The sequence below is a fragment of the Oleisolibacter albus genome (genome assembly GCF_003336875.1).
GTDB lineage: Bacteria > Pseudomonadota > Alphaproteobacteria > Azospirillales > Azospirillaceae > Niveispirillum > Niveispirillum album.
The window spans coordinates 1-52,009 of the sequence record NZ_QGNJ01000022.1; the positions used below are offsets into that span (position 1 = coordinate 1).

51 protein-coding genes, 1 rRNA gene and 1 riboswitch are annotated in these 52,009 nt (G+C 69.1%); of the genes, 24 read left to right on the forward strand and 28 right to left on the reverse strand.

Features of this window, described 5'->3' with window-relative positions:
- The 8 genes from DK368_RS19985 to DK368_RS20020 form a co-directional block, all read right to left on the reverse strand.
- Positions 1–114 (reverse strand): S-adenosylmethionine synthetase N-terminal domain-containing protein (locus tag DK368_RS19985; protein ID WP_155524654.1); only part of this gene is annotated, 114 nt, incomplete at its 3' end.
- Between the two features lie 149 nt (positions 115–263).
- Positions 264–716 (reverse strand): helix-turn-helix domain-containing protein, encoded by a 453-nt coding sequence (locus DK368_RS19990; RefSeq protein WP_114395751.1) that lies wholly within the window; start codon positions 714–716, stop codon positions 264–266.
- A gap of 115 nt (positions 717–831) precedes the next feature.
- Positions 832–2,448, reverse strand: a complete 1,617-nt coding sequence (gene lnt / locus DK368_RS19995) for an apolipoprotein N-acyltransferase (protein WP_114395752.1) — start codon at positions 2,446–2,448, stop codon at positions 832–834.
- Positions 2,449–2,498: 50 nt separating this feature from the next.
- Positions 2,499–3,425 carry a hemolysin family protein gene (locus DK368_RS20000; RefSeq protein ID WP_114395753.1) on the reverse strand — a complete coding sequence of 309 codons (927 nt, stop codon included), beginning with the start codon at positions 3,423–3,425 and terminating at the stop codon, positions 2,499–2,501.
- A 2-nt stretch (positions 3,426–3,427) separates the two neighbouring features.
- Positions 3,428–4,141, reverse strand: coding sequence for an rRNA maturation RNase YbeY (ybeY, locus tag DK368_RS20005; RefSeq protein WP_114395754.1), 714 nt, complete (start codon positions 4,139–4,141; stop codon positions 3,428–3,430).
- On the reverse strand, positions 4,138–5,166 hold the full coding sequence (locus tag DK368_RS20010) for a PhoH family protein (RefSeq protein ID WP_114395755.1): 1,029 nt from the start codon (positions 5,164–5,166) through the stop codon (positions 4,138–4,140). Before DK368_RS20010 ends, ybeY begins: the two co-directional genes overlap by 4 nt.
- Entirely contained in the window at positions 5,163–6,569 is a 1,407-nt protein-coding gene (gene miaB / locus DK368_RS20015; protein ID WP_275668541.1) for a tRNA (N6-isopentenyl adenosine(37)-C2)-methylthiotransferase MiaB, read from the reverse strand. Before miaB ends, DK368_RS20010 begins: the two co-directional genes overlap by 4 nt.
- A 174-nt stretch (positions 6,570–6,743) precedes the next feature.
- Positions 6,744–7,298, reverse strand: coding sequence for an invasion associated locus B family protein (locus tag DK368_RS20020; protein ID WP_240002587.1), 555 nt, complete (start codon positions 7,296–7,298; stop codon positions 6,744–6,746).
- Positions 7,299–7,540: 242 nt separating this feature from the next.
- On the opposite strand from DK368_RS20020, the gene DK368_RS20025 reads away from it, so the two are divergent.
- Both DK368_RS20025 and DK368_RS20030 read left to right on the forward strand, forming a co-directional pair.
- Entirely contained in the window at positions 7,541–8,164 is a 624-nt protein-coding gene (locus tag DK368_RS20025) for a sigma-70 family RNA polymerase sigma factor (RefSeq protein ID WP_114395756.1), read from the forward strand.
- Positions 8,161–8,850, forward strand: a complete 690-nt coding sequence (locus DK368_RS20030; RefSeq protein ID WP_114395757.1) for a ChrR family anti-sigma-E factor — start codon at positions 8,161–8,163, stop codon at positions 8,848–8,850. The genes DK368_RS20025 and DK368_RS20030 overlap by 4 nt, the downstream gene beginning before the upstream one ends.
- Positions 8,851–8,961: 111 nt before the next feature.
- On the opposite strand, the gene DK368_RS20035 is transcribed toward DK368_RS20030, so the two are convergent.
- The gene (locus DK368_RS20035; RefSeq protein ID WP_114395796.1) at positions 8,962–9,648 is read right to left on the reverse strand and encodes a Crp/Fnr family transcriptional regulator; all 687 of its coding nucleotides are present in this window, start codon (positions 9,646–9,648) and stop codon (positions 8,962–8,964) included.
- Between the two features lie 423 nt (positions 9,649–10,071).
- On the opposite strand from DK368_RS20035, the gene DK368_RS20040 reads away from it, so the two are divergent.
- From DK368_RS20040 to DK368_RS20050, 3 genes are all read left to right on the forward strand, one after another.
- A complete protein-coding gene (locus DK368_RS20040) occupies positions 10,072–10,569 on the forward strand; it encodes a type III PLP-dependent enzyme domain-containing protein (protein ID WP_114395758.1) in 498 nt (165 codons plus the stop codon).
- 152 nt (positions 10,570–10,721) lie between these two features.
- The gene (locus tag DK368_RS20045; RefSeq protein ID WP_114395759.1) at positions 10,722–11,981 is read left to right on the forward strand and encodes a class I SAM-dependent rRNA methyltransferase; all 1,260 of its coding nucleotides are present in this window, start codon (positions 10,722–10,724) and stop codon (positions 11,979–11,981) included.
- 146 nt (positions 11,982–12,127) lie between these two features.
- A complete protein-coding gene (locus DK368_RS20050) occupies positions 12,128–12,631 on the forward strand; it encodes a glycoside hydrolase family 108 protein (RefSeq protein ID WP_114395760.1) in 504 nt (167 codons plus the stop codon).
- A 46-nt stretch (positions 12,632–12,677) separates the two neighbouring features.
- Here the strand turns inward: DK368_RS20050 and thiG are convergent, their stop codons facing one another.
- The 3 genes from thiG to thiO form a co-directional block, all read right to left on the reverse strand.
- Positions 12,678–13,451, reverse strand: a complete 774-nt coding sequence (gene thiG, locus DK368_RS20055; protein ID WP_114395761.1) for a thiazole synthase — start codon at positions 13,449–13,451, stop codon at positions 12,678–12,680.
- Positions 13,452–13,584: 133 nt separating this feature from the next.
- On the reverse strand, positions 13,585–13,785 hold the full coding sequence (gene thiS / locus DK368_RS20060) for a sulfur carrier protein ThiS (protein WP_114395762.1): 201 nt from the start codon (positions 13,783–13,785) through the stop codon (positions 13,585–13,587).
- Positions 13,782–14,942: a glycine oxidase ThiO gene (gene thiO, locus DK368_RS20065; protein ID WP_114395763.1), complete on the reverse strand. Its 1,161-nt coding sequence runs from the start codon at positions 14,940–14,942 to the stop codon at positions 13,782–13,784. Before thiO ends, thiS begins: the two co-directional genes overlap by 4 nt.
- A riboswitch (TPP riboswitch) is annotated at positions 14,932–15,040 on the reverse strand. (Overlaps the previous gene by 11 nt.)
- Before the next feature lie 159 nt (positions 15,041–15,199).
- Between thiO and DK368_RS20070 the strand changes: the two genes are divergently transcribed.
- The 4 genes from DK368_RS20070 (at position 15,200) to DK368_RS20085 (ending at position 19,276) form a co-directional block, all read left to right on the forward strand.
- Positions 15,200–15,637: a hypothetical protein gene (locus DK368_RS20070; RefSeq protein ID WP_114395764.1), complete on the forward strand. Its 438-nt coding sequence runs from the start codon at positions 15,200–15,202 to the stop codon at positions 15,635–15,637.
- 106 nt (positions 15,638–15,743) lie between these two features.
- Positions 15,744–17,294: an alpha/beta fold hydrolase gene (locus DK368_RS20075; protein ID WP_162306118.1), complete on the forward strand. Its 1,551-nt coding sequence runs from the start codon at positions 15,744–15,746 to the stop codon at positions 17,292–17,294.
- A 44-nt stretch (positions 17,295–17,338) separates the two neighbouring features.
- Complete coding sequence (locus tag DK368_RS20080) at positions 17,339–18,052, forward strand: ABC transporter ATP-binding protein (protein ID WP_114395766.1); 714 nt, start codon at positions 17,339–17,341, stop codon at positions 18,050–18,052.
- A gap of 51 nt (positions 18,053–18,103) precedes the next feature.
- A complete protein-coding gene (locus DK368_RS20085) occupies positions 18,104–19,276 on the forward strand; it encodes an ABC transporter permease (protein WP_114395767.1) in 1,173 nt (390 codons plus the stop codon).
- A gap of 21 nt (positions 19,277–19,297) precedes the next feature.
- On the opposite strand, the gene trmB is transcribed toward DK368_RS20085, so the two are convergent.
- From trmB to motA, 7 genes are all read right to left on the reverse strand, one after another.
- Positions 19,298–20,002, reverse strand: a complete 705-nt coding sequence (gene trmB, locus DK368_RS20090; RefSeq protein WP_162306119.1) for a tRNA (guanine(46)-N(7))-methyltransferase TrmB — start codon at positions 20,000–20,002, stop codon at positions 19,298–19,300.
- Positions 20,003–20,109: 107 nt separating this feature from the next.
- Positions 20,110–22,239 (reverse strand): TonB-dependent receptor plug domain-containing protein, encoded by a 2,130-nt coding sequence (locus tag DK368_RS20095; protein ID WP_162306120.1) that lies wholly within the window; start codon positions 22,237–22,239, stop codon positions 20,110–20,112.
- 220 nt (positions 22,240–22,459) lie between these two features.
- Positions 22,460–23,029 (reverse strand): DJ-1/PfpI family protein, encoded by a 570-nt coding sequence (locus DK368_RS20100; protein ID WP_114395769.1) that lies wholly within the window; start codon positions 23,027–23,029, stop codon positions 22,460–22,462.
- Positions 23,030–23,396: 367 nt separating this feature from the next.
- On the reverse strand, positions 23,397–23,903 hold the full coding sequence (locus DK368_RS20105; RefSeq protein WP_205028323.1) for a GNAT family N-acetyltransferase: 507 nt from the start codon (positions 23,901–23,903) through the stop codon (positions 23,397–23,399).
- 157 nt (positions 23,904–24,060) lie between these two features.
- Positions 24,061–25,716, reverse strand: coding sequence for a long-chain-fatty-acid--CoA ligase (locus tag DK368_RS20110; RefSeq protein WP_114395770.1), 1,656 nt, complete (start codon positions 25,714–25,716; stop codon positions 24,061–24,063).
- Between the two features lie 222 nt (positions 25,717–25,938).
- Entirely contained in the window at positions 25,939–26,637 is a 699-nt protein-coding gene (locus DK368_RS20115) for an orotate phosphoribosyltransferase (RefSeq protein WP_114395771.1), read from the reverse strand.
- Between the two features lie 172 nt (positions 26,638–26,809).
- On the reverse strand, positions 26,810–27,670 hold the full coding sequence (gene motA, locus DK368_RS20120) for a flagellar motor stator protein MotA (protein WP_114395772.1): 861 nt from the start codon (positions 27,668–27,670) through the stop codon (positions 26,810–26,812).
- 186 nt (positions 27,671–27,856) lie between these two features.
- Between motA and DK368_RS20125 the strand changes: the two genes are divergently transcribed.
- Together DK368_RS20125 and DK368_RS20130 are read left to right on the forward strand one after the other, a co-directional pair.
- Complete coding sequence (locus DK368_RS20125; protein ID WP_193552326.1) at positions 27,857–28,231, forward strand: DUF6152 family protein; 375 nt, start codon at positions 27,857–27,859, stop codon at positions 28,229–28,231.
- Positions 28,232–28,239: 8 nt separating this feature from the next.
- Positions 28,240–28,713 carry a DUF6644 family protein gene (locus tag DK368_RS20130; RefSeq protein ID WP_114395773.1) on the forward strand — a complete coding sequence of 158 codons (474 nt, stop codon included), beginning with the start codon at positions 28,240–28,242 and terminating at the stop codon, positions 28,711–28,713.
- Positions 28,714–28,752: 39 nt separating this feature from the next.
- Here DK368_RS20130 and DK368_RS20135 read toward each other — a convergent pair whose 3' ends face one another.
- Positions 28,753–29,349 (reverse strand): hypothetical protein, encoded by a 597-nt coding sequence (locus tag DK368_RS20135; RefSeq protein WP_114395774.1) that lies wholly within the window; start codon positions 29,347–29,349, stop codon positions 28,753–28,755.
- Between the two features lie 248 nt (positions 29,350–29,597).
- Between DK368_RS20135 and murI the strand changes: the two genes are divergently transcribed.
- The 8 genes from murI to DK368_RS20175 all read left to right on the forward strand — a co-directional run bounded on the left by murI (position 29,598) and on the right by DK368_RS20175 (position 38,680).
- Complete coding sequence (gene murI / locus DK368_RS20140; RefSeq protein WP_114395775.1) at positions 29,598–30,467, forward strand: glutamate racemase; 870 nt, start codon at positions 29,598–29,600, stop codon at positions 30,465–30,467.
- Between the two features lie 142 nt (positions 30,468–30,609).
- On the forward strand, positions 30,610–31,752 hold the full coding sequence (locus tag DK368_RS20145) for a winged helix DNA-binding domain-containing protein (RefSeq protein WP_162306121.1): 1,143 nt from the start codon (positions 30,610–30,612) through the stop codon (positions 31,750–31,752).
- A 199-nt stretch (positions 31,753–31,951) separates the two neighbouring features.
- On the forward strand, positions 31,952–33,076 hold the full coding sequence (gene dnaN, locus DK368_RS20150; protein WP_114395777.1) for a DNA polymerase III subunit beta: 1,125 nt from the start codon (positions 31,952–31,954) through the stop codon (positions 33,074–33,076).
- Between the two features lie 11 nt (positions 33,077–33,087).
- A complete protein-coding gene (locus DK368_RS20155) occupies positions 33,088–33,282 on the forward strand; it encodes a hypothetical protein (RefSeq protein WP_155524655.1) in 195 nt (64 codons plus the stop codon).
- Positions 33,283–33,308: 26 nt separating this feature from the next.
- Positions 33,309–34,466, forward strand: coding sequence for a DNA replication/repair protein RecF (recF, locus tag DK368_RS20160; protein WP_114395779.1), 1,158 nt, complete (start codon positions 33,309–33,311; stop codon positions 34,464–34,466).
- Positions 34,467–34,522: 56 nt separating this feature from the next.
- Complete coding sequence (gyrB, locus tag DK368_RS20165) at positions 34,523–37,069, forward strand: DNA topoisomerase (ATP-hydrolyzing) subunit B (RefSeq protein ID WP_114395780.1); 2,547 nt, start codon at positions 34,523–34,525, stop codon at positions 37,067–37,069.
- Between the two features lie 171 nt (positions 37,070–37,240).
- Positions 37,241–37,813, forward strand: coding sequence for a hypothetical protein (locus tag DK368_RS20170; RefSeq protein ID WP_114395781.1), 573 nt, complete (start codon positions 37,241–37,243; stop codon positions 37,811–37,813).
- A 207-nt stretch (positions 37,814–38,020) separates the two neighbouring features.
- Entirely contained in the window at positions 38,021–38,680 is a 660-nt protein-coding gene (locus DK368_RS20175) for a hypothetical protein (RefSeq protein ID WP_155524656.1), read from the forward strand.
- A 275-nt stretch (positions 38,681–38,955) separates the two neighbouring features.
- On the opposite strand, the gene DK368_RS22350 is transcribed toward DK368_RS20175, so the two are convergent.
- The 4 genes from DK368_RS22350 to hppD all read right to left on the reverse strand — a co-directional run bounded on the left by DK368_RS22350 (position 38,956) and on the right by hppD (position 42,450).
- Entirely contained in the window at positions 38,956–39,984 is a 1,029-nt protein-coding gene (locus DK368_RS22350; RefSeq protein WP_114395783.1) for a PocR ligand-binding domain-containing protein, read from the reverse strand.
- Positions 39,985–40,209: 225 nt separating this feature from the next.
- Complete coding sequence (locus DK368_RS20185; RefSeq protein WP_114395784.1) at positions 40,210–40,662, reverse strand: MaoC family dehydratase; 453 nt, start codon at positions 40,660–40,662, stop codon at positions 40,210–40,212.
- A 134-nt stretch (positions 40,663–40,796) separates the two neighbouring features.
- On the reverse strand, positions 40,797–41,003 hold the full coding sequence (locus DK368_RS20190; protein ID WP_114395785.1) for a hypothetical protein: 207 nt from the start codon (positions 41,001–41,003) through the stop codon (positions 40,797–40,799).
- 343 nt (positions 41,004–41,346) lie between these two features.
- On the reverse strand, positions 41,347–42,450 hold the full coding sequence (hppD, locus tag DK368_RS20195) for a 4-hydroxyphenylpyruvate dioxygenase (protein ID WP_240002588.1): 1,104 nt from the start codon (positions 42,448–42,450) through the stop codon (positions 41,347–41,349).
- A gap of 150 nt (positions 42,451–42,600) precedes the next feature.
- Between hppD and DK368_RS20200 the strand changes: the two genes are divergently transcribed.
- From DK368_RS20200 to phhA, 3 genes are all read left to right on the forward strand, one after another.
- The gene (locus DK368_RS20200) at positions 42,601–43,071 is read left to right on the forward strand and encodes an Lrp/AsnC family transcriptional regulator (RefSeq protein ID WP_114395786.1); all 471 of its coding nucleotides are present in this window, start codon (positions 42,601–42,603) and stop codon (positions 43,069–43,071) included.
- Positions 43,072–43,150: 79 nt separating this feature from the next.
- The gene (locus DK368_RS20205; RefSeq protein ID WP_240002590.1) at positions 43,151–44,047 is read left to right on the forward strand and encodes an alpha/beta fold hydrolase; all 897 of its coding nucleotides are present in this window, start codon (positions 43,151–43,153) and stop codon (positions 44,045–44,047) included.
- 310 nt (positions 44,048–44,357) lie between these two features.
- The gene (phhA, locus tag DK368_RS20210) at positions 44,358–45,287 is read left to right on the forward strand and encodes a phenylalanine 4-monooxygenase (protein WP_114395788.1); all 930 of its coding nucleotides are present in this window, start codon (positions 44,358–44,360) and stop codon (positions 45,285–45,287) included.
- Between the two features lie 37 nt (positions 45,288–45,324).
- Here the strand turns inward: phhA and DK368_RS20215 are convergent, their stop codons facing one another.
- Both DK368_RS20215 and DK368_RS20220 read right to left on the reverse strand, forming a co-directional pair.
- Positions 45,325–45,672, reverse strand: coding sequence for a hypothetical protein (locus tag DK368_RS20215; RefSeq protein ID WP_114395789.1), 348 nt, complete (start codon positions 45,670–45,672; stop codon positions 45,325–45,327).
- Positions 45,673–45,872: 200 nt separating this feature from the next.
- Positions 45,873–46,733, reverse strand: a complete 861-nt coding sequence (locus DK368_RS20220) for a pirin family protein (RefSeq protein ID WP_114395790.1) — start codon at positions 46,731–46,733, stop codon at positions 45,873–45,875.
- Between the two features lie 130 nt (positions 46,734–46,863).
- Between DK368_RS20220 and DK368_RS20225 the strand changes: the two genes are divergently transcribed.
- A complete protein-coding gene (locus tag DK368_RS20225) occupies positions 46,864–48,447 on the forward strand; it encodes a catalase (RefSeq protein ID WP_114395791.1) in 1,584 nt (527 codons plus the stop codon).
- A gap of 78 nt (positions 48,448–48,525) precedes the next feature.
- Here DK368_RS20225 and DK368_RS20230 read toward each other — a convergent pair whose 3' ends face one another.
- On the reverse strand, positions 48,526–49,941 hold the full coding sequence (locus DK368_RS20230; RefSeq protein WP_114395792.1) for an APC family permease: 1,416 nt from the start codon (positions 49,939–49,941) through the stop codon (positions 48,526–48,528).
- Positions 49,942–49,944: 3 nt separating this feature from the next.
- Positions 49,945–50,826: an SAM-dependent methyltransferase gene (locus DK368_RS20235; RefSeq protein WP_114395793.1), complete on the reverse strand. Its 882-nt coding sequence runs from the start codon at positions 50,824–50,826 to the stop codon at positions 49,945–49,947.
- A gap of 846 nt (positions 50,827–51,672) precedes the next feature.
- Here DK368_RS20235 and DK368_RS20240 point away from each other — a divergent pair.
- Positions 51,673–52,009, forward strand: a 16S ribosomal RNA gene (locus DK368_RS20240); the annotation flags it as partial.

The window sequence follows — 52,009 nt, forward strand, 5'->3', positions numbered from 1 at the left end:
CGGGTCCTGCGCCAGGAACAGATCAACCACCGCATCGGAAATCCGGTCGCACACCTTGTCCGGATGACCTTCGGACACGGATTCACTGGTGAAAATGTAATTCTGCTTCGGCACGGGTCTAGCCTCGGATTGCTGAAGGATCGGCGCGTGATCCTGACACGGAAACACGCCGCCTGGGAGTGCCCGGGTGGCGTGTTTTCGCAAGCTTCCGTAAGCCGGTCAAGGGGCACCCCGGACGTATCGGGGTTGCCCTCTTGGCAGGGTCAGTGCGTATCCGAGGAGCTGGCGACGGCCTTGGTCAGCTCGAAAATGCGCTTGCGCACGGCCGGATCGGTGATCCGGTAGTAGGCGCGGACCAGTTCCAGTGTCTCGCGCTTGGCCATGGGATCAAGCTCGCCGGCCTCCGGCTCGCCGGCCGATTTGGCCTCGCCACGGGCCGGCTCGCCGGCCGGCATGTCGTCGAAGAAGAACGACACCGGCACGTCCAGCACGCGGCTGAGATCGAACAGGCGCGACGCGCCGATGCGGTTGGCCCCGCGCTCATACTTCTGGACCTGCTGGAACGTCAGGCCGATGGCCTCGCCCAGCTTCTCCTGGCTCATCCCCAGCAGAGTGCGGCGCAGCCGCACGCGCGATCCCACATGAATATCGACGGGGTTGGGCTTGCCCAGGCGCGGGCGCCCGCCACCGCGGCGGACACGGACTTCAGTCTCCATGGATTCAACCTCCAGTAAGGTAACCTGGGCCGATATTGTACATACGCACGTATGTCGTCAAGAACCCGGCCTCTATGCTTCCGTATGGTTGCAGACCCACCCACCCAGGGGGGTCTTACACCCGGCGGGATGGAAAACCAACAGCCGCCAACACGACCAAGAGTGCTACAACCAACAGCTGGTTACCATATGTGCTAAAGGGTGGTATTGCGAGAGCGGGTCGCGGCAACTGTGCGTCGATAATGCCGCTCTTTCCCAGATCTAGCCGCGCTGTTACCCGGCCATAGGCATCCACCACCCCGGAGATGCCGGTATTGGCTGCCCGCACCAGTGGCAGCCCCTCCTCGATGGCCCGCATGCGGGTGATGGCGAAATGCTGATGCGGTCCTGCCGTCTGCCCGTACCAGGCGTCATTGGTCAGGTTCAGCAGCCAGGACGGCCGCGGTTGCTCCGTCCCGGCGGCGGGGATGACGGCGCCGGGGAAGATGACCTCGTAGCAGATCAGCGGGCTGACCGGCGGCAGGCCCGGCAGCAGCAGGGTCCGCGGCCCCGGCCCCGCCGTCATGTCGGCGGCGGAGGGGGCGATGGTGGCCACCGCCCCCACGGGCAGCCAGCGCCGGAACGGCATGTACTCGCCGAACGGCACCAGATGCGCCTTGTCGAAGACATCGACGGTGCGCCCGGCGGCGTCCACTGCCACCAGGCTGTTGGCGTAGTGCTGCTCGCCATCCGGGCCGGCATAGACGCGCGGCGCCCCGGTCAGCACCAGCCCGCCCGGCGGGGCGACACTGCCGACGGCGCGGTTCAGCTGGATATCCCGGCCCATGAACCAGGGCACGGCCGTTTCCGGCCAGATGACATGGGTCACCGTGTCCCAGCCCGGCGCCGTCGACAGGTCGAGATGCTTCTGGAAATTGGCCATCACCGCGCCCCGGTCCCATTTCAGGGTCTGGGGAATGGCCGCCTGCACCAGGCGCAGTTTCACCCCGTCGACGAAACGCCCCTCGGTACCGCCGAGCCGCACCGCGCCCCAGGCCGCCACCGCGGCCAGCACGGCCAGCCCGGCCGCCGGCACCAGCCAGCGCCGCGGCCGCCCCTCCGCCAGCACCACCGGCAGGGCGGCGATGCACACGGTCAGCAGCGAGAGACCATAGACCCCGACGACGGAGGCCAGTTGCGCCACCGGCAGCAGGTCGGTCCAGACATAGCCGATGAGGTTCCAGGGGAAGCCGGTGAAGAGATGGCCGCGGGCCAGTTCCAGCACCGTCCACAGCAGGCCCAGGGCCAGGGCTTCACGCGCGCCACACAGGCCGAACCGCTGCCGGGCCCAGCGATGCGCCATCGTTGCGATCCCGGTATAGACCGCCAGCAGCGCCGGCAGACCGCAGACGGCAAAGGGCAGGACCGGCCAGAACTTGCCGATATCGACGAACAGGGCGACGCTGATCCAGTAGAGACCGACCAGATGATGGCCGAAGCCGAAGGCCCAGCCGGTCCAGAAAGCCTGGGCCGGCGTGCCCGTTCCCCGCAGCAGCCACAGCAGGACGGGAAAGGTCAGCCAGAGCACCGGGATCAGATCGGCCGGCGGCAGGGCCAGCGTGGTCACGGCGCCGGCCAGGGCCGCGGCACCCAGCCGCTGCCAGCGGCCAAGCCCTGCCAATGTCGCGGCCAGGCGAAGCGGGCGCCCGGTTCCCGTGGAACCGGTCCCGGAACGAAGGATCTGTTGGGTCACCGTCGGAGGTCCGGCTCTTTGGTTTGCGGCGGGTTTACCGGCGGGCCGCGTCAGGCGCCAGCATGCCGGACTTCACCGCCATGCATGGGTTGAGGCAGGTTGCGCACACGCAGCCGCTTGATCCGCCGCGGGTCGGCGTCCATCACCTCGAACTCCAGGCCCGAGGGATGGGTCAGCACCTCGCCGCGCGGCGGAACCCGGCCGGCCATGGAGAAGACCAGGCCGCCCAGCGTGTCCACATCCTCCAGATCGTCGGCATCGAACACGCGCCCGACCTGGGCCTCGAATTCCTCGATCGGGATGCGGGCATCGGCGATCAGGCTGCCGTCGGGGCGGGGCTGCAGCCGGGGAGATTCCTCCTCGTCATGCTCGTCCTCGATCTCGCCGACGATCTCCTCGACCAGATCCTCGATGCTGATCAGCCCGTCGATACCGCCGAACTCGTCCACCACCAGGGCCAGATGCTGGCGGGCCTGCCGCATCTTCAGCAGCAGATCCAGCACCGGCATGCTGGGGGCGACGATCAGAACCTCGCGCGTCAGCGCGGCCAGATCATAGGGCTGCTTTCCCGCCACGCAGGCCAGCACGTCCTTGATATGGACCATGCCGATGACGTCATCCAGCGTCTCGCGGTAGACCGGCATGCGGCTGTGCGCCTCTTCGGCGAAGCGCGCGATCAGGTCGGTCAGGCTGATGTCGGCCGGTACGGCCACGATGTCGGCCCGGGGCACCATGGCGTCGACCACGGTGCGCTTCCTGAGCTTCAGGATATTGGCCAGCAGCGTCCGCTCGCCCTCCGCCATGGAGGTTTCGGCGCCGTCCCGCTCCTCGATCATCTCGGCGATGGTTTCGCGCAGCGTGTCACCGCCGCGAACGCCGAGAATGGACCGCAGCCATCCGCGGAACTGCTGGGTAATGGATCCTTGTTCTTCGGCCCCGTCTTCGCGGGGCGATCGACTGTCGCTGAGGTCGGCCATCATCATGTCTGGGGTGGAAGGGGACCCGCATCGTCCCCGGGATCGTCGGGCGCGCGCGGCCGCCCGCCGGCGGGGTCGCGTCCAACATAGGGATCGGGAATGCCGAGCCCTGACAGAATTTCCGTTTCGAGGCGTTCCATGATCTCGGCCTCGTCATCGTCGATGTGATCATAGCCCAACAGGTGCAGCACACCATGCGCAACCAGATGGGTCAGATGGCTGGCCAGGGGCTTGCCCTGCTCCGCCGCCTCCCGCTCCACCGTCTGGAAGGCCAGGATCACGTCGCCCAACAATACAGGAACCGGGGACGACGGCGACAGGAAATCACCGTCCGTCATGCAATCTTCGCCGTCTGCGCCAGCTCCCCCATCGGCATCGTCACCGTCGGCATCGTCCCACGCCTCCCCGCGATCAGGGCCGGGGCTGGGGCCGGGGCCGGGATCGTCGGCATGGATGGCGAAGGACAGCACGTTGGTGGGCTTGTCCTTGCCGCGATAGGTGCGGTTCAGTTCCTGCACCAGCGCATCGTCGGCCAGCACGATCGACAGCTCCGCCGGCCCCTGCGGGACACCGTCGGCCCTGGCCAGGGCGGCCGCGGCGGCGCGCAGGCACAGCTCCTCCACCGCCGGCAGCCGGTCTTCCCAGGCCCCCTCCTCGATGGAGACCAGGATGTCCACGCCCTCGCCGTTCGGGGCCGGGTCTTCCGGGACGCTCATGCCCCTCTCTCCGCTGCCTTCTCTGCCGCCTGGGCGCGGCCGGCCGCGTCATAGGCGCGGACGATGCGCCCCACCAGCGGATGGCGCACCACGTCGGCCTCGGTGAAATGCACGAAGCCGACCCCCTCGACCCCCTGGAGGATGCGCAGCGCATCCTTGAGGCCGGAGATCTGCCCCGACGGCAGGTCGATCTGGGTGATGTCGCCGGTGATGGCCATGCGGCTGCCCTCGCCCAGGCGGGTGAGGAACATCTTCATCTGCATGGCCGTGGTGTTCTGCGCCTCGTCCAGGATGACGAAGGCGCTGGACAGGGTGCGGCCGCGCATGAAGGCCAGCGGCGCCACCTCGATGACCCCGGTCTCCAGCCGCTTCTGCACCTGATCGCCCGGCATCATGTCATAGAGCGCGTCATAGAGCGGGCGCAGATAGGGATCGACCTTGTCCTTGAGGTCGCCGGGCAGGAAGCCCAGCCGTTCCCCCGCCTCGACCGCCGGGCGGGACAGGATGATGCGGTCGACCTTGCCCTGCATCAGCAGGCTGACGGCCTGGGCCACGGCCAGATAGGTCTTGCCGGTGCCGGCCGGCCCCAGCCCGAACACCAGCTCGTTGGCGGCCAGCGCGTCGAGATAGGCGGCCTGGGTGGCCGAGCGTGGGGCGATGACCCGCCGCTTGGTGCGCAGGGCGCCGCGCGGATCGGACAGCTGCGACAGGGCCTGCCCGCGCAAGGAGGCATCGTTGCTCATGGACATGCGGATGGCGGCGTCCACCTCGGCCGGGCCGACCTCCAGCCCCGCTTTCAGCCGGTCCCACAGCGCATCGAACACCGAGCGCGCGGCCTCGGCCCCGTCCTCGCTGCCGGCGATGGTCAGCTGGTTCCCGCGCGAGATCAGACTGACGCCCAGCGTCTTCTCCACGCGGGCCAGATACTGCTCATGCTCGCCGAACAGCAGCGGCAACAGGCGGTTGTCGTCGAAACGCAGGTCGATCCGGCGGTCCCCCGAAGGGGCGGGCTGGGCCGTGCTCAAACCTGCGCCTCCATCGCCGCAAGGCCGGCCGGCGCGGCGGGCGCATGCACGCTTTCGCTGGTCACCACCTCCGCCGCCAGACTGTTGGCATGGGCCTCGGTGATGCGCACCGGCACCACCCGGCCCAGCAGCCGCTCCGGCGCCAGGGCATGGACGGCCTGCATGAAGGGGCTGCGGCCCAGCAACTGGCCCGGCTTCTTGCCGATCCGGTCGAACAGCACGGTCTGGACCGTGCCGACCGTGGCCGCGTTGAAGCCCACCTGCTGCGCGTTCAACAGCTGCTGCACGGCCTGCAGCCGCTCATCCTTCACCGTCTCCGGCACCTGCCTGCCCTCCATGCCGGCGGCGGGGGTGCCGGGGCGGGCGCTGTATTTGAAGCTGTAGGCCTGGGCATAGCCGATGTCGGTGACCAGCCGCAGCGTTTCGGCAAAGTCCTGGTCGGTCTCCCCGGGGAAGCCGACGATGAAATCGCTGGACAGGGCCAGGTCCGGCCGGGCGGCGCGCATGCGCTCCACCACGCGGCGATAATCGTCGGCGCTGTGCTTGCGGTTCATGGCCGCCAGGATGCGGTCGCTGCCCGACTGCACCGGCAGATGCACGAAGGGCATCAGCTGCGGCAGGTCGCCATGGGCGGCGATGAGATCGTCATCCATGTCGCGCGGGTGGCTGGTGGTGTAGCGGATGCGCTCCAGCCCGTCGATGGCCGCCAGTTCGCGCACCAGCCGGCCCAGGCCCCAGACACGGCCATCCGCGCCCTCGCCATGATAGGCGTTGACGTTCTGGCCCAGCAGCGTCAGCTCCACCACGCCCTGGTCCACCAGCCGCCGGGCCTCGGCCAGGACCTGGGACACGGGGCGGGAATATTCGGCGCCCCGGGTATAGGGCACCACGCAGAAGGTGCAGAACTTGTCGCAGCCCTCCTGCACGCTGAGGAAGGCGCTGGGGCCGCCGGGGCGGCCCGCCTCTTCCGGCAGCAGGTCGAATTTGCTCTCGGCCGGGAAGTCGATATTGATGACGCCGCCGGCGCCACGCACGGCGCGGGTCACCATCTCCGGCAACTGGTGATAGGTCTGCGGCCCGAACACCATGTCGACGAAGGGCGCGCGCATCATGATCTCGGCGCCCTCGGCCTGGGCCACGCAGCCGGCCACGGCCAGGACCATGCGCCCGCCCTGGGATGCCTTGTCCTTCTGCAACAGGCGCAGACGGCCCAGATCGGAATAGACCTTCTCCGCCGCCTTCTCGCGGATATGGCAGGTGTTGAGGATGACCATGTCGGCGCCGTCGGGCGCCTCGGCGGGTTCATAGCCCAGCGGCGCCAGGACATCGGCCATGCGGCCGCTGTCATAGACATTCATCTGGCAGCCATAGGTCTTGATGAAGAGCTTCTTCTTCGTCGCCAACGCCGTTCCCTGATCAGGGCCTTTCCAACGCCAAAGGCGCACCTCTGGCTCTGTCCGCCGGTGCGCCCGCGGGAAACATAAGCGAGCCGGCCGCCTAGTCAACCGCGACAAACGGTGAAGGTTGCAGGGCGCCCGTGCGTTGCCGTTCTGCGCCGGCCCGCCCGGTACCGCTGGTCAGGGGCCGATGCCGCAGGCCCTGCTCATGGCCTGATAGGCGGCCCCCGATCCGGCCAGGCTGTAGGTGTCGCTGGTCCTGCTGCCGCGGCTGGTGGTGGCGGTCACCACCATGGTGCTGCCATGGCGGATGGCCTGCGACACCGCCTGGTCCGTCTGGGCATCGCGGGCCCAGGCGGTATCGCCGTCGCCCACAAGCGTGAAGCTCTCCCGGCCCACCTTCAGCGTCACCGGCTTGTCCTTGTCATAGGTGTAGCCGCCGAGGACGCTGATGACATCCAGTGCCTTCTCCGCCGGGCGGTGGGTGACCAGTGCGAACACCTCCCCCCGTTTGGCCGGGTCGCCGCTCTGGGATTTCGGCCGGCTGGCCATCCAGCAGGCCTTGGTTCCATCGGCTTCCGTCAGCTGGAAGGCGCTCCAGTCGCGGAAACTGCCGAGCAGCACCGGCTCCGCCGCTGCCGCATTGGCGGCGGCCGGCAGAAGGGGGGCCAGCAGAGCGGGGGAAAGACCAAGGGCCAGCACGGGAAGCACGGCCTTGGGAAAGCGCAGGGTCATGGCCACGGAATCCTGGGACTGCCTGACGAAGGATCGGGATGCAGCATAATCCCCGGAGATTGCGGGAACGGAAAGGGCCGGGCGAGGGCGAGAAAAAAATCTGGGAAAAAAGCAGGCCCGGGTGATCCAAGCGGGCCGGGCCGCCGTATCAGTTTGCGATGGTAGACATGGCCCTCTATAGTCCGCTGCAAGTCGGACAGCTCCTGCGGGATGCCGCTCCGGCGTCGCCGCGACGGGGTGCCATGGCCGGACCGCCCATCAGTTCCGCCGCCTCCGCGGCCGGCGAAGACCGGGCCGGGACCGGCCGCTCCGCCGAAAGCGCCCCAGAAAGCGCCGATGCGCTGCTGTTGCGCGTGGGGCGGGAGCGCGACCGCCGTGCCTTCGTCGCCTTGTTCCATCTGTTCGCGCCCCGGCTCAAGGCCTTCCTCTGCCGTGGGTCCCTGGATGCCGGCCTGGCAGAGGAGATCATCCAGGAGGTCATGGTCGTTGTCTGGCGCAAGGCCGGCAGTTTCGACCCGGCGCGCGCCTCGGCCGCCACCTGGATCTACACCATCGCCCGCAACCGGCGGATCGACCGGCTGCGGCAGGAGCGCCGCCCGGAGATCGACCCGGACGATCCCGCCCTGGTGCCGGAACCGGAGGATGCCGCGGATTTCGCCCTGATGCGCGAGGATGACCGGACCCGCCTGCATCAGGCCATCGACCAGTTGCCCCCCGACCAGTCAGATCTGTTGAGAATGGCCTATTTCGAGGACAAACCCCACAGCGCCATCGCCGCGGAACGCCAGCTGCCGCTGGGCACGGTGAAGTCACGCCTGAGGCTGGCGCTGGTGCGTCTGCGCACGCTGCTGGGAGACGAGGCATGACCCCGTCGCACCATCCCGTCCGTGATCTGCTGCTGGCCTATGCCGCCGGGACACTGCCGGAGGCCGCCGGACTTGCTGTGGCCACGCACCTGGCGCTCTGTCCGCTGTGCCGGGCCGAGGTGCGGCGGCTGGAAGCGCTGGGGGGAACCCTGCTGGAACAGGAGACGACGGCACCGGTCAGTGATGGTCTGCTCGATGCCATTCTGGCGCAGATCGAGGAACCGGCGCCATTGTCGCTTCCCCTTCTCGGCCCAAAGCCGCGGGCGAGCGCCGGCAGTCCGGCATTGCCGGAACCATTGCGCAGCTATGTGGGCGGCGATCTGGACGGGGTACAGTGGAAGCCCGTGGTGCGCGGTCTGGATGAGGCGCCGGTGCGCGTCGGCGGTGCGGCTGCGGCCGACGCCGCCACGGGGGGGACGCGGGTACGGTTGATGCGGGTGCGCAGTGGCGTGGCCATGCCACGCCACACGCATCACGGCACGGAGATGACCCTGGTGCTGGCCGGCGGTTTCTCCGACCAGACCGGCCATTATCTGCGTGGCGATTTCACATTGACCGACACCAGCGTCGATCACCAGCCCACGGCCGATCCCGACGGGGACTGCATCTGTCTGGCCGTCACCGACGCCCCGTTGCGGCTGACCGGGCCGCTGGGGCGTCTGCTCAATCCCTTTGTCCGGTTCTGACCGTTGGTCCGGTTCTGGGTCCGGCCTGGAGGCCATTTCCGAAGGGTGCCCCGATGACAGAGGCCTCAGCACGGCGGGAAGCGGATATGCCGACGGCCCCGACCGGGCGGCTCAGGCGCCTTCGGCCTGATCCAGCAGATCGTCCATGTCGTGGATCTGGACCTTGCTGCCCTCCAGCAGGCTGATGACGCGGCTGGTCTTCAGCTGGGTGAAGGTGCGGCTGACGGTTTCCGTGGTCAGGCCGAGATAGTCGGCGATGTCGGCCCGGCTCATCGGCACATGCACCGGGTTCTCCTTGTGCCCGCGGCGCTGGGCACGCTGGGACAGCATCAGCAGGAAGGAGCAGATCTTTTCCTTGGCCGTCTTGCGGCCCAGCAGCAGCATCTGGTCCTGCGCCGCCGCCAGCTCGTTCGACGCCATGGAGAACAGGCGCCGCTGCATCTTGGGGAATTCCTCCAGCAGCGCTTCCATGCGCTTGCGCGGGAAGCGGCACAGGGTCACCGGCGTCACCGCCTCGGCCGAGTAGGCATAGACCTCATTGACCGACAGCCCCATGAAATCGCCTGGCAGCAGGAAACCGGTGATCTGCCGCCGTCCGTCGGGCAGCAGCTTGTAGAGCTTCATGGTCCCGGCGGTGACATTGTAGAGCGTGTCGGCCTTGTCGCCCTCGGCGAACAGGGTATGCCCGGCCTCATAGCGGACCGTCTGCAGGATCTCGGCCAAACGTCGCAGCTCTTCAGCCTCCAGGGCGGCGCAAACAGTCAAGGACCGGACCGGACATGCCCCGCATGGGTTCATCTCGGCCGGGGCACTGACATCGCGGACACGACCCATATCGAATGGAGGCATAGGCGACTCCCATACATCTTTACCAGACCGCCCACGCACGGGGCACGCCGGTTGGCAGGTTAATCATGCGCCCAAAACCGCGTTTCCGCAATGCGCAAGCCCAAAACTGCCCCAGATCGGAAGCAAAGGCCATCGCAGCGCTACGTTTTACATGTATGCGACCGATACATACAGCGGTTGGAATGTCCGCCAGACTGATCAGATCTGGCTTATATCCCAGGGCACAGGATCTTCTGCGTTTCACTCCATCTTTCGGCTGAACCGAAAGGCGGAGCACTCGTCAGGACGAGAACACGGCTGCTTGATCCAGGTCAAGGCGGCTTGTGAGCATGTGGTCCAAGGTCGCAGCTTGACGAGTGCCGGATTTTTCCCATGCCCGACAGTTTCCTGACCAAGCCGCTGGACCCGCGCCGGATCGACCAGGCGTTTCCAGTGGTTCAGGCCGCTTTTCCCGATGTGGATGTGGATCGCTGGCGCGCCTACGCCACGGAAATGATTGGTGCGCCGCTTCCGCGCGGCAACAATGTCATTCAGCTGCCGACTCCGCGGCAGTCTGGAATCATCGTGGCCAAGCTGGGCCACGGCTACATCCATGGCCTGTTTTCCTATACCGTCGTTCCGAACCTGTGGCACAGCCGGGCCTTGCAGGTGGATCTGATGGTGGCGCTGGACCTGTTCGACCCCGTGGCCGCCGCAGAATGCCTGCTGGTGGAGATGGAGCGGCTGGCCCGGGTGCTGCGCTGCGACGCCATCCATCTGGCCCTGCCGGAACGGCTGCAGCCCGAAACCAGGGGCCGCATCCAGGAGATGGGCCACCGGATCGAAGGGGTGCGCTTCTGCAAGCCGATGACCGTGGAACTGGCGGACTGAACGGGCCGGTCAAGACCGTGACCGCCGGGGTATGGCTTCCGGCGCGTGACGGCCGGCCACTCACAGGTGGCGTGCGTCCGGTGCCGCATGCAGGGCCGCCCCTCTGCGGCTGACCGTTGCGCCGCGCCGCGGAGCGGCTATCTTCCCCGGCCATGAGCGACATCACCCCCCCGCCGGGCCCGGTCACGGGCTCCCCCGCCGGCAGCGCACCGGCCGATACCGATCTCGGCCGCCTGCCCACCATCCGTCTGCAGCCAAGCCGCCACAAGCGGGTCCAGCATGGCCATCCCTGGGTCTATTCCAACGAGGTGGAAATGGACAAGGCGGCCAAGGGGCTGCCGGCCGGATCGGTGGTGAAGCTTGTCGATGCCGGTGGCAGCGCCCTGGGGCTGGCCACCTTCAATCCGCACACGCTGATCGCCGCCCGACTGCTGACCCGCGACCTGTCGGAGCGGGTGGATACCGGTTTCTTCGTCAGGCGCCTGCGCCGGGCGGTGGAGATCCGCGACCGTCTGTTCGACCGGCCCTTCTACCGGCTGATCCATGCCGAAAGCGACGGGCTGCCGGCCCTGATCATCGACCGCTATGGCGATGTGGTCGTCGTACAGGCCAACACCGTGGCCATGGACCGGCGCCTGGGCATGATCCTGGCGGCATTGGACGAGGTGCTGGACCCGCGCGCCATCGTGCTGCGCAATGACAGCGCCGCCCGCTCCTATGAGGGGCTGCCGGAGGAGGTGCGCGTCGCCAAGGGCACGGTCGAGGGCCTGGTCCCGGTGGAGGAGAATGGTGCCACCTTCTTCGCCGACCTGTCGGAAGGCCAGAAGACCGGCTGGTTCTTCGACCAGCGCGACAACCGCGCCTTCATCGCCAATCTGTGCCGGGGCAAGTCGGTCGTCGATTTCTACACCTATGCCGGCGGTTTCGGCGTGCTGGCGGCCAAGCGTGGCGCCAGCCATGTGACCCTGGTGGACCGGTCGGCCCTGTCGCTGTCCATCGCCATGAAGGCGGCGGAGGCCAATGGCGTGGCCGACCGTGTGGACGCGGCCAAGGGCGACGCCTTCAACCTGATGGATCAGTGGGTGGCCGAGGGCCGCAGCTTCGAGGTGGTCATCGCCGACCCGCCGGCCTTCGTGAAATCGCGCAAGGATCTGGCCGTGGGCAGCCGCGCCTATCGGCGCATGACCAAGGCCGCGGCCAGGCTGGTGGCGCCGGGCGGCATGCTGCTGGTGGCCAGCTGCTCCCACAATATGGAGCCGTCCCTGTTCCACCAGGAGGTGGCCCGCGGCATCGGCGAGGCCGGGCGCCAGGGCCGCATCCTGCGCTTCGCCGGCGCCGGCCCGGACCATCCGGTGCATCCGCTGCTGCCGGAGACCCAGTATCTCAAGGCCATGGTCCTGGCCATGGATTGAGGCGGGCCATCCGTGCGCGACAGGGGACGAGGCCGGGGTGACCCGGCCTTTTCTTTTTGCTATCCCTGCGTGTCGTACTCCCCTGGGATACAACGCAGGGCTATACTCCCGGCCCGACGTTCTGGTGATCGGGAGGAGATCCGGGGATGGACATTATCGAGCGTGTGCTGCAGTCCGAAGGCGGCTTCGTCAACCACCCCGCCGACAAGGGTGGCGCCACCAATTTCGGCATCACCGCCGCCCGGCTGGGCGAATGGCGCAAGCTCGGCCGCCCGGCCGCGGCGGCCGAGGTCCAGGCCCTGACCCGGGACGAGGCGCGGCAGATCTACCAGGCCTGGTACGTCACCCAGCCGAAGTTCGACCGTATCAGCGACGATTATCTGCGCACGGTCGTGGTGGATAGCGGCGTGCTCTACGGCACCGGCCGCGCCGCCCGCTGGCTGCAGGAGGCGCTGGGGGTCACCGCCGATGGTGTCATCGGCCAGCAGACCCTGGCGGCCCTGACCGCCCAGAATCCCGGCACCGTGGCCCGCCGCGTCCTGGCCCTGCGCGTCAAGCGCATCGGCCAGGTCGTCAGCGCCGACCCGTCGCAGCTGGTCTTCCTCGCCGGCTGGCTGAACCGCACGGCCGACCTGCTGGCCGAGGCCTGATGGTCCAGACCTGAAGGTCCTCCCGGCCGGGGCGGGTGGGCGGGGTTCAGCCGCCGATCAGACCCAGTTCCGGGCTCGACGCCTCGGCGCGGTGGCGCTGGGGGATGCGTCCGGCCCGACGGGCCAGCCGCCCGCCCTCCACCCCGGCCCGCATGGCGGCGGCCATGCGCACGGGGTCGATGCTCTTCGATACGGCGGTGTTCAGCAGCACGGCATCGCAGCCCAGCTCCATGGCGCGGGCGGCGTCGCTGGCGGTGCCGATGCCGGCATCCAGCACCACCGGCACCGGGCTGCGGGCGCAGACCATCTCGATATTGTAGGGGTTGAGGATGCCCAGGCCGGTGCCGATGGGCGCCCCCAGCGGCATGACGGCGGCACAGCCCACATCGGCCAGCCGCTGACAGACCACATGGTCGTCGGTGCAATAGGGCAGAACGGTGAAGCCGTCGCGCACCAGCTCGTCCGCCGCCCGCAGCAACTGCTCCACGTCGGGGTACAGCGTCTCGCGGTCGCCGATGATCTCCAGCTTGATCCAGCTGGTGCCCATGGCCTCGCGGGCCAGCTGGGCCGTCAGCACGGCATCCTTGACCGTGGCGCAGCCGGCGGTGTTGGGCAGCAGCCAGACCTTGCCGGCCACCAGATCGAGCAACCCCTCGCCATGGCCGGTCAGGTCGGCGCGGCGGATGGAGACGGTCAGCACCTCGGCGCCGCTGGCGGCCAGCGAGTCGAGGAAGACCTGCTGGTTGGGATAGCCGGCGGAGCCCAGGAACAGGCGCGAGCCGAAGGATTTGCCGGCGATGGTCAGGACATCGTTGGTCATGATGGACCTCTGAAAGGGGGCGGCCGCCAGCGGCGGCCAACCCGGTGTTCCCTGTGGAAACAGCGATGGATGTGAAACAGCGGTGGGAGCGGTTCGGTCGGCGCCGGGACGGGGCGGGGTGAAGGCAGGGGCATCAGCCCCCTTGCAGCACCTTCACCACCTCCACCGTGTCGCCATCGGCCAGGGCCGTCTCCGTCCAGCGGGCGCGGGGCACGACGCCGCCATTGACGGCCACGGCGATGCCGCGGCTGTCCAGGCCGTAGCCCAGCTCGGCCAGCAGAGCCAGCAGTGGACCGGGCGCCCGGCCGCTGTCCTTGCCGTTGACCCGGATCATGCCGCCACCGCCTTGGCGAAACGGTCCAGCCCGAACCCGGCGATGCGCGGGTCGACGCGGCCGGACAGGACCAGGTCGACGATGGTCTCCGCCGTCACCGGGGCCAGCAGGATGCCGTTGCGGTGGTGGCCGGTGGCCAGCACCAGCCCGTCCACCGCCGAGACCGGACCCAGCACCGGGGCGTCGTCGCGGCAGCCCGGGCGGAATCCGCACCAGGTCTCGGTCACCGGCAGCTCCTCGACGCCGGGCAGGACGCGCCAGGCCGCGTCCAGCAGCGCCAGCATGCCGCCGGCGGTCAGCTGGTCGTCCCAGCCCTTCTCCTCGGTGGTGCCGCCGATGATCAGGGTGCCGTCCAGCCGCGGCACCAGATAGCCCTTCGGCCCCCAGACCACATGGCGCAGCAGCGGCCGGGCCGGGTCCATGGCCACCGACAGCATCTGCCCCTTGACCGGGCGCACCGGCGGCACGGCGGCCGCGGGCAGGCCCCCGACCAGCTTCGACCAGGCCCCGGCTGCCAGCACCACCACATCGGTCGCGATCTCCCGGCCGCCCACCACCAGACCGCGCGCCCGGCCGGCTTCGACCAGAACGGCATCGACCTTGGCCTGTTCGTGCAGGGTGCCGCCGGCCCGGGTCAGGGCCACGCGCAGGGCGGCCATCACCGCCCGGTTGTTGACCTGGATGTCCTCCGGGCTCCAGACGGCGGCGGCCGTGCGCGGGTTCAGGAACGGCTCGCGCTCCTTGGCCTGGGCCCCGGTCAGCCAGGTCAGCGGCAGCCCCTGGCCGGCCTGGAAGCCATAGGTGTTGCGCAGCATCTCCACATCGTCGCGGGTCAGGGCCACGACCATGGTGCCTTCGCGGCGCAGCTCCACCGGCAGGCCGCTGGCGGCCTCCAGTGCGGCGGCGAAGCCGGGCCACAGGCTGGCGCTGTCGCGGCAGAGCGGCACCAGCGGCTCCTCACCGGGTTCGACCTCGACATTGGCGGCCAGCATGCCGGCGGCGGCGCGGCTGGCGCCATGGCCGGCGCGGCCCTGCTCATAGACGGCCACGCGGCAGCCGGCCTCGGCCAGCCGCCAGCCGATCGACAGGCCGATGATGCCGGCGCCGATGACGGCGACGGACGGACGGGATACGGGTGTGGATTCGGATAAGGACATTCAGCCTCCCTTCGCCGGCATGATCCGGATCAGGTTCGACGGGTGTGATCTCAGCCGGCCGGTCCTTGCAGGAACCGCCGGCACCCCGGGTGGATATGGACGGCCAGTCTTGAACCGGGTGTCCGCCGATTGCAAGGCCGACATGGCCGATGCGACCTTCCCGCCGCATGTAAAGCCTGCTTGACAATGTAAAAGATGCTTGTCATTTATCCCGTCATGATCGGTTCGGCGACCGACACGAACAACCGGGGGGTGGGATGGCGGAGATCTCCTATGGCGGGTTGTGGCTGCGCTGGTCATCCCTGACACCTGTCGACAAGCGGGATTTCGTCCTGTCGATGGTCCTGGCCAGCCTCAGCGGGATGCTGGTCGGCCTGCACGGACCGGGCCTGAGCCCCTCCGAACCGGCACCGATCTGGTTCGCACTGTCGCCGCTGCCGCCGGGGCTGCTGTCGGCCTGGCTCTATTACCGCCTGGTCCGGCGCCAGGACGAACTGTTCCGGACGGTCAACCGCATGGGGCTGTGGGGTGGGCTTCTGGCCATGCTGGCCGTGATCCTGCCGGCCGGTCTGCTGGAACGGGCCGGTGCGATGGAGGCGCCCTTCGCCTGGTGGGGGATCCTCGCCTTTGTTGTCGGCGCCCTGGTCGGCACCTGCTTCGGTGCCTGGAAATATGTGGGATGGAAAACCGACTGACCGCGCGGCCGGACGGGCAGCCGTCCATCGGGGCGGCGGCGTGTGCGCATGCCGTGCAGAGGCAGGGACCGGGCAAAGACCCGGCCCGGGAAAAGGAGACATGAGGGTGATCGGATCCCAGGACCCGCATCAACGTTCCGGCCGCACCGGGCGCCAGGCCCGAGCGGGCCGGCTCCGCGCCGCCCTGCTGGCCGCCGGCCTGGTGCTGGCCGGCCTGCCGGCCCCGGCCCAGACCACGCCGCCGCCGGATCACGCCGCCGCCTCGTCGCCGCGGCCAGCCGGGACGCCCTGCCATGTCAAGGGATTGTCCGATCGGGCGCTGTGCTATCGCGTGCCGGTGCCGCTGGACCGGGCCGATCCGGCGGCGGGCACCCTGTCGCTGCAGGTGGCGGTGCTGCCGGCGCGGGCGGCCAGGCCCGCCGCCTCGCCCCTGGTGGTGCTTCCCGGCGGGCCCGGGCAGGCCGCCGGCGATGCCGGGCCGCTGATCGCCCAGGCCCTGGCCGAGGTGCGGGAAACCCGCGACATCCTGCTGATGGATGCCCGCGGCACCGGGCAGAGCCATCCCTTGCGCTGCCGCCATGATCCGGACGGGGAGGACGGGCTATCGGCCCTGGGGCTCACCGCGGCGCAGTCGGCCGATCACATCCTGGCCTGCCGGGCCGCCTGGGACCTGGATCTGCGCCGGGTCACCACCCCCGATGTGGTGGAGGATCTGGAAGCCGTGCGCCAGGCGCTCGGCTATCCCGCCCTGGACCTCTGGGGCGTGTCCTGGGGGACGCGGGTGGCGCTGCTCTACAGCAAGGCCCATCCGGCGGCGGTGCGCAGCATGGTGCTGGACGGGGTGGCCCCGCCCAATGTCCGCCTGTTCCTGGAGGAGTCGCGTGCGGCCGATGCCGCCCTGCGCGCCTATCTGCGCGCCTGTGCCGCCGATGCCGGCTGCGCCGCGGCCTTTCCCGACCTCGAAGCCCGGCTGGAGGCCTATCTGGCGGGGCTGGACAGCGGTGCCAGCGCCCGCACGGTCCAGCCGGTGCGGGGGACAACCGCCCCGGTGCCGCTGACCCGTGACGGGGTGGTCCAGGCCATCCGCGCCGCCCTCTATACGCCCGACAGCGGTGTGCGCCTGCCCTATGTCCTGGACCGGCTGATCCGGGGCGATGCCACCGCCTTCCTCGCCCTGTCGATGGGCGGGGCCGGGATGTTGGAGGAAACCATGCATCTCGGCGTCACGCTCGGCTCGCTCTGCCGGGAAGAGGTGCAGCGGACCCCGGCGGCGGACGTGGCGGCGGCCGATGCCGGCAGCTTCACCCGCGACAGCTGGTACCGGGCCTGGGCCGAGGCCTGCACCACGCTGCCGGTCGAGCCGTTGCCGGCCGGCTATGACAGTCCGGCCACGGCCGATGTGCCGGTGCTGCTGCTGTCGGGCGGGCTGGACCCGGTGACCCCGCCGGCCTCGGCCGAGCAGGCCGCCCGGCATCTGCCGCGGGCCAGGCATCTGGTCGCCCCCTTCTCCGGTCACAATGTCACCGGCTTCGGCTGCGCCAAGGACCTCATCGCCGATTTCGTGGCGGCGGGCAGCGCCGAGGGGCTGAACCCGGCCTGCCTGTCGGAGCGGGGGCTGCCGCCCTTCCAACTGACCGACATGGGGCCGGCGCCCTGAGCCTCCGCCCCTCTCCCAGACCCCTGGCCGACAGGACCGTTCCCATGTTGCAGGTCGAGAATCTCTGCAAATCCTACGGCGCCGTGCGTGCGCTGGCCGGGATGAGCTTCACCGCCCTGGACGGGCAGATCACCACGCTGCTGGGCGCCAACGGATCCGGCAAGACCAGCACGCTGCGCTGCCTTGTCGGGCTGGTGCGGCCGGACACCGGCCGGGTGCTGGTGGACGGCATCGCGGTGGAGCGGGACGCCAAGGCCGCCCGCCGCCGGCTGGGCTGGTTTCCCGACAGCTTCGGTCTTTATCCCCGCCTGACGGTGCGGGAACATCTGCGCTATTTCGGCCGCCTGCACGGGCTGGCCGGCCCGGCGCTGGAGGCGGCCATCACCGGCGCCATCGCCACCCTGGCCCTGGACGATATCGCCGACCGCCGCACCGACGGCTTCTCCACCGGCCAGAGCATGAAGGTGGCCCTGGCCCGTGCCCTGGTGCATGCACCACAGAATCTGGTGCTGGACGAGCCGACCCGCGGCCTGGACATCATGAGCGTGCGCCTGCTGCGCGAAACCCTGCGCCGGCTGAAGGCGGAGGGGCGCTGCATCCTGCTGTCCAGCCATGTGCTGGCCGAGGTGGAGAGCCTGTCCGACCGGGTGGTCTGCGTCGCCGCCGGCCGCACCGTGGCCGATGGCTCCCCGGCGGAGCTGATGCGGCAGACCGGGACGGCGTCACTGGAGGACGCCTTTGTCCGCCTGGTCGCCTGAACCGATTTTCCGGCCATCCCAATTCCATCCGCCCGTATCCGGGGGTCCGCCATGCGCCAGCAGTTCCTGACCGTCTTCTCCACCGAATTCCGCGACCATGGACGTGACCGCCGGTCGCTGTTGGCGGCCTTCGCCTATGCCTTCTTCGGCCCCGTGCTGGTGACCGTGCTGCTGACGGTGCTGGCCGGGCAGATCAAGGACACCACCCCGCCCCGTCTGGCCGTGATCGGGGCCGAGCATGCGCCCACCCTGGTGAGCCAGCTGGAGCGCCGCGGCGTCAGCATCGAGCGGCGTCCGGCGGCGGACCAGCCCGTTGCCCTGCCCACCCTGGGGGATGCCGATGCGGTGCTGGTGATCCCCGCCCTCTATGCCGAGCGCTACCGCCGTGGCGCGCCGGCCGAGGTGACGCTCTATCGCGACGAGCTTCGCCGCAGCTCCGCCGATGGCGCCCGGACCGTGGCCCGGCACCTCGCGGCCATCGGCGGGGAGATGGCGCAGTCCCGGCTGATCGCCCGCGGCGTGGCCCCGCCGCTGGTGATGCCGATCCAGGTGCAGGAGGCCAATCTGGCCGGCGCAGGCCGGGGCACGCTGGAGATCGGGCGCATGCTGCTCTATTTCTTCCTGCTGGCCCCGTTCTTCGCCGGCATGTCCATGGCCATCGACACCACCGCCGGCGAGCGCGAGCGCAAATCGTTGCAGCCGCTGCTGGCCCAGCCGGTCGATCCCTGGGTGCTGATCCTGGGCAAATGGGCCAATACCGCCCTGTTCTCGGTGCTGGGTCTGGCGCTGACGGTGGTGTTGGGCCTGGGTCTGCTGCGCTTCGCCCCGCTGGAACAGCTGGGCATCTCCCTGCCGCTGGATGTCTGGACCCAGCTGCGGGTGATCCTGGCGCTGGTGCCGCTGGCCATGGCCGTGTCGGCGGTGCAGATCGCGGTGGCGCTGACGGCCAAGAGCTTCAAGGAGGCGCAGACCTATCTGACGCTGCTGTCCTTCCTGCCGGTCATCCTCAGCTTTTCCGGTACTCTCGGGTCCAAGGACCCCACGGGGCCGGTGCTGCTGGCCCCGGTGGTCGGCCATCTGGAACTGCTGAAGGATCTGGTCGGCAGCGGCACCCTCGATCCGGGGCATCTGGCCGGGCTGACGGCCGGATGCCTTCTGCTGGCGGCCGCCGCCCTCTGGCAGGCCACGCGGCAGCTGACCGGCGAGCGCATCCTCGGCGGCTGACCTTTGGATCCGGGTGTGCGCTCAGTCCCGCGGTCGGCGGCGGAAGCGCAGGAACACCGGCCTGCGCCCGACCTGCAGCGCCTTCTGCTCGTACCGGGTCTGGGGCCAGTCGGCGGGGCGGGTCCGCCAGTCGGACGGGCCGCGGGCCAGCCACTCGAAGGCCGGGTGGCGCCAGGTGTGCTCCAGCATCCAGCGCGACAGCTGCACATCGTCGGTGGCCAGACGCAGCTCCGCCCCATCCTTCAGCACCCGCGCCAGACGCGGCAGGTTGTCGGGACCGATGAAGCGGCGGAAGGCGTGGCGGGTCTTGGGCCAGGGATCGGGGAACAGCACGAAGGCCCGGTCGACCGAGGCATCCGGCAGCGCATCCAGCACCGGGCGGGCATCGTCGGGCACGATGCGCACATTCTGCTGTCCGCCTTCATCGAGATGCTTCAGCAGGCTGGACACGCCGTTGATGAAGGGCTCGCAGCCGATGAAGCCGATCCCGGGATGGGCTTCGGCCTGGGCGGCCAGATGCTCGCCCCCGCCGAACCCCACCTCGAACCACAACCCCTGCATGGGCACGGGGAACAGCGCGGCCGGGTCCAGGCGCGTGCCGGCCGGTGCCTCCAGTTGCAGGCGCGGCAGCAGCGTGTCCAGCAGCGCCATGCGCTGCTTGCGCAGGGGACGGCCATGCCGGCGGCCATAGAGCAGAAGCCGGCGCTGTTCGGTATCCTCGGTCATCGACTGTCGTACAGGGGTGATGGAAACGGCGGCGGAGAGTAGCGGTCCCCCGCCGCGGGGGCAAGCCGGCCCGTCCCCCTGCTGCGCCGGACCGGCCTTCGGCAGGGTCACCAGCGCATCCGGGCGCCGATCTGCCATTGGCGTCCGGGGCCGATATTGACCAGCCCGTCGCTGCGGCGGCCGGTCTCGATGTGGCGTCCGCTCAGGTTCTCCACCGTGCCGAACAGGTGCAGCGCCTGCGTCAGGTCCCAGCCGGCATAGAGGTCGGCCACCACATAGGGCGCCAGCGTCCCGGTATTGTCGCTGTCCTCATAGGATCTGGAGGCGGCGCGGACCTGCAGGCGCAGCACCGCCGGCTCCAGCGGATACCAGGTCAGGTCGGCCGTGCCCTGGTGGCGCGGACTCTGGCCGGGACGGTTGCCCTCCAGCGCCGGGTTGACCGACGCCTTGTCGATCTCGCCGTCGCTGAACAGGTAGGACAGGCCCAGGCTCACGCGTTCGCCGGGATCAAGGCGCAGTTCGGCCTCGATCCCGTCCACCACCACCCTGTCCAACCCCAGCCGCTGGGCCAGGCTGCCGCCCGCCGGCACGGTGACGCCGGTGGCTGGGTTCAGCCCCGGCGTGGTCTGCAGGGTGACATTGTCCACGGCATTCTCCAGCACCGCCCGGAACAGGGCGGCGGAGAGGCGCACGCCCGGCGCCGGCGTCAGCCGCAGCCCGATCTCGCCCCCGGTCAGGCGCTCCGGCCCCAGATCGGGATTGGCCTCGGTGATGTCATTGCCGACCCGGAACGGTCGGTACAGCTCGTTCAGCGTCGGCAGACGGAACCCGGTATAGGCCGCACCGCGCAGGGTCAGGCTGGGGCTGGCCTGCCAGTCCAGCCCCAGCCGCCCGTTCAGCACCGTGCCGTCACGGTCGGCGAAGCGGGTGTCGCGGGTCACGGCGCCGGTGTCCCGGTTGACCTCCACCCGCTTGCCGTCCCGGTTGCGCCAATGATCCAGCCGGCCCCCGGCCGTCAGCAGCAGGTCCGGTCGGGCCGTCCAGGCATGTTCGACGAACAGGCCGGCCACGGTCTGGTTGCCGCCGGCCGTGCGGTCGCGGCGGAAGGCGCCGGACTGGAACTGGAAGAACTCCCGGGTTTCCCCCTCGGTCCAGCGCAGATCGGTGCCGATGTCGGTCTGGTGGCCGGCGGCGGGGGAAAAGCCCAGCTGCACCACGCCGCCATAGGCGGTGGAGGGCACGTCGTGCTGATCCAGCGACGGGGTTTCCGCCGTGCGGGCCGCCGTGACGCTGGAAAAGGTGCTCTCGAAGCGCCAGTCGCGGGCGTAGAGCACGGCCTCCCAGTCGATGGTTCCTTCGCCGACCAGGCGCAGGCTGCCGTCCAGCGCCTCGGTGGCGTTTTCGGTATAGGGGGTGCCGTTGCCGCGATGCTCGCGAAATCCGGAGATCCGGGCCGTGGCCCGGACGCTGCCCAGGGTGGCGCCGGCCACGGCATCGGCCCAGTAGCTGTCGGCGTCGGCGTCCCTGTCGATGGGGCCGCGGCGGTCCCGGCGCACCAGCGGCGTGCCGCCGGTGCTGAAGGCGCTGGCGCTAAGGCCCAGATCCAGCGGGCCGGCCTTGCCGCCGGCACGGCCGATGATCTGATAGCTGTCGTCGGACCCGGCCGAAACCTCACCGGAGATGCCCGTGGGCAGGCGCGTCTCGATCCGCACCGTGCCGGCCAGGGCGGCATTGCCCCAGGGACCGGCTCCGCCGCCGCGGGTAATGACCACCCGTTCCGCCGCTCCGGTGGGCAGGCGGCTCCAATAGACCCAGCCGCCGAAGGGATCGTTGACCGGCACCCCGTCCACCAGCACCAGGGTGCGGCCGGCCCCGTTGGGTCCCAGCCCGCGCAGAGACACGCCCTGGGCCGTGGGATTGGCCGTGCGCGAGCCGCTGCGCCGGAACAGGCCGAAGCCCGGCACGCTGCGCAGCGCCTCGTCCAGCCGGCGCTGGGGGGCCGTGTCCAGCTGGGCCGGCCCCAGCACGGTGGGGCCGAACGGGCGCTCATAGTCCGGCACGCCGCCGCGGCGGCCGGTCACCACCACCTCCTTCAGAACCGTCGCGTCCGGGTCCGGGGTGGTCTGGGCGGCCGCGGGATCTACGGCCAGCAACAGGCCGGCGGCAAAGGCGCCATGGCGGCCTTGCCGCGACCGGCGATGACGGGAAGACGGGGGGACGGGACGGCGGTCAGACATCGGCCTCGGTCGCTGGCTACGGACGGGTCGGCATCCCATCATGCCCGCCGGTCCGCGGCGATGTCTCTTGTCCCTTAGACCAAAGGGGGTGCTCCAGGCCCGTGCCGCGGAGGGGACCGGGCATGAAAAAGGGGCGCGGATCACTCCGCGCCCCATATCAGCCTGCCACGTGCGGGTTCCGCCGGGCCGGACCCGGAGAATCCGCCGCCGGACCGCCCGATCAGGCGGCCTGCTTGCGCTGCTCCACCGCCTGCACGAAGACCTTGGTCATGGTCTCGATGAAGTCGGCCAGGGTCTCCTGGCTCTGGGCGGTCAGCAGCACGCGGTCGACGACCATGGTCTCGTCGGACCACTTGGCGCCGGCGGCGGTCAGCGCCTCCTTCACGGTCTCCGGACCGGTGACGGTGCGGCCCTTGGCGCGGTCGGCCACGGCCAGCAGCTCGACACCCTTGCCGATGGCGGCCACACCCTTGCCGGCATCCATGAAGCTGCCGAGGATGCGGCGGGTGTGCGGATTGTTGGCCAGCTTGGCCACCGAACGGTCACCGCCCGGCAGCAGCAGCAGGTCGAAGTCGGCGGCAAGCACGTCACCCACATGCTTGTCGGTCGGGAAGTAATGGCCCCAGGCGGCACCGTGCCAGCCATTCACCAGGCCCTGTTCCGGCGAGATGATCTTCGGCTGGGCGCCGAGCTTCAGCAGGGCGCGCTGCGGCTCGGTCATCTCCAGCTCCTCAAACCCGTTGGCGACGAGGATGGCGACGGTCTTTCCGGCAAGCGGCTGATCGGTCAAGGTCTGTCTCCTGTTTCATTATCCAGTGGGGCCGGTGGGACCCGGTGACGCCCCTTGCGGCGGCACGTCCCGGTGATCCGGGGTCCGAACGCCTGGAGCGGTCGATTGTTCGCGGGCCCTGTCCCGGCACAGCGGTCAGGGTGCAGGCCGCCACCTCCGGGCGACTGCGGATGAGGCGCCCCCGGCGGACGGCGCGGCCTGGGGGCGGGTCATGGTCTGTTCTGCATCGGGCGGGTAATTGGCCCCGAATGTGCCGCAGGTCAATCCTCAATTCGGGTAGACCTGCCATCGCCGGATGGCCGAGGCACGCCGAAACGGCGCGTGGACGCAGTCCACAGGGCGGTTTCAGGCCTGATGTAGCCGATGTTCAGGCCGCCCATTCCAGCCGGGTCATCGGGCCCGTGTCCTCCACCACCCGGAAGCCCTGCCGGCTGGCCAGATGACGGGCCGGGCTGTCATAGAACATCTCCAGCACGACGCGGCGGCGGCTGGATGTGGCCGCGGTGCAGAGCGCGTTCAGGATGGCGCGGCCGATGCCGCGGCCGCGATGGTCCGGGTGGACGATGAAATCGCGGACATGGATGCAGCTGCGCTCGGACCAGTCGGCCTGGACCAGTCCGACCAGGATCTCCCCCTGGGGTTTGCTCTGCAGCAAGAGGACATCAACCGCCGGACGCGCATCCGCCGCACGGAATTCGGCGCGGATGGCCGCCATCATCGAGCGCACGGCAGCCGGGGCATGGGCCAGCTGTGATTCCGCGTCCAGCGCGACGAGGCGGCGGAGGGCCGGGCGATCGGCCTGCCGGGCAATGCGCGCATACAGCCCGGTACGGGATGACAGGTCAGACAGGAAGTGCTGCTGGCTGACGAGCATGGAGGGCTGATCCGGGCGCCAATGGAGGGGGGGAGGAGCATCATGAATACTCCTTTCGTGCAGATTCTCCATGTGAACCAATTCACGCCCGATGTCGTGGCCCGTCCATACCCCCCCTCAAACCCCGTTGAGACCCAAGGGTCAGTGCCGGCAGCCGCTACTCGGCGGCCTGCACCGCTGTGGGCAGCACATGGTTGGCGAAGCGCCGGCGCAGCTCCGTCTTCAGCAGCTTGCCCGTGGCCGTGTGCGGCAGGTCATCGACAAAGACGATATCGTCGGGGAGCCACCATTTGGCGATGCGGGCTTCCAGGAACGCCATCAACTCGTCCTTCTCCAGGGATTCCCCGGGACGCCGGACGATGACCAGCAGCGGCCGCTCCTGCCATTTCGGATGCGGAACGCCGATGACGGCGGCCTCCTGAACGGCATCATGACCCATGGCGGCGTTTTCCAGATCGATGGAGCTGATCCACTCACCGCCCGACTTGATGACGTCCTTGGCCCGGTCGACGATCTGCATGGCGCCCGTCGTATCGATGGTGGCCACGTCGCCGGTGCGGAACCAGCCATCGTCGGTGAAGGCGCCATCATTGGCGGCCTCGTCATTGTAATAGCCCTTGGTGATCCAGGGGCCGCGCACCACCAGCTCGCCGCGGGCTTCCCCGTCATGGGGCTGGGGGGTGCCGTCCGCACCGATGATTTCCATCTCAACCCCGAACAGGGAGCGGCCGGCCTTCAGCTTGCGCTCATGCTGCTCGGCCAGCGGCAGGGTCAGTTCCTGCGGCGACAGGGCGCCGACGGTGCCGATGGGGCTCATCTCGGTCATGCCCCAGCCCTGGAAGCACTCGACCCCGTGGACGCTCTCGAACTCCTCCAGCATGGCCTTGGGCAGGGCGGAGCCGCCGACCGTGACCCGCTTCAGGCTGCTGAAGCGGGCGCCGCTCTGGCGCAGATGCGCCAGCAGGTTCAGCCACACTGTCGGCACGCCGGAGGAGACGGTGACCTGTTCCTGCTCCATCAACTCATAGACGCTGCGGCCGTCCAGCTTGGGGCCGGGCAGCACCAGCTTAGTGCCGATGATGGGGGCGGCATAGGGATAGCCCCAGGCGTTGACATGGAACAGCGGCACCACCACCAGCGCCACGTCGGCCGCGCTGATGTTGATGCCGGGCGCCGTCAGGAAACCATAGGCATGCAGCACCGAGGAGCGGTGGCTGTAGAGCACGCCCTTGGGATTGCCGGTGGTGCCCGAGGTGTAGCAGAGGCCGCAGGCCGTGTTCTCGTCGAACTCCGGCCAGTCGAAGGCAGGCGGGGTGGCGGCCAGCAGCGTCTCGTAGCAGAGCAGGGTCGGCAGGCTGCTCTCCTGCGGCATCAGCTCCGGTGTGGTCAGCAGCACCACGCCCTCGACGCCCTTCAGCTGCGGCCACAGCTTCTCCACCAGCGGCAGGAACATCGGGTCGACGAACAGCCAGCGGTCCTGGGCGTGGTTGATGATGTAGACGATCTGTTCCGGGAACAGGCGTGGATTGATGGTGTGGCAGACGGCACCGATGCCCGGCACGGCATAGTACAGCTCGAAATGCCGATGGTCGTTCCAGGCCAGGGTGCCGACGCGGTCGCCCCCTTTGACCCCCAGCTCCAGCAGCACATGGGCCAATTGCTGGGTCCGGCCCCAGGCCTGGCGGTAGGTGTAGCTGTGCGGCGCCTCCTTGGCGAAGCGCGAGGCAACGGTGGCGCCTCCATGGTTCTGCGCGCCGTGGCGCAGCAGGGCCGTGGTCAGCAGCGGGCGGTCCATCATCAGGCCACGCAACATCCGGGTTTCCTCCTGTTGTGATTCTGTCTGGCCGCTTCTGTTTTCGGCCTTTGTGCAGAATAATCTGACCGCATCGGCGGCCAAAATCCACCGCCGTGTCAGCGGAGGATCGCAGGAGGAGATGGGGAGCTTGCTCCATCGGCGCCAGGGGCCGTGACCGTCGTTCGCTATGGCCACGGCCCGCTTGGCGCCACCAGGATGGGGCCTATCGAGGGCTGTCGTTCAGGCCGGCACGCGACCGGGCATGGGCTCCCGGTGCCAGCTGGACGGATCGTGCAGGAAGGCGCGGATGCTGCCCAGGGCTTCCGGCGGCAGCCGCGGGTTGGCAGCCACCACCTCGAGAATGTCCCACCAGCTTGCCAGCGCGTGGGTGCGCACGCCCAGTGGGGCCAGATGTTCGTGGATGGCGTCATAGACACCGTATTGGAACACCACGAACAGGTCGGTGACCACGGCGCCGGCGGCGTTCAGCGTGTTCACCAGGGCGGCCTTGCGCTGGCCGTCCGTCGCCAGCTGCTCCACCAGCAGTACGCGCCAGCCCGGTTCCAGCCGGCCTTCCACATCGTGCTTGTGCGGGTCGCAGGACGGGCAGCGCCGCACGAACAGCAGCGGCAGACACAGCCGGTCGGCCAGCAATGTGGCGATGGCCACGCCCGGCCCCTCGGTCGGACAGGCGATGGCGTCCAGGCTCCTGGGTTGGATTTCCGTTTCGATCTCATCCAGGGCGAGGCGCAGCAGGCGCTGGCGGCGGTCGGGAAAGCCCAGCAGGCCGCGGATATCCACATGCAGCGGGCTTTCCAGCCCGCTGGCGGCGGCGAAGGGCATGGTGGTGTCGAAACGCACGCAGCCGCTGTCCAGCAGCATCTCGGCCGTGGCAAGGGCATTGCGACGGTTCTCGAGGTCGGCATAGCTCGGGATCATGGTGCATCCTCCCCCTTATTCGTATCGATTCGCTATAGTCTAACAGCGGATCGCGGCGGCAGGACTGCGATAAATCACGTTTGCAGCGTGCGGGCCTGTACCACACGCAGAGCTGGCAGGAGACGGCAGGCACGGCAGCGGAGGAGCGGCCGCTCGGGGCCGCTCGGGACCCTCAGCTGATCTGGGACAGGGCTTCTTCCAGTTCGGCAAAGTCGGGCATGTAGTCCGACGGCACCTTCTTGCGGGCGGATTCGATGGAGACCTGGGGCGCGTAGCCCGCCAGATGCGCCGTCACGGCGGCACGGACGACATTGTAGAACTGCATCTCCTCCTCGACGATGGCTTTCAGCCGCGAGGCGATGGGCGCGGCGATGCAATAGCTGAGAAAGATACCCATGAAGGTGCCCACCAGGGCGCCGCCGATCAGCTTGCCCAGCACCTCCGGCGGTTCGGTGATGCTGGCCATGGTCTTGATCACGCCCAGCACGGCGGCGACGATACCCAGGGCGGGCATGGCGTCCGCCATGGTCTGGATGGCGTGGGAGCTGTGCATGGCCTCGTGCTTGATCTTGTCCAGCTCCTGTTCCATCAGCGACTCCATCTCGTGCGGGTTGTCGACACCGATGGAGAACATGCGCAGATAATCGGCGATGAACTTGATGGTAAAAGAATCCTTCATTACCGTGGGATAGGCGTTGAAGATGTTGCTCTCCATCGGCTTTTCGATGTGCTGCTCGATGGCGAGAACGCCCTTTGTCTTCATCGTCTTCAGGATCTGGTACAGGAGCGCCAGCAGCTCCATGTATTCTTTTTTATGGAACCGGGATCCGCCGAAGATTTTCTTCACATCGCCCAGCGACTGCTTAATGACATGGGTCGAGTTGGCGATGAGGAAGGAGGCCACGGCGGAACCGCCGATGATCATGACCTCCTTCGGCAGGGCCTCGACGATGATGCCGATCTTGCCGCCGAAGATGACGTAGCCGCCGAACACGCAGAAAAACACGCCGAACAGGCCAATGGCGGCAAACATGGCTACCCCGGATGCTGGTTCCACCCCACGCTTTAGGACAATAAGGTAAACGAAGGGTGTGCCCGGCGCAGCCCATTTTCCATGCAGCCGCGACCTGACCTTAAGGATTGCCCCGTCTGACAGGCCTGACGGGCCGCGGGCGCGACCCCATGTCCCGGGTCCGCCCCCGTGGACAGGAGATGGCCCATGCCCCCGATCCTTCGCGCCCTTGTGCTCGGTTTCCTGGCTCCGGCGGCCGTTCTTGCCGTCTCACCGGTGTTGCCAGCCCTGGCCCATCATGGCTGGGGATCCTATGACAGCGGCACCACGGTGACCCTCGACGGAGCGGTGGAGCGCGTATCCTGGGGCAATCCGCATGTCACGATTTGGTTGCAGCACCAGGGCAAGCCGGTGGAGGTGGTGCTTGCGCCGCCGTCGCGCATGCAGGGGCGGGGCCTGCCGGAAGCGGATCTGCGCCCCGGGCTGCCTGTGTCGCTGGACGCCTATCCCAACCGGGATGATCCCGCCGAATTCCGGGCCGAACGCATCCGCGTCGGCGGCAAGACCGTCGAATTGCGGTAAGGGCCGGCATGGATGCGCTGGCGGGCTGGGCCGAAGCCTCGGCGCTGGGGGTGGCGGCGCGGTCGCTGCCCTGGCTCTATCCCGCCGCCAACGTGCTGCATCTGCTGGGCATGGCGCTGCTGCTGGGCGGGATCGCCACGCTGGATCTCAGCCTGATGCGCCATGCCGGCGCCGAGGCTGCGCAGGCCGTGGCAACGGTGGCGGTGCCGCTGGCCGCTGGGGGCCTGGTGCTGGCCCTGGCCAGCGGTCTGGTCCTGGCGGCGGCCGATGCTACGGCCCTGCTCGACAATCCCGTTTTCCTGCCGAAGCTGGTGCTGGTTGCCGCCGGGATCGTCAATGCCGTGCTGTTCCATGGCGGTCTGCACCGGAACCGGGCAGACGGACCGGGCTGGCCGACGTCACGGCACCGGGTGCAGGCTGGCCTGTCGCTGCTGCTCTGGGCTGCGGTGGTGATCCTGGGGCGCCTGATCGCCTATGTCTGACCTGCCGTTACACCTGCCGGCCGGCCGGCCCGGCCGGTGCTACTGGCCGCGGGCCTTGAACAGGCGCAGCTGCTCGTTGAAGCGGTCGGCCACCGCCTGCATCAGCACGAAGGTCAGATCCTGCTGCCGCACCAGGGCCAGATATTCCCCGGCGGTGATGCGCGCATAATTTTCCTTCACCAGCTGGTCGATGCAGGCGTTGAAGGCGGTGGACTGCTCGACGAAGGTCTTCACCTCGGCCTGGGCGGCCCGCATCTCCGCTTCCGAGGCGGCGCGGCCGTCGACGGCGCGCTCCGGCCGCTTCGGGCGCTCGCAGCCCGGCGTGGCGGCGGCGTGGGGGGCCGCCTCGGCCTGCTTGGCGACGTCGCCCAGGGTCGGCAGGGCGGGCAGGGTGGCGGGACGCGGCGTGGCGGCGGCGTGCGGGGCCGCCTCGGCCTGCTTGGCCACATCGCCCAGCGTCGGGGCCTTGGGGGCGGGCTGCGGCTTGGCCGTGGCCTTTGGCTGGTCGGCCTGCTTGGCGATGTCGCCCAGGGTCTGGGCGGCGGCGGGGCCGAGGGTCAGCGGCAGTGTCAGGATAAGCGCGCCCAGGGCGGCGCTCAGGGACAGCGGACGGACGGACGGAAACTGCAGGGACATGGCGGGCGGCGCTCTCCACCGTGGGTAGTCCGGGTACTCCGGTCGACGGGAGTTAGGCACAGCCCGGCCGCTTAGGCAAGGCCGGGGCCGGACCGGCTCACGGCCATGCGATGCGCCGGCCGCGGAGCAAGGTCACGGGGAACGCCCTTCCTTTGCCGGAATCCCGTGCTAAACCCGATCATCCGCCGGGGTCCCACGGGGGCGCGGGCGGGGCAGGCGGCAGGACGGGCATTCCACGGACAATTTCCATGATCGGCGTTTTCGATTCAGGCCATGGCGGGTTGACGGTGCTGCGGGCCTTGCACGCGGCCATGCCGGAGCGGCAGTTCCTCTATCTCGGCGACCATGCCGCGGCGCCCTATGGCAACCGCACGCCCGAGGAGGTCTACCGCCTGACGGTTGACGGGGTGGACCGGCTGTTCCGCCAGGGGGCGGAGCTGGTGGTCCTGGCCTGCAACACGGCATCGGCCCTGGCGCTGCGCCGCCTGCAGCAGACCTGGCTGGATCAGGCCTGGCCCGGCCGCCGCGTGCTGGGGGTGCTGGTGCCCATGGTCGAGGCCATCACCGGCGTGCCCTGGATGGCGGATGTCCCCGCCGGCCGGCTGGCGGGGGAGCCGCGCACCATCGCCATCTTCGCCACGCCGCTGACGGTGCGCAGCGAGGCCTTCCCGCGGGAGATCAACAAGCGCGCGCCGGAGGTGCGGGTGGTGCAGCAGGGCTGCGCCGATCTGGTGCCGCTGATCGAGGCCGATGCCCCGCGGGACGAGATCGTGGCGGCGGTGCGCCGCTATGTCGGAGCGTTGCAGCAGCAGTTGGGCGGGGCGCGTCCCCAGGCCGTCATGCTGGGCTGCACCCATTATCCGCTGGTGGCCGACCTGTTCGCCGAGGCCCTGCCGGCGGGGGTGGAGATCCTGTCCCAGCCCGACCTCACCGTGCGCAGCCTGGATGCCTATCTGCGGCGCCATCCCGAGTTCGACCGCCGGGACCATGGGCCGGTGCGCTTCTTCACGACAGGCGATGCGGCGCGGGTCACGGCCCTGGCCACCCGCTTCTACGGCAAGCCGGCCCGCTTCACCCACCTGGAACCCTCGGCCGATCCGCTGATGCTGGCGGAGTAGGGATCGCAGCAGGCGGGGGGCGCACGGGCCGTCCCTGCCACTCTTCGACTTGCCGGTATCGGCCTTGCCAGGATCGGGGCACGCGGTCATTGTTGCCATTCCGTTCCTGCCGGCGGAGGCGATCCTGTCCCCCATCCCTGCCTTGCCCGTTCCCCTGGTGCAGGCGCTGGCCTTCCGGCTGGAGCGCCAGCATCTGACGCGACCGGCGGACGGTCCGCTGACAGCGGCCGCCAGTCTTCTGGGCGCCCAGGCCCAGGTGCATTCCGCCGCCCTGCTGCAGCTGCGGGCCCGTACCGCCGCCCATGACGATCCCGATATGCGCCGGGCGCTGGCCACCGACCGGACCCTGGTCAAGCTGTGGGCCCAGCGCTCGACCCTGCATCTCACGCCCACGGCCGATCTCGGGCTGATCCTGGCGCTGCGCCGGCTCCAGGTCGGGGCCTATGGCCGCTGGTACGCGCGGGAGGGGCTGAGCCCGGAGCAGGTGGAGCAGCTGGTGGCCGCCATCGCCGCCACGCTGGCCGAGCATGGGCCGCACAGCCGCATGGATCTGTCGCGCCGGCTGGTGCCGGTGCTGGGCGAGTGGGCAAGACCCTGGCTGGAGCACAGCTGGGGCGGGGTCATCAAGCTGGCCTGCGCCCTGGGCCATGTCTGCCACAGCCCCCGCGGCCTGGCCGACGCCGCCGCGCCGGATGCGGGTGAGGCGGAACGTGAGGCGCTGTTCGTGCATCTGCCGGGCTGGGTGGCGGTGCCGCCGATGCCGGACCCGCGGGCAGCCCTGGCCGACCTGCTGCGGCGCTACCTCGCCGTCTACGGGCCAGCGGCGCCCGCCGATTTCCGCAAATTCACCGGGCTCCCCGCCGAGCCGGTGCGCCAGGCCTTCGGCGATCTGGCGCCGGAGCTGCTGGCCGTGGCGCTGGAGGGCGGGCGGCCTGCCTGGATTCTGGCGGCGGACGAGGTGGCGCTGCGGCAGGCGGCACCGGAAGAGGGACAGATCACCGTGCTGCCGCTGTTCGATCCCTGGCTGTTGGCCCATGCCGACACCGGCCAGTATCTGGAGGAGCGGTTCCGCCCGGCCGTCTACCGCACGGCCGGCTGGATCAGCGCCGTGGTGCTGCGCCAGGGCCGGGTGGTGGCGACCTGGAGCCACCGCCGCACGGCCCGCGGCTGGGCGGTGACGCTGACGCCCTTGACCCGCGTCTGGCGCAAGGAGCATCCCGCTCTCCGCCGCGCCCTGCGCCATCTGGCCGGCGGCGGCCCCGTGGAGCTGATGCCGGCCAGCTGACGGGCCGGTGCCCAGCCGTGGGCAGCCGCCCCGGCCCAGGTTTGATTGTTGCCGGACAACCAAAACTCTGTTCCAGGCCCATCCTTATGCTATGGTACGGCCCCCTCCGGTCCTGGCCGGCGGGGTTTGGAGAGGCAACGTCAGTCCACGCGGCCCCGGTTTCACGGTGGTGCGGCGGCAATAACCAACCGGACCCTAGATGAAGATCACCATCGAGCGTGCGGCCCTGCTTCGGTCCCTCGGGCATGTGCAGAGCGTCGTTGAGCGGCGCAACACCATTCCGATCCTGTCCAACGTGCAGTTGCGGGCCGAGAATGGCGAGCTGTCGCTGACCGCCACCGACATGGACCTGGAGATCGTGGAAAGCGTGCCGGCGGAGATCGCCCGCCCCGGCTCGGCCACGGCTCCGGCGCACACGCTCTACGACATCGCCCGCAAGCTGCCGGACGGCAGCCAGGTGGAGCTGGATGCCACGGGGGACCTGCTGACGCTGCGTTCCGGCCGCTCCCAGTTCAAGCTGGGCACGCTGCCGGTGCAGGATTTCCCGCAGATGGCGCAGGGCGACCTGCCGCACCGGTTCGAGCTGGGTGCCGCCGACCTGAAGATGCTGATCGACCGGACCAAGTTCGCCATCAGCACCGAAGAGACGCGCTATTACCTCAACGGCATCTACATCCATGCCGCCAAGCCCAAGGCCGGCAGCAGCGATCCTGCCGTGCTGCGCGCCGTGGCCACTGACGGCCACCGTCTGGCCCGGGTGGAGATGGCCCTGCCCAACGGGGCGGAGGGCATTCCCGGCGTCATCGTCCCGCGCAAGACCGTGCTGGAGGTGCGCAAGCTGCTGGACGAGGCGGCCGACCGCATCGAGGTCCAGCTCAGCGACACCAAGGTGCGCTTCACCTTCGACAGCATCACCCTGACCAGCAAGCTGATCGACGGCACCTTCCCCGACTATGAGCGGGTGATCCCGGCCGGCAACGACAAGGCGCTGGAGGTGGACCCGAAGCTGTTCGCCGCCGCCGTGGACCGTGTCGCCACCATCTCCACCGAGAAGAGCCGGGCCGTGAAGCTGAGCCTGGACCGCAATGTGCTGACGCTGTCCGCCAACTCGCCGGAGGCCGGCTCGGCCACGGAGGAGCTGGAGGTGGCCTATGACGCCGCCCCGCTGGAGATCGGGTTCAACAGCCGCTATCTGCTGGACATCACCGGCCAGATCGAGGGCGACGGCGCCCGCTTCATGATGGCCGACCCCGGCAGCCCCACCGTGGTGCGCGACGTGGCCGACGGTTCCGCCCTCTATGTGCTGATGCCCATGCGGGTGTGATCCGGGCGGGTGTGGTCCCGACGGCCCCCGGCCGGCCGGGATGCGATGACGGCGGGCCCCGGCCCGCCGTTCTGCGGCGGGAGGCGCTGCGCACCCTGGCCGACCATGAGAAGCGCCTGACGCGGCTGGAGACCATGGTGGAGATCGCCCGGCCCGGCGGCGCCACCTCGCGCATCGCCCCCCAGCCCGGCCGTGCGGGCGAGTGACCGGTCCCCGCGGTTCGACGATCCCCATGTCCTGTCTGCCTGTCCTTGCCGTCACCCGCCTGACCCTGAGCCGGTTCCGCTCCTATGCCGCGGCGCGGCTGGAGTGTGACCGGCGCCCCGTGGTGCTGACGGGGGAGAACGGGGCCGGCAAGACCAACCTGCTGGAGGCTGTCAGCTTCCTGGCCCCCGGCCGCGGCATGCGCCGGGCCAGACTGAGCGAGATCGAGCGGCGTGGCGGCGGCGCCGACTGGACCGGCCCCGGCTGGGCCGTGGCCGCCAGTGTGGAAACCCCGGCTGGCCCGGTGGAGATCGGCACCGGCCGCGATCCCGGCGCCGGACCCGACAGCGAGCGCCGGCTGGTGCATATCGACGGGCGTCCGGCCAAGGGCCAGATCGCGCTGGCCCGGCACGTGTCGGTGGTCTGGCTGACGCCGCAGATGGACCGGCTGTTCCTGGAAGCGGCGTCGGGCCGGCGCCGCTTCCTCGACCGGTTGGTGTTCGGCTTCGATCCCGCCCATGCCGGCCGCCTGTCCCAGTACGAGAACGCCCTGCGCGAACGGGCGCGGCTGCTGCGCGAGGGGCCGGCCGATCCGGCCTGGCTGTCGGTGCTGGAGGACCGCATGGCCACGCTGGGCGTGGCCGTGGCCGTGGCCCGGTCCGACATGGCGGCGCGGCTGGAAGCGGCGGCGGCCCAGGGCGTCGGTCCCTTCCCGGCGCCCGGCCTGGCCCTGGAGGGCGGGGTCGATGATCTCGTCGCCGGCCGTCCGGCGCTGGAGGCGGAGGAGGCCCTGCGTCAGGCCCTGCGCGACAACCGCCGCCTGGATGCCGACATGGGCGGCGCCGCCATCGGCCCTCACCGCAGCGATCTGGCCGTGACCTACCGGGCCAAGGCGATGCCGGCGGCGCTGGGCTCCACCGGCGAGCAGAAGGCGCTGCTGATCGCCATCGTCCTGGCCAATGCGCGGCTGATGAAGGCCGAGACCGGGACGGCGCCGCTGCTGCTGCTGGACGAGGTGGCGGCGCATCTGGATGCCGGCCGCCGCAGCGCCCTGTTCGCCGAGATCCTGGCCGCCGGCTCCCAGGCCTGGCTGACCGGTACCGATGCCGAGGTTTTCGCTGAACTGGGGGAGGCGGCCACCCATCTGCGGGTGGAGGATTCCCGCCTGTCCCCGGTCAAAATCTAGTATGGTCTGCCCTCTTTTCAGACGTCTTTTCCGCCCGATCTGGTAAGCTCCCCCGCATGACGACGAACACCGAGAACACCTCCGCCCAGACGTCCCCGCAGGTGGAGGAGTACGGCGCCAGCTCGATCAAGGTCCTCAAGGGCCTGGACGCCGTGCGCAAGCGCCCCGGCATGTATATCGGCGATACCGATGACGGGTCCGGCCTTCACCACATGGTCTACGAGGTGGTGGACAACGCCATCGACGAGGCGCTGGCCGGCCATGCCGACCGGGTGGAGATCACCCTGAACTCCGACGGCAGCGTCACCGTGCGCGACAATGGCCGCGGCATCCCGGTGGACCTGCACCAGGGCGAGGGCGTCAGCGCGGCCGAGGTCATCATGACCCAGCTGCATGCCGGCGGTAAGTTCGACCAGAACAGCTACAAGGTCTCCGGCGGTCTGCACGGCGTCGGCGTCTCCGTGGTCAACGCCCTGTCGGAGGTGCTGGATCTGCGCATCTGGCGCCAGGGCCGGGTGTGGGAGATGCGCTTCGTCCATGGCGATGCCGTGGCCCCGCTGAAGCCGGTGGGCGAGGCCCCCATCGTGACCGGCGGCCGCAAGGCCGGCCAGCCGCTGACGGGGACCGAGGTCACCTTCCTGCCGTCGAAGCTGACCTTCACCAAGACCGAGTTCGACTGGACCACGCTGGAACACCGCTTCCGCGAGCTGGCCTTCCTCAATTCCGGCGTGCTGATCGTCTTCACCGACGCCCGCGGCGCCCAGCCCAAGACGGTGGAGCTGCATTACGAGGGCGGGCTGGAGGCGTTCGTCCAGTATCTCGACCGGCTGAAGACGGCGCTGCACAAGCCCGCCATCTATTGCAAGGGCGAGCGGCCCAGCGATGTCGGCGTCGCCATCGGCGTCGAAGTGGCGTTGCAGTGGAACGACAGCTATCACGAGAACACGCTCTGCTTCACCAACAACATCCCCCAGCGGGATGGCGGCACCCATCTGGCCGGCTTCCGCGCCGCCCTGACCCGCACGGTGAACAAGTACGCCGAGGAAAGCGGCATCCTGAAGAAGGAGAAGATCGCGCTGTCCGGCGACGACATGCGCGAGGGCCTGACCTGCATCATCTCGGTGAAGGTTCCCGACCCGAAATTCTCCAGCCAGACCAAGGATAAGCTGGTCAGCTCCGAGGTGCGGCCGGTGGTGGAGGCCATCGCGGCCGAGGCCCTGTCCACCTGGTTCGAGGAGCATCCCCAGGATGCCCGCCGCATCGTCGGCAAGGTGGTGGAGGCCGCCGCCGCGCGGGAAGCGGCGCGCAAGGCGCGCGAACTGACCCGGCGCAAGGGGGCGCTCGACATGGCCAGCCTGCCCGGCAAGCTGGCCGACTGCCAGGAGCGCGACCCGGCCCTGTCGGAACTGTTCATCGTCGAGGGTGACTCGGCCGGCGGCTCGGCCAAGCAGGGCCGCTCGCGCCAGAACCAGGCCATCCTGCCGCTGCGCGGCAAGATCCTGAACGTGGAGCGCGCCCGCTTCGACAAGATGCTGTCCTCGGCCGAGATCGGCACGCTGATCGCGGCGCTGGGCACCGGCATCGGCCGCGAGGAGTTCGACGTCGAGAAGGCGCGCTACCACAAGGTCATCATCATGACCGACGCCGACGTGGACGGCGCGCACATCCGCACCCTGCTGCTGACCTTCTTCTACCGGCAGATGCCGGCGCTGATCGAGCGCGGCTATCTCTACATCGCCCAGCCGCCGCTCTACCGCGTGAAGCGCGGCACGGCCAAGGAGCGCTATCTGAAGGACGACCGGGCGCTGGAGGATTACCTGATCGGCCAGGGCACCGAGGACGTGACCTATACCCTGGCCGACGGCACGGTGAAGGCCGGCGACGACCTGCGCGGGCTGGTGGAGCAGGGCCGTGCGGCCCGTGCCGCCGTGCTGTCGCTGATGCGCCGCGCCGGCAGCCGCGAGGTGGTGGAACAGGCGGCGGTGCTGGGCGGGCTGTCGGCCCGGCTGGTGGACGACCATGCCGCCGCCGCCGCCATGGCCGCCGCCGTGGCCGCCCGCCTGAACGCGCAGGAGGCTGCCCGCGCCCGTGCCGCCGGCGACGTGCTGGCCGCCGGCAGCAGCGACGAGAGCATCGGCGGCTGGCGTGGCGAGGCCACGGGCAGCGGCTATGTGCTGCTGCGCACCCGCCGCGGCGTCACCCACCGGCACGAGCTGGATGCCGATCTGCTGAAAAGCCCCGAGGCCCGGCGCCTGGACGCCATGGCCGAGGCGGTGAAGGCCACCTATGCCGGGGCCGGCGTGCTGCGCCACCGGGTCAAGGAGCTGCGCAGCGTCACCGGCCCGGCCATGCTGTTCGAAGCGGTGATCGAGCAGGGCCGCCAGGGCCTGACCATCCAGCGCTACAAGGGCCTGGGCGAGATGAACCCGGAACAGCTGTGGGAGACCACGCTGGACCCGTCCAACCGCTCGCTGCTGCAGGTCAAGATCAGCCACGTGGACGATGCCGAACAGGTCTTCTCCACCCTGATGGGCGACCTGGTCGAACCCCGCCGCGACTTCATCCAGGAAAACGCCCTGAAGGTGGCCAACCTGGACGTGTGAGGGGGGAGTCGCTGGGCGCCCTATTCCCCGAGGCAGCGACGGCCATTCGGCAGCCCTGGCCCCACAGGCTGCGCTGGTGAAGCTGCGCGCCAAGGAGGTGGCCGCCGTTGAGACGGCGGCCACAACCTCTGCGGAGTCACAATAGAAATCCGCTGGCGTCATGAGGCGAGCATGCGCGTTTCCAAATGGGTTTCCGTGATGCTCTGGAGTCTGAAACATCAATTTTATGCGGCAGCGGTGCTCGCGCTGGCTGTGGTTTTGCTGCGATTGCCTTGGCAGTGGTTAGCCCTGTCCGCTGTCCTGCCGTTGCTCATTGAGATGCCAAGTTACTGGCCCCGGCGGCTGACCAGGGAGAGGTGGGAGGCCGTCATGAGGGAGCCGGTTGTCCATTTCACGACTCCGGCACAGGCCTTGGAGATGGTTCGTGACGGTGCCAGCCGAACGGGTGGCAAGCCCGGTTGGATCCACATCCGCCCATCGGCGGCCAAGCTGGACGCGGTGGGGCTTGGCGGTCGGAAGGCGGCCTACGCCTTCTCCGGTTTCCCGTCCCCGAACGTCTGGCTCCGCAACGTCGGGAAGCACGCCACAGCCGCTATCGTGATCAACCCTGCCGATCTCCAGGAGATTAGATACCGCACCGGTGACGGCGCCCTCATGCTCCTTGGCGGATACCATGGGGCCGCTGAAATTCTGATGGTCCGGCCGGATTCGCAGGGCCAGTGCATGGTTCTGGAGCCGTTCTGATGCAGTGGAAGCCCGCTTCTCATCACAGACCTTTGGGCCAACGCATGTCAGCCGATCCATTGCCCACCCCCATAGCCCTGATCCGCGAGCGCATGCGTGAGTGCCGGGTCCCGCTCCTTGACACGGAGGTACTGCTCGACAGCTACTCTCCGCAGCCGTTCAGCCTGGGGGCATTTCGGGAACTCGTGTGCGATCGCGATGCCCCCCGTGCTTTATGGCTTTATCGACGTGCCTATCCAGGCCGTGGTTGCGCTGGGCAGAGCAGACGGACTTCTGGGGAACCGGGACACTTGGCGGACGGTCGTGAACAAGGGAGTCCACGGCCGTGGCTGGACCCACGGTGTCTTCGATTATTTCGACAGCGATATTTTGGACAGGCCTTTCCCCGCCGAAGGCGCGAGAGGCATCTTGGAACTCTCCTGCGTCGGCGGCGCGGCCACCTGTGCGAATGGCAACCATCGTCTGGCGGGGGCCTTGGCCTGGATCGCGTCCACCCGGCCCCATGACCCCGTATTGCGCAAAGTGCTGATAAGGGCTGCCCCGGTCCGGCGGAACCTTGTCGCCAGCATCCTCAAGCTCAGATCATGGGGCGCCAAGTTCGCGTGCGCTATGGGCTTAGTGGAGGGGCGTCATGAAACCGTGCTCCGGGTGACGCGGGGGGGCATTGCCAGGACCTACTGCGTTCACGGAGGCGCCCTTGAGCGGCGCTATGACTGGCGTGAGCGTTACACACCGTGGCGCCGTCCTCTCGACCATGAAGGCAGCTGGCATTGGTGGGCAATCCCGGACTCGGTGCTGGACGCTTGGTCCGACAGCAGCTGGCTGGACCGGCAGGCGGGAAGCCTGAGCGAAAGGGAGTTCGCCTGATCGCGTGGGCGCCCTCGCCCCAGTGTCATCTGCCCACCCGGCTTGCTGAAAGCAGTGGTCGCCTTCGTCCCATCGCCTCCGGAGCGGGTTTGGGCGGCGTTCGACAGGGTGAGCGAGCGAATTTTCACCGAACTGGCTTTCGTGGGATCGCGTCCGTCCGCGGGCGCGGTCCCCGTGGTCCTCGTGGTCCGTGGATGTGCTGCCATGGGCCGGATTTTCAGAGGCGGGGTGCCCGCGTCATCCGCTGCGGTGGCGGATGACGCGGGTGCCCGGGGTCAGCCGGCGCGGCGGGCGCCGGCCAGGGCGCCGATCTCCGTGGCGTAGGCGCTGACCTTGCCGCACTGGGTCTGCAGCGTGTCCACGGCGCTGCGCTGGGCCTGCAGGCGCCCCTCCAGCTTCCGGCCCAGCTCCTGGATGTCGTTCAGCACCTTCTGGATGCCGGTGGTCAGGGCGCCGATCTGGCGGGCGGTGTCGGCCGAGTTTTCCGACAGGGCACGCACCTCCTTGGCCACGACGGAGAAGCCCTGGCCCTGCTGGCCGGCCCGTGCCGCCTCGATGGAGGCGTTGAGGCCCAGCATCTTGCTCTGGCGGGCGATGGTGGTGATGGCCTCCAGCACGCGCAGGATATCGCTGACCGAGGTGTCGATGCGGTCGAGATTGGCCGACAGGGTCTCGTGCCCGGCCTGGACGGCCTCGCTCTGGGTGCGGCACTGCTCGGACGAGGCCGACAATGTCTGCATGTCTTCCTGGATGCAGTCGGAAATGGCGCTGATCGAGCGGCTCTGGTACCAGAAATCGCCCATGCGCGAGGCGATGAGATACATCAGCTCGCCCGCGGCCTGGATCTGCTCACGCGGGACCACCTTGACCTGGCGCAGGGCCGCCAGATAGGTCTCCGGGTCGATGCCCAGCTCCTGGGCATAGCGCGTGTGTTTCTGTTCATCGAGGGCGCCGGGCAGGATCTGGCCGGCGGTCAGCGAGCCGACCAGCTGGCCATTGACGATGATGGGGGCGGCCAGATCGGTCAGCCCGGCATGGCAGTCATAGATGGCGCAGCGGCCGCTTTCCCGCGACTGGACGCCGCCCTTCAGGTCGCAGGCATTGCAGCGGCGGGCGCCTTCCGGGTTCTTGCGCATCACGTCCATGCAGAACCGGGTGAAACCGCTGCCCTCGGTCACCGGCTCACGCGTGTCAACGGTTACTGCTGCCAGTCCCGTGGCGCGGGAGAAAGCATCCTGGACCTTTTGCCAGAACTCCCGCTCCATGATCTGCGAGAGTTCGGCATTCTTCGTCGTCTCAAGCATGATAAACGCCTTCTTGTCTGGAGCATGATCAAATCCTCAGCCAGTGTGCTTGGAAGGATAGACAAGAAGGCGCAGTGCGAGAATAGGCCTTTATTTAATATTGCTGCGCATCGGGTGCGGCAAAGTGGCTGCCATATTTAAGTATTGGTATGTTTCTATGAATTTTCCCGCGGAACCGTTCCGGCGCGGAGCCATCGCTGGAACGGCTGTGGTGGCCGGTCCCGTTCAGGGCCGGGCCGGCCGGCGGGGCACCAGCATGCGCGAGGTCAGACGCTGCACCACCTCGCCCCGCTGGTTGCGGGTTTCGCTGCGCAGGACGGCGATGCCGCGGTCGGGCTTGCTGCGCGACGGCGTGACCTCCACCACCTCGGTGAAGACCTGCAGCGTGTCGCCCGGCCGTGTCGGGTGCGGCCAGGTGAGGTCCACCCCGGCACCGACGAAGCCGCCGGCGATGCGGACATCGCCCGTCACCATCAGGCGCATGGTCAGGGCCGCCGTATGCCAGCCGCTGGCGGCCAGCCCGCCGAAGATGGAGCGGGCACCGGCCTCCTCATCCAGATGGAAGGGCTGGGGATCGAAGGCGGCGGCGAAGGTCTTGATGTCGTCCGCCGTCAGGGCGTGGGTGGCGCTGGTGAAGCGCTGGCCGGGCTGGAGATCCTCAAGATAAAGCGCGGTCATGTGGCGGGTCCTCCCTGGTCTGGTCCGGTGGTCATTGGTCCGCCACCGGCGTGCCCGACCTTCTTGCCCGGGATCGCCGGACCCGTCCAGCCCCCAATTCCCGGCCCGGCGGCCACCCGGCGCCGGCCTTGTCCTCAGCCCGGTCCCAGCGCGGCGCGCAGGGCCTGGCGCGACAGGTCGGTCAGCGCGGTGCGCAGCCGTTCGATCTCCGTGGCCGCGGCCTCGTAATCCACGATCAGCCCGCCCACCAGCGTGGCGGGGTCGTCCGCCTGCTCGGGATAGCGCTCACGGGCGCGGGCGGCGCGGCGGCGCAGGCGGTCGGTGATGTTTTCCTCGGACATGGAGCCTCGGGCCTGGGGGTTGCTGGCCCAGGGTTAAAGCATGGCCGCCGCCGGACGGCCAGGGGGCGGCGACGAAAAAGGGCGGACCCCGCCGGCTCCGCCCTTTCCCTGTCACACATGTCCCGGCCGCGGTCTTATACCCATCTCCCTTGATCGTGACCGGGAGATTTCAGGTTCCCTCCGTCGCCGGGCGCTGCCTCCGGCAGCTTGGCTTGCGCGCACAGGGATGCGCGGGCCGACGGTCGCCGGCCTCCAACCCGCCTAAAGCTCAACCTTTAGGCAGGTTGGTCTTATCCCTGCCGCGGTCTTATCCCGGCCAGGGTCTTCGGCCGGCCGGACGGGATCACACCTTCAGCACGCCGCGGCGGATCTGATCGCGCTCCATGCTCTCGAACAGGGCCTTGAAGTTGCCCTCGCCGAAACCGTCATCGCCCTTGCGCTGGATGATCTCGAAGAAGATCGGGCCGATCACCGTCTGGGTGAAGATCTGCAGCAGCAGCCGGTTGTCCTTGCCGTCCAGCAGGATGCCGCGCTGCTGCAGGGCCGCCACATCCTGGCCATGGCCGGGCAGCCGCTCGTCCAGCATCTCGTAATAGGTCTCCGGCGGCGCCGTCATGAAGGCCACGCCATTGGCCTTCAGCGTGTCGAAGGTGTGGATGATGTCGTCGGTCAGCAGGGCCACATGCTGGATGCCCTCGCCCTTGTAATCGCGGATGAACTCCTGGATCTGGTCGATCTTCTCATCCCCCTCGCTGGCCTTGGATTCATTGATGGGGATGCGGATCTTGCCGCAGGGGGCGGTCAGCGCCCGGCTGGTCAGGCCGGTATATTCACCGCTGATGTCGAAATAGCGGATCTGCTGGAAATTGAAGATCTTGCCGTAGAAATCGAAGAAATGGTCCATCCGGCCCTTGCGCACATTGTGGGTCAGATGGTCGATGAGCCTCAGCCCGGCACCCGCCGGGTGCTGGTCCACGCCCGGCTCCGGCACGAAGTCGATGTCGTAGATGCTGGGGCTGGTGTAGCGGTCCACCAGATAGATCAGGCTGCCGCCGATGCCTCCGATGGCCGGTATGTTCAGCTCCATGGGGCCGGCGGTGCCCGGAACCACGGTGGCGCCGTTCTCCACGGCGCGGCGCAGGGCGGTGGCGGCATCGCGGACGCGGAAGGCCATGGCGCAGGCGCTGGGGCCGTGGGCCCGGGCGAACTGCCGGGCCAGGCTGTCCGGTTCGGCATTGAGGATGAAGTTGATGTCGCCCTGGCGGTACAGGCTGACGGCCTTGGACCGGTGGCGCGCCACCCGGGTGAAGCCCATGGACAGGAACAGCCGGTCCAGTGCGCCCGTATCCTCGGCGGTGAATTCCACGAATTCGAACCCGTCGGTGCCGGCCGGGTTGTCCCACAGGCTTGCCGGTGACGCCGGGGGTGTCGCCATGCCGTCGGCCATCGTTTCCTCCTGCTGTGTTCCGACCACGCGGGCGCGGTCGCTTTTCCGCAAGGATAGGGCCGGGCATGGGGGCATGTCCTTGCGAACTTCATCGGGAATCGGCAGGCTGGCGCAATAATTCACCAAGAAACATAATCAGGGAGGAACCCCGTGGCCAAACCGGCACTCGACGCGGCAGATCTGCGCATCCTGGACGCGCTCCAGCGCAATGGGCGCCTGTCCAATGTGGATCTGGCCGAGCAGGTGGGCCTGTCGCCCAGCCCCTGTCTGCGCCGGGTGCGCGATCTGGAGGAGGCGGGCTATATCCAGGGCTATGCCGCCCTGCTGGACCGGCGCCGGCTCGGCTTCGGCGTCGTGGCCTTTGTCGAGGTCAAGATCGACCAGAACGCCGAAGGCGATGCCCGCTTCCGCCAGGCGGTGGAGCGCATCCCCGAAGTGGTGTCCTGCTTCGTCATGACCGGCACCATGGATTATCTGCTGCAGGTGGTGGTGCCCGACCTGGACGCCTTCGCCGAGGTCAGCATGCGCCGGCTGCTGCAGATCCCCGGCGTCAAGGATGTGCGGTCCAGCTTCGTGCTGGACGTGGTGAAGCACGGCACGGCCCTGCCGCTGGGGCGGTGACCGCCCGAAACCCGTCATCTTCTCCTGTTATCCTTCCGGGAGCATGGACAGCGGGGCCGGGACACGCCACGTGCTGGGGATGAGCCGCATCACTGCACCGAACCGGCCGCCCGCGGCCGGGTCCCGTCACGACGCCACGGTTATGCTCCCCGACGGGCGCCGGCTGGGCTATGCCTGCTATGGCGATGCGGACGGGCCGCCGGTCGTCTATCTCCATGGCTATCCCAGCTCGCGGCTGGAGCCCGGCCTGATGCCGCCGCTGCGCGGGGTCCGCCTGATCGCGCCGGACCGGCCGGGCTATGGCCTGTCCGATGCCCGGCCCGGCCGCACCCTGCTGGACTGGCCGGCCGATGTGGCCGCCCTGCTGGATGCCCTCGGCCTGGACCGGGTGGCCCTGGTCGGCATGTCGGGCGGCGGGCCTTATGCCGCCGCCTGCGCCTATGCCATCCCCGACCGGCTGACGGCCACGGCCCTGGTCTGTCCGCTGGGGCCGCCGGGGCTGGGCTGGGAAGCCGGCAGCCCGGCCGGGTTGCTGCTCAATCTCGGGCGCCGGCCGCGGGCCCTGCGCATGACCGCCCACATGGCGCGCCGGCTGGTCAATGGGCGCGACCCCGTGGCCCTGGCCCGGCTGCTGCGCCGGGGCCTGGGCCTGCCCTACGCCACGCCCGACCTGATGCAGAACCAGTTCGGCAGCCGGCTGGTGGCCGGCTGGCGCGAGGCGCTGCGCACGGGCGTGGACGGGCCGCTGGACGATGCCTGCATCTATGCCGCCCCCTGGGGCTTCGCGGCGGCCGGCATCGGCGGCCGCGTCAGCATCTGGCACGGGCTGGCGGACCGCACCGTGCCGCCGGCCGCCGGCCGCTGGTATGCCGCCCAGATCCCCGGGGCCAAGGCCCGCTTCCTGCCCGGCGAGGGGCATTTCTCGCTGGTGTTCAACCATCACCGGGAGATCCTGGACGATCTGCTGGGGCGCTGACCCGGCCTTTGCCCCGCCGCCGATATCGGCCGGTGAAGGCCCCTCCGGCAAAAGGCCCCCGGCAAAAGGCCCCCGGCAAAAGATTGCGCCGGTGAAGCACCGGGCGGCAGGACCTTGCCCCCGGCCGGACCCACCCGGCCGGGATCGCAAGGATATGGCGCTCCGCCCGCGGTAAAATTGCGGACCATGAAGAAACCGCCGGGCTGCGTCATCGCGCGCCGGGCGCAGGCGGGCATGAACCCGCGGACCGCCGGCCGCCAAGGCTCGTCCCTTGACCGGCCGGCATGACAGATCGGGAGGAGACAGGCTCATGACCAAGGCCAGCGACGCGGGGGACGGCTTCAAGCAGCAGACCGCCAGCTCCGGCAAGACCGGCAAACCGTTGCGTGGCGATTATTCCGCCATGGCGGCGGATTTCAGCATCGACCAGGGGTGGGCGACCTACAGCGCCGCCGAGCATGGGCGCTGGCGCAGCCTGTACCAGCGGCAATCGCGGCTGCTGCCCCGCTACGCCGCGCGGGAGTTCATGGACTGTCTGGCCCGGCTGGAGGCCGGCGACGGCATCCCCGATTTCCGCCGCGCCAGCGACCGGCTGCAGCGGGCGACCGGCTGGCAGATCGTGGCCGTGCCCGGCCTGATCCCGGAAGAGGCCTTCTTCGCGCATCTGGCCAACCGGCGCTTCCCCGTCACCAACTGGATCCGGCGCCCGGAGGAGATGGATTATCTGGAGGAGCCGGACGTCTTCCACGACTTCTTCGGCCATGTGCCGCTGCTGCTGCACCCGGTGTTCGCCGACTATATGCAGGCCTATGGCCAGGGCGGGCTGCGGGCCCGCCGCCTGGGCCGCATGGAGAATCTGGCCCGGCTCTACTGGTACACGGTGGAGTTCGGCCTGATCCGCCAGGACGGTGGGATCCGCGTCTATGGCGCCGGCATCCTGTCCTCGGCCGGGGAAACGCCCTATGCCGTGGACGACCCGTCCCCCAACCGCATCGGCTTCGATCTCGAGCGGGTCATGCGCACCCGCTACCGCATCGATGATTATCAGCAGACCTATTTCGTCATCGACAGCTATGACCAGCTGTTCCAGGCGACGGGTGCCGATTTCGGCCCGCTCTATGACCGTCTGGCCGGCGGGCCGGAGCATGCCCCGGCCGATGTGCTGGCCGGTGACCGGGTCTTCACCCGCGGCACCCAGGCCCGTGCGCAGGCGGCGGGCGGCGGGCTGGCCGCGGAATAGGGCCGCGGCGGAAGAGGTGGCGGAAGAGAGGGAGGGGTCAGCCGCGACGGGGGGTGACGCGCACCGGCACGGCCAGGGCGGCCAGCAGCGGCGGGCGTGCCCGGTGGCCGCCATCCCGCCCGTTCTCGTCGTCGGGATAGGGCAGCAGCATCACTGCCGTGCCGATCTGCACGCTGCCGAAGGTCAGCCCCATGAAGAACCACAGCAGCAGGGCCGGCACCGGTGCCAGATCGGATTTCTGCATCAGTGTGGCGATACCGCCCAGATCGCTCCAGAACAGGGCCAGCATGGCCAGGGCCGACAGGCCGAACCCGACGACGCCGTGGGCCAGCATGAAGCGGATCAGCGGGGGCAGGCGGCGCAGGGCGGTCAGGGGCGGAGTCATCAGCGGTCTCCTGGTCGAAGGATGGCGGGCGGAACCGTGCCTCAGGGTGGCGGATGCCCGGCCCCGCCGTCCTTGCGATTCAGCAAAGGGGGCGGTTCAGCAAAGGGGGCGGTTCAGCAAAGAAAAGGGTTGGGCAAACCGTTCCTCTTGGCAAGGGTGCGGCCGGGTCCGGTTTGGGGTCCGGACCGCGGCCCGACGGGTCACAGGCCCGGAACCGTGCCAAACAGGCCGGCCTGGTAATCCTGCACCGCCTGCACGATCTCGTCCCGTGTGTTCATGACAAAGGGGCCGTGCGCCACGATGGGCTCGGCGAATGGTTCGCCATGGCCGAACAGCAGGATGGCGCCGTCATCGCCCGCCGTCAGATCCAGCCCGTCGCCGTCCCCGTCCAGCTCCACCAGATGGAAGGCGGGGGCCGCCTGTCCGCCGATATCGATCCCGCCACGCACAGTATAAAGGAAGACGGCATGGCCCGGCGGCAGCGGCGCCTGGAAGCGGGCGCCGGGGTCCAGATGCACCGTCATCAGCGTCAATCCGGTCAGGCTCCGCACCGGGCCGGCGACACCGTTCCAGGCGCCGGTCACCGGCACCACCCGCACGCCCCCGGCCGTGGCCACCGGCAGGTCGGCCGCCTGCAGGCCCACATAGCGCGGTTCGGTCAGCTTCAGCCGGGCCGGCAGGTTGACCCAGAGCTGCAGGATCTCCAGCGGGCCACCCCGGCGCTTGAAGCCGGCCGGCGACAGCTCGGCATGAACCAGGCCACGTCCGGCCGTCATCCACTGCACCCCGCCGGCGGTGATGATGCTCTCATGCCCGCCGGAATCCAGATGCGCCAGCTCGCCGTCCAGGATGAAGGTCACGGTCTCGAAGCCGCGATGGGGGTGCGGCCCGAAGGGCAGGCCGCGATTGCCCGGCGCATAGGTCTGCGGCCCGTGATGGTTCAGGAACAGGAACGGGTCGAGATGGGGCAGGCGCGGTCCCGGCAGCGGCCGGCGGGTGACCAGATCGCCGATATCGTCGCGCAGGGCGGGATGCAGGCGGCGGAGGGAGCGGGAGCGCATTCCAGGAAACCTCGGAGCAGGAAGTAGGAACAATTCTAGAATTATTCCAAGTCGAAGGGAACTGTCCCCGGCCGGGTCAGTTGCGGTGATCGATGCGGGCCGCGGCCCGCCTTGCGCCGGGGAGGAGGCCATGAGCGACGGACAGCTGACCACACGTCAGGGACATCCGGTCTATGACAACCAGAGCCTGCGCAGCGTGGGCGAGCGCGGGCCGGCGACGCTGGAGAACTATCAGTTCATCGAGAAGATCACCCATTTCGACCGCGAACGCATCCCGGAACGGGTGGTTCATGCCCGCGGCACCGGTGCCCATGGTTATTTCGAACCTTATGGCCGCATCGGCGACCAGCCGGCCGCGACCTATACACGGGCCAAGGTGCTGACCCGGACTGGGGTGCGCACGCCGGTGTTCATCCGCTTCTCCACCGTGATCGGCTCCAAGGACAGCCCGGAGACGGCCCGCGATCCGCGCGGCTTCGCCATCAAGTTCAAGACGGAGGAGGGCGTCTGGGATCTGGTGGGCAACAATCTCAAGGTCTTCTTCATCCGGGACGCCATCAAGTTCCCGGACATGATCCACGCCTTCAAGCCGGACCCCGTCAGCAACCGGCAGGAGCCATGGCGCTTCTACGATTTCGTCATGCACCACCCGGAAAGCCTGCATATGGTGACCTGGGTGAAGAGTCCCTGGGGCATCCCCGCCGATTACCGGCACATGCAGGGCTCCAGCGTGAACACCTACAAGCTGGTCAACGACCAGGGCGAGGCCTGGCTGTGCAAATTCTCCTTCGAGCCCAGGCTGGGGGTGCGGAACCTGACCAGCGGCGAGGCGGCGGAAATTCAGGCCCGTGACGTCGGTCACGCCACCCGCGACCTGCACGATGCCATCGAGCGCGGCGACTTCCCGGAATGGGAAATGTGTGTGCAGCTGATGAGCGACGACGCCCATCCCGAGCTGGATTTCGATCCGCTGGACGACACCAAGCGCTGGCCGGAGGACAGGTTCCCGCTGCTGCCGGTGGGCCGCGTGGTGCTGGACCGCAACCCCTCGAACTTCTTCGCCGAGGTGGAGCAGGCCGCCTTCGGTACCGGCGTGCTGGTGGACGGCATCGACTTCTCCGACGACAAGATGCTGCAGGGGCGGACCCTGTCCTACTCCGATACCCAGCGCTACCGCGTGGGTGCCAACTATTTGCAGCTGCCCGTCAATGCCCCGGCCACGCCGGCCCGCACCAACCAGCGCGACGGGCAGATGGCCTATCATGTGGATGCGGCCGGGGAGAATCCGCGGGTGAACTACGAACCCAGCTCCATGGGCGGCCTGCGCGAGACGGACCGGACGGCCCGGGAATACCACCCGTGGGTGGAGGGCCATCTCGGCCGCTACCAGACCACCCGCACGGCCGATGACTACAGGCAGGCCGGCGACCGCTACCGCAGCTTCGACGAGCGGGAGCGTGACGACCTCATCGCCAATCTGGTGGAAGACATGAAGGCCTGCCCCGAGCACATCGCCCTGCGCATGGTCTGGCATTTCTGGCACTGCGACGAGGATTACGGGCGCCGGGTGGCCGAGGGCGCCGGGCTGGACCTGGAGAAGGCCAGGGCCCTGCCGCCGCTGCCGGGCAAGCCGCCGCCGGGCCGGAACCGGCCGGGCAGCACGTATACCAGTGGCAAGCGCGAAGGGACGGCGAGCCAGGCGGCGGCCGAATAGCTGGCGGAGCGGATGCCGTCCTGGATGCAGATCGGGGGGCGGGGCCCGTGGTTTCCATGGCGGTTCCCGCCCCTTTCCCTATGGCGGGCTCCCGTCGCGTTCCCTCTCCCGCCCGGGGCGTCGGCCGTGGGCGACCAGGGCATAGGCCGGCAGCCCCAGGGCCAGCACCGCCACCCCGACCAGCGCGCCCCAGCCGGTATGGACCAGGCTGGCATGGAGCATGAACAGGCAGGCCGCGCAGAACAGCGCCGGCGTCAGCGGGTAGAGGGGCACCCGGAACCGGGCCGGCAGCCTCAGCTGGCGGAAGCGGAACAGGGCCAGGCCGGTCAGCAGCAGGAACAGCCAGAAGGCCGGGGCGGTGAATTCCACCATGGCGGTGAAGCCATCGCGGGCCAGGGCGCCCAGGCCGACCAGGGCCAGGCTGATCCCCCCCTGCACCAGCAGGGCGCCCACGGGCGTGCCGCGCCGCCCGTCCCAACGGCCCAGCAGGGACAGCCGCGGATAGTCCCGGCCCAGGGCGAAGGCGGCGCGGGCCCCGGTGAAGAGGGCGGCATTCAGCGTGCTCAGCGTGGCTGCGGCCACCAGCAGGGCGATGGCCTGCCCGCCCCGCGGCCCCAGCGTCGCTTCCGCCAGGGTGGCCGCCACCGTGTCGGACCGGGCCACGCCGTCCAGCCCCAGCACATGCAGATAGGCGGCATTCATCACCACATAGAGGGTGACGATGGCGGCCAGCCCCAGCAGCAGTACGCGCTGCATGCTGCGTCCCACATCCCGCAACTCGCCAGCCAGATAGGCCGCCTCGTTCCACCCGCCATAGGTCAGCAGCACGAAGATCATGGCGGCCCCGGCCACGGTGACGCTCCCGGACGGTGGCGGTGCCGACAGACGGGTGGCTGCCGCCTCCGTTCCCAGACTGGCGGCGGCGAGCACCAGGATGCCCAGCAGCAGCAGCCCGGTGAGGACTCCCTGGGCCCGGGTGCCGGCTGCCGCCCCGGCGCAGTTGACCGCCGTGAGAACCAGAACCGCCAGGGCGGCATAGAGGGCCGCGCCGACGGGGCCACCCGGCAGCAGGATGTGCAGATAATCGCCGAAGACGAAGGCGACGGCAGCGATGGCCCCGGTCTGCACCACGGCCAGCCGGGTCCAGGCGAACAGGAACCCCACCGGCCGGCCCCAGGCGCGGGTCAGGAAGCGGTATTCCCCTCCCACATCCGCCAGGGTGGAGGCCAGTTCGGCATAGACCAGGGCCCCCACCAGCGACACCAGCCCGCCCGCCAGCCAGAGCAGCAGGAAGTCGGACTGGCTGCCGGCATTGGCGGCCACCAGGGCCGGCGCCTTGAAGATGCCCACGCCGACCACGGTGCCCACCAGCAGCACCACCCCGTCCCAGGTGGACAGGCCGGGGGCCGGCCTGTCCACCCTCGATCCGCCCGCGGCCGGGTGGGCGGCGGTGCTGGCCGCCGGCTCCGATCCGGCCCGATCCTCGACAGCCATGGCTCAGCCGGTCCGCGTGGCGGTCCAGGGGGCGCCGTCCGCCGTGGTGCCGGACATGCGGTTGCCCTGCACCGTCCCGGTGAAGCGGCGGGGCCTACCGTCCTCGCCCGGCAGGACGAAGCGGATGTCCGTGCCCGTCAGGCTCCCCTCCTGCAGGGCGTGGCTGCCGCCCAGCATGCCGTCGATCCGCTGGTATTTCTGCTGCAGATTCAGGGTCCGGCTGCCGCCATTGCCTGCTGACAGCGACCACGTCCCCTGCACCCTGGCCGGCACCAGCCAGTGATAGATCTGCTTGCCGTCCACGGTCCGGGTCTCGTCGGGTTCCCAGTCATCCATGTCGAAGGCGTGGGAGACGACCCGCGTTCCCGGGGCCAGCCGGTCCAGGATCAGTGGCCGCAGGCGCAGATTGACCTGGGGCAGCAGATACATGGTCAGCACCGTGGCCTTGCCGATGTCGGTTTCGAACAGGTCCTGCTGCTTGAATTCCACCTGGGCGGAGACACCGGCCGCCGCGGCATTGGCTCTGGCTTCCTGGATGCGCTCGGGATTGAGGTCCACGCCCAGGCCGGGTGTCTGGTAGCGCTGGGCCGCAGTGACGACGATGCGCCCGTCGCCGGAGCCGAGATCGATCAGATAATCGCCGGGACCGGGCCGGGCCAGCTCCAGCATGGCGTCGACGACCGGTTGGGGCGTCGGCACATAGGGAACATCATACTGGGCTGCGGCCGGCGCTGCCGCGACCAGAAGCAGGGCGAGACAGGCGGACAGCCCGGCCCGGTGCCGGGGGACTTGGCCGGCCGCGGCGTCGAGGCTCGCCGACGGAGCCGGGGAGGCGGGAAGGCCAGCAGAGGCTGGCGGAACCAGAGGCTGCGGTGCAGGGGGCATGGCAGATGTCTCCTGTCTGGGCTCGCGGTGCCGGGCCGGTCGGGGACAGGCATCATCCCTTCCGCAGCCCTGCCATGGTGCGGGCAGGCGCAGCGACAACTGCAGGCGGCGCCCCTTGGTTCCCGGTCACCGGGCCTGCTCCGCCGTCCGTGAACGATCCCCGCCGGCCTCACCGCCCGATCTTGTTCCCGGCTTCTGTGAAGATTTTTTAAAATTCCTCTTTACAGGGTTTATGGGGAGGCCATATAAGCGCGCCTCCCGACGGGCTGCACGGCTGGTTGAGGAGGCGGACCTGGAGACGGGTTTGCGGGATCTTGAATAGAGTAGATAGGTTGGGACTGGGCCTTAAGGGGATCGCAAGTAATTGCGGTTTTGGTTCTGGGCGGCACGCAGTGTTGTTTGGGGCGGGGTTTGGTTCTGGCTTCTGGAATTTGCCCGATATATTGGGCTTCCTGGTCTGATGGCTGGGGAGTGGCGCTGAAAAAACTTCAAAAAAGCGTCACGGCGGTGTTGACAAGTTGGCGCCGCGGTCTTATATCACTGGGCATCGGGCGGCGCTGAGGCGCTGGCCGGTTCTTCCGGAGACGGTGGCGGGCGCGGGTCGCTTCAGTGGCGATCGGGTTGCTCTGCCGGGTTCCGGACGGGTTCTTGGACAAGTGAAGTTGGTGTTGAGAAGGGATGCGCAGGCGGCGGATCTTTGGTTGGGCCATGTTGGTTCGATTGGGGATGCTGGCGCATGTGCATCGGGTTAGGGTTTTGGCCCTGACCCATGTAGTTAAGCGTTGAAGTATCCCTGTCATGGAGATTGCGTTTCTGGGGTTTTGGCCTTGGAGATGTGATCGCATCAAACCTGAGAGTTTGATCCTGGCTCAGAACGAACGCTGGCGGCAGGCCTAACACATGCAAGTCGAACGCCCCTTCGGGGGAGTGGCGCACGGGTGAGTAACACGTGGGAACGTACCCTTCAGTTCGGGATAACGTCTGGAAACGGACGCTAATACCGGATACGTCCTTAGGGAGAAAGATTTATCGCTGAGGGAGCGGCCCGCGTCTGATTAGGTAGTTGGTGGGGTAATGGCCTACCAAGCCGACGATCAGTAGCTGGTCTGAGAGGATGATCAGCCACACTGGGACTGAGACACGGCCCAGACTCCTACGGGAGGCAGCAGTGGGGAATATTGGA

What these genes read in the sequence shown, in the direction of transcription:
- DK368_RS19990 (WP_114395751.1), bottom strand. Translation starts at nt 716, where the DNA reads ATGGAGACTGAAGTCCGTGTCCGCCGCGGTGGCGGGCGCCCGCGCCTG.
- DK368_RS20000 (WP_114395753.1), bottom strand. Translation starts at nt 3,425, where the DNA reads ATGGCCGACCTCAGCGACAGTCGATCGCCCCGCGAAGACGGGGCCGAA.
- ybeY (WP_114395754.1), bottom strand. Translation starts at nt 4,141, where the DNA reads ATGAGCGTCCCGGAAGACCCGGCCCCGAACGGCGAGGGCGTGGACATC.
- DK368_RS20020 (WP_240002587.1), bottom strand. Translation starts at nt 7,298, where the DNA reads ATGACCCTGCGCTTTCCCAAGGCCGTGCTTCCCGTGCTGGCCCTTGGT.
- DK368_RS20025 (WP_114395756.1), top strand. Translation starts at nt 7,541, where the DNA reads ATGGCCGGACCGCCCATCAGTTCCGCCGCCTCCGCGGCCGGCGAAGAC.
- DK368_RS20030 (WP_114395757.1), top strand. Translation starts at nt 8,161, where the DNA reads ATGACCCCGTCGCACCATCCCGTCCGTGATCTGCTGCTGGCCTATGCC.
- DK368_RS20035 (WP_114395796.1), bottom strand. Translation starts at nt 9,648, where the DNA reads ATGAACCCATGCGGGGCATGTCCGGTCCGGTCCTTGACTGTTTGCGCC.
- DK368_RS20040 (WP_114395758.1), top strand. Translation starts at nt 10,072, where the DNA reads ATGCCCGACAGTTTCCTGACCAAGCCGCTGGACCCGCGCCGGATCGAC.
- DK368_RS20045 (WP_114395759.1), top strand. Translation starts at nt 10,722, where the DNA reads ATGAGCGACATCACCCCCCCGCCGGGCCCGGTCACGGGCTCCCCCGCC.
- DK368_RS20050 (WP_114395760.1), top strand. Translation starts at nt 12,128, where the DNA reads ATGGACATTATCGAGCGTGTGCTGCAGTCCGAAGGCGGCTTCGTCAAC.
- thiG (WP_114395761.1), bottom strand. Translation starts at nt 13,451, where the DNA reads ATGACCAACGATGTCCTGACCATCGCCGGCAAATCCTTCGGCTCGCGC.
- thiS (WP_114395762.1), bottom strand. Translation starts at nt 13,785, where the DNA reads ATGATCCGGGTCAACGGCAAGGACAGCGGCCGGGCGCCCGGTCCACTG.
- thiO (WP_114395763.1), bottom strand. Translation starts at nt 14,942, where the DNA reads ATGTCCTTATCCGAATCCACACCCGTATCCCGTCCGTCCGTCGCCGTC.
- DK368_RS20070 (WP_114395764.1), top strand. Translation starts at nt 15,200, where the DNA reads ATGGCGGAGATCTCCTATGGCGGGTTGTGGCTGCGCTGGTCATCCCTG.
- DK368_RS20080 (WP_114395766.1), top strand. Translation starts at nt 17,339, where the DNA reads ATGTTGCAGGTCGAGAATCTCTGCAAATCCTACGGCGCCGTGCGTGCG.
- DK368_RS20085 (WP_114395767.1), top strand. Translation starts at nt 18,104, where the DNA reads ATGCGCCAGCAGTTCCTGACCGTCTTCTCCACCGAATTCCGCGACCAT.
- trmB (WP_162306119.1), bottom strand. Translation starts at nt 20,002, where the DNA reads ATGACCGAGGATACCGAACAGCGCCGGCTTCTGCTCTATGGCCGCCGG.
- DK368_RS20095 (WP_162306120.1), bottom strand. Translation starts at nt 22,239, where the DNA reads ATGTCTGACCGCCGTCCCGTCCCCCCGTCTTCCCGTCATCGCCGGTCG.
- DK368_RS20105 (WP_205028323.1), bottom strand. Translation starts at nt 23,903, where the DNA reads ATGCTCGTCAGCCAGCAGCACTTCCTGTCTGACCTGTCATCCCGTACC.
- DK368_RS20110 (WP_114395770.1), bottom strand. Translation starts at nt 25,716, where the DNA reads ATGTTGCGTGGCCTGATGATGGACCGCCCGCTGCTGACCACGGCCCTG.
- DK368_RS20115 (WP_114395771.1), bottom strand. Translation starts at nt 26,637, where the DNA reads ATGATCCCGAGCTATGCCGACCTCGAGAACCGTCGCAATGCCCTTGCC.
- motA (WP_114395772.1), bottom strand. Translation starts at nt 27,670, where the DNA reads ATGTTTGCCGCCATTGGCCTGTTCGGCGTGTTTTTCTGCGTGTTCGGC.
- DK368_RS20125 (WP_193552326.1), top strand. Translation starts at nt 27,857, where the DNA reads ATGCCCCCGATCCTTCGCGCCCTTGTGCTCGGTTTCCTGGCTCCGGCG.
- DK368_RS20130 (WP_114395773.1), top strand. Translation starts at nt 28,240, where the DNA reads ATGGATGCGCTGGCGGGCTGGGCCGAAGCCTCGGCGCTGGGGGTGGCG.
- DK368_RS20135 (WP_114395774.1), bottom strand. Translation starts at nt 29,349, where the DNA reads ATGTCCCTGCAGTTTCCGTCCGTCCGTCCGCTGTCCCTGAGCGCCGCC.
- murI (WP_114395775.1), top strand. Translation starts at nt 29,598, where the DNA reads ATGATCGGCGTTTTCGATTCAGGCCATGGCGGGTTGACGGTGCTGCGG.
- dnaN (WP_114395777.1), top strand. Translation starts at nt 31,952, where the DNA reads ATGAAGATCACCATCGAGCGTGCGGCCCTGCTTCGGTCCCTCGGGCAT.
- recF (WP_114395779.1), top strand. Translation starts at nt 33,309, where the DNA reads ATGTCCTGTCTGCCTGTCCTTGCCGTCACCCGCCTGACCCTGAGCCGG.
- gyrB (WP_114395780.1), top strand. Translation starts at nt 34,523, where the DNA reads ATGACGACGAACACCGAGAACACCTCCGCCCAGACGTCCCCGCAGGTG.
- DK368_RS20170 (WP_114395781.1), top strand. Translation starts at nt 37,241, where the DNA reads ATGCGCGTTTCCAAATGGGTTTCCGTGATGCTCTGGAGTCTGAAACAT.
- DK368_RS22350 (WP_114395783.1), bottom strand. Translation starts at nt 39,984, where the DNA reads ATGCTTGAGACGACGAAGAATGCCGAACTCTCGCAGATCATGGAGCGG.
- DK368_RS20185 (WP_114395784.1), bottom strand. Translation starts at nt 40,662, where the DNA reads ATGACCGCGCTTTATCTTGAGGATCTCCAGCCCGGCCAGCGCTTCACC.
- DK368_RS20190 (WP_114395785.1), bottom strand. Translation starts at nt 41,003, where the DNA reads ATGTCCGAGGAAAACATCACCGACCGCCTGCGCCGCCGCGCCGCCCGC.
- hppD (WP_240002588.1), bottom strand. Translation starts at nt 42,450, where the DNA reads ATGGCCGACGGCATGGCGACACCCCCGGCGTCACCGGCAAGCCTGTGG.
- DK368_RS20205 (WP_240002590.1), top strand. Translation starts at nt 43,151, where the DNA reads ATGAGCCGCATCACTGCACCGAACCGGCCGCCCGCGGCCGGGTCCCGT.
- phhA (WP_114395788.1), top strand. Translation starts at nt 44,358, where the DNA reads ATGACCAAGGCCAGCGACGCGGGGGACGGCTTCAAGCAGCAGACCGCC.
- DK368_RS20215 (WP_114395789.1), bottom strand. Translation starts at nt 45,672, where the DNA reads ATGACTCCGCCCCTGACCGCCCTGCGCCGCCTGCCCCCGCTGATCCGC.
- DK368_RS20220 (WP_114395790.1), bottom strand. Translation starts at nt 46,733, where the DNA reads ATGCGCTCCCGCTCCCTCCGCCGCCTGCATCCCGCCCTGCGCGACGAT.
- DK368_RS20225 (WP_114395791.1), top strand. Translation starts at nt 46,864, where the DNA reads ATGAGCGACGGACAGCTGACCACACGTCAGGGACATCCGGTCTATGAC.
- DK368_RS20230 (WP_114395792.1), bottom strand. Translation starts at nt 49,941, where the DNA reads ATGGCTGTCGAGGATCGGGCCGGATCGGAGCCGGCGGCCAGCACCGCC.
- DK368_RS20235 (WP_114395793.1), bottom strand. Translation starts at nt 50,826, where the DNA reads ATGCCCCCTGCACCGCAGCCTCTGGTTCCGCCAGCCTCTGCTGGCCTT.